Annotated in this window: 53 protein-coding genes, 4 tRNA genes, 1 other RNA gene, 1 pseudogene and 1 other annotated feature (2 of these 60 cut by a window edge); of the genes and pseudogenes, 12 read left to right on the forward strand and 47 right to left on the reverse strand. The window is 33.7% G+C overall.

Annotated elements, in window-relative coordinates:
* Positions 1–249, forward strand: partial view of a PAQR family membrane homeostasis protein TrhA gene (trhA, locus tag BM212_RS00285; protein ID WP_072694863.1) — the 3' portion only. The gene continues 408 nt to the left of window position 1, outside the view; the window shows 249 of its 657 coding nt (coding positions 409–657); its start codon lies beyond the left edge, outside the window; the stop codon is at positions 247–249.
* A gap of 56 nt (positions 250–305) precedes the next feature.
* Here the strand turns inward: trhA and BM212_RS00290 are convergent, their stop codons facing one another.
* The 3 genes from BM212_RS00290 to BM212_RS00300 form a co-directional block, all read right to left on the reverse strand.
* Positions 306–794 carry a dihydrofolate reductase gene (locus BM212_RS00290; protein WP_091895213.1) on the reverse strand — a complete coding sequence of 163 codons (489 nt, stop codon included), beginning with the start codon at positions 792–794 and terminating at the stop codon, positions 306–308.
* A 267-nt stretch (positions 795–1,061) separates the two neighbouring features.
* Positions 1,062–2,009, reverse strand: coding sequence for a thymidylate synthase (locus BM212_RS00295; RefSeq protein WP_072694857.1), 948 nt, complete (start codon positions 2,007–2,009; stop codon positions 1,062–1,064).
* Between the two features lie 16 nt (positions 2,010–2,025).
* Entirely contained in the window at positions 2,026–3,912 is a 1,887-nt protein-coding gene (locus BM212_RS00300) for an ABC-F family ATP-binding cassette domain-containing protein (protein ID WP_072694856.1), read from the reverse strand.
* A 207-nt stretch (positions 3,913–4,119) separates the two neighbouring features.
* Between BM212_RS00300 and BM212_RS00305 the strand changes: the two genes are divergently transcribed.
* Complete coding sequence (locus BM212_RS00305) at positions 4,120–4,335, forward strand: cold-shock protein (protein WP_072694855.1); 216 nt, start codon at positions 4,120–4,122, stop codon at positions 4,333–4,335.
* Positions 4,336–4,384: 49 nt separating this feature from the next.
* Here the strand turns inward: BM212_RS00305 and BM212_RS00310 are convergent, their stop codons facing one another.
* On the reverse strand, positions 4,385–4,819 hold the full coding sequence (locus BM212_RS00310) for an EbsA family protein (protein ID WP_072694854.1): 435 nt from the start codon (positions 4,817–4,819) through the stop codon (positions 4,385–4,387).
* A gap of 42 nt (positions 4,820–4,861) precedes the next feature.
* Here BM212_RS00310 and BM212_RS00315 point away from each other — a divergent pair, with 42 nt between their 5' ends.
* Entirely contained in the window at positions 4,862–5,266 is a 405-nt protein-coding gene (locus BM212_RS00315) for a ribonuclease HI family protein (protein ID WP_091895214.1), read from the forward strand.
* Positions 5,267–5,300: 34 nt separating this feature from the next.
* Here BM212_RS00315 and BM212_RS00320 read toward each other — a convergent pair whose 3' ends face one another.
* Positions 5,301–6,617, reverse strand: coding sequence for a hemolysin family protein (locus tag BM212_RS00320; RefSeq protein ID WP_091895215.1), 1,317 nt, complete (start codon positions 6,615–6,617; stop codon positions 5,301–5,303).
* A 235-nt stretch (positions 6,618–6,852) separates the two neighbouring features.
* Between BM212_RS00320 and BM212_RS00325 the strand changes: the two genes are divergently transcribed.
* Entirely contained in the window at positions 6,853–7,695 is an 843-nt protein-coding gene (locus BM212_RS00325) for a DUF368 domain-containing protein (protein WP_232226874.1), read from the forward strand.
* 185 nt (positions 7,696–7,880) lie between these two features.
* On the opposite strand, the gene BM212_RS00330 is transcribed toward BM212_RS00325, so the two are convergent.
* The 6 genes from BM212_RS00330 to BM212_RS00355 all read right to left on the reverse strand — a co-directional run bounded on the left by BM212_RS00330 (position 7,881) and on the right by BM212_RS00355 (position 11,562).
* On the reverse strand, positions 7,881–8,393 hold the full coding sequence (locus tag BM212_RS00330) for a GNAT family N-acetyltransferase (RefSeq protein ID WP_072694850.1): 513 nt from the start codon (positions 8,391–8,393) through the stop codon (positions 7,881–7,883).
* A 48-nt stretch (positions 8,394–8,441) separates the two neighbouring features.
* Complete coding sequence (locus BM212_RS00335; protein WP_425434154.1) at positions 8,442–9,563, reverse strand: THUMP domain-containing class I SAM-dependent RNA methyltransferase; 1,122 nt, start codon at positions 9,561–9,563, stop codon at positions 8,442–8,444.
* 36 nt (positions 9,564–9,599) lie between these two features.
* Complete coding sequence (locus BM212_RS00340; protein WP_072694848.1) at positions 9,600–10,028, reverse strand: hypothetical protein; 429 nt, start codon at positions 10,026–10,028, stop codon at positions 9,600–9,602.
* Between the two features lie 144 nt (positions 10,029–10,172).
* Positions 10,173–10,539, reverse strand: an RNA gene (gene rnpB / locus BM212_RS00345) — RNase P RNA component class B.
* A gap of 21 nt (positions 10,540–10,560) precedes the next feature.
* Positions 10,561–10,878 (reverse strand): cell division regulator GpsB, encoded by a 318-nt coding sequence (gpsB, locus tag BM212_RS00350; RefSeq protein ID WP_072694847.1) that lies wholly within the window; start codon positions 10,876–10,878, stop codon positions 10,561–10,563.
* Positions 10,879–10,998: 120 nt separating this feature from the next.
* Positions 10,999–11,562: an SLOG family protein gene (locus BM212_RS00355; RefSeq protein ID WP_342714006.1), complete on the reverse strand. Its 564-nt coding sequence runs from the start codon at positions 11,560–11,562 to the stop codon at positions 10,999–11,001.
* A 75-nt stretch (positions 11,563–11,637) separates the two neighbouring features.
* On the opposite strand from BM212_RS00355, the gene recU reads away from it, so the two are divergent.
* From recU to BM212_RS00370, 3 genes are all read left to right on the forward strand, one after another.
* On the forward strand, positions 11,638–12,264 hold the full coding sequence (recU, locus tag BM212_RS00360; protein ID WP_091895218.1) for a Holliday junction resolvase RecU: 627 nt from the start codon (positions 11,638–11,640) through the stop codon (positions 12,262–12,264).
* Between the two features lie 147 nt (positions 12,265–12,411).
* Positions 12,412–15,036 carry a transglycosylase domain-containing protein gene (locus BM212_RS00365; protein ID WP_091895219.1) on the forward strand — a complete coding sequence of 875 codons (2,625 nt, stop codon included), beginning with the start codon at positions 12,412–12,414 and terminating at the stop codon, positions 15,034–15,036.
* 751 nt (positions 15,037–15,787) lie between these two features.
* On the forward strand, positions 15,788–16,099 hold the full coding sequence (locus tag BM212_RS00370; RefSeq protein WP_091895220.1) for a hypothetical protein: 312 nt from the start codon (positions 15,788–15,790) through the stop codon (positions 16,097–16,099).
* Between the two features lie 85 nt (positions 16,100–16,184).
* Here BM212_RS00370 and BM212_RS00375 read toward each other — a convergent pair.
* The 7 genes and pseudogenes from BM212_RS00375 to perR form a co-directional block, all read right to left on the reverse strand.
* Positions 16,185–16,257 (reverse strand) — tRNA-Gln (locus tag BM212_RS00375).
* Positions 16,258–16,265: 8 nt separating this feature from the next.
* Positions 16,266–16,338, reverse strand: a tRNA-His gene (locus BM212_RS00380).
* A 328-nt stretch (positions 16,339–16,666) separates the two neighbouring features.
* A tRNA-Ser gene (locus BM212_RS00385) sits at positions 16,667–16,755 on the reverse strand.
* Between the two features lie 9 nt (positions 16,756–16,764).
* A tRNA-Asn gene (locus BM212_RS00390) sits at positions 16,765–16,837 on the reverse strand.
* Positions 16,838–17,006: 169 nt separating this feature from the next.
* Positions 17,007–18,671 (reverse strand): annotated as a pseudogene (locus BM212_RS12775) (alpha-amylase family glycosyl hydrolase).
* A gap of 84 nt (positions 18,672–18,755) precedes the next feature.
* Positions 18,756–19,652: a diacylglycerol/lipid kinase family protein gene (locus BM212_RS00405; RefSeq protein ID WP_091895224.1), complete on the reverse strand. Its 897-nt coding sequence runs from the start codon at positions 19,650–19,652 to the stop codon at positions 18,756–18,758.
* A 98-nt stretch (positions 19,653–19,750) separates the two neighbouring features.
* On the reverse strand, positions 19,751–20,185 hold the full coding sequence (gene perR, locus BM212_RS00410) for a peroxide-responsive transcriptional repressor PerR (RefSeq protein ID WP_072696101.1): 435 nt from the start codon (positions 20,183–20,185) through the stop codon (positions 19,751–19,753).
* Between the two features lie 201 nt (positions 20,186–20,386).
* Between perR and BM212_RS00415 the strand changes: the two genes are divergently transcribed.
* Positions 20,387–21,475: an FUSC family protein gene (locus BM212_RS00415; RefSeq protein WP_072694781.1), complete on the forward strand. Its 1,089-nt coding sequence runs from the start codon at positions 20,387–20,389 to the stop codon at positions 21,473–21,475.
* 52 nt (positions 21,476–21,527) lie between these two features.
* Here the strand turns inward: BM212_RS00415 and BM212_RS00420 are convergent, their stop codons facing one another.
* From BM212_RS00420 to BM212_RS00450, 7 genes are all read right to left on the reverse strand, one after another.
* A complete protein-coding gene (locus BM212_RS00420; protein ID WP_091895225.1) occupies positions 21,528–22,391 on the reverse strand; it encodes an SGNH/GDSL hydrolase family protein in 864 nt (287 codons plus the stop codon).
* Positions 22,392–22,522: 131 nt separating this feature from the next.
* The gene (ntdP, locus tag BM212_RS00425) at positions 22,523–23,059 is read right to left on the reverse strand and encodes a nucleoside tri-diphosphate phosphatase (protein WP_072694779.1); all 537 of its coding nucleotides are present in this window, start codon (positions 23,057–23,059) and stop codon (positions 22,523–22,525) included.
* 186 nt (positions 23,060–23,245) lie between these two features.
* Positions 23,246–24,436: an A/G-specific adenine glycosylase gene (mutY, locus tag BM212_RS00430; RefSeq protein ID WP_072694778.1), complete on the reverse strand. Its 1,191-nt coding sequence runs from the start codon at positions 24,434–24,436 to the stop codon at positions 23,246–23,248.
* Positions 24,429–25,385: a recombination regulator RecX gene (recX, locus tag BM212_RS00435; protein WP_091895227.1), complete on the reverse strand. Its 957-nt coding sequence runs from the start codon at positions 25,383–25,385 to the stop codon at positions 24,429–24,431. The genes mutY and recX overlap by 8 nt, the downstream gene beginning before the upstream one ends.
* Before the next feature lie 156 nt (positions 25,386–25,541).
* A complete protein-coding gene (locus BM212_RS00440; protein ID WP_091895230.1) occupies positions 25,542–25,775 on the reverse strand; it encodes a hypothetical protein in 234 nt (77 codons plus the stop codon).
* 46 nt (positions 25,776–25,821) lie between these two features.
* Positions 25,822–26,694, reverse strand: a complete 873-nt coding sequence (locus BM212_RS00445; protein ID WP_091895232.1) for an SDR family oxidoreductase — start codon at positions 26,692–26,694, stop codon at positions 25,822–25,824.
* A 39-nt stretch (positions 26,695–26,733) separates the two neighbouring features.
* Positions 26,734–27,648 (reverse strand): general stress protein, encoded by a 915-nt coding sequence (locus BM212_RS00450; RefSeq protein ID WP_177206259.1) that lies wholly within the window; start codon positions 27,646–27,648, stop codon positions 26,734–26,736.
* A 494-nt stretch (positions 27,649–28,142) separates the two neighbouring features.
* Between BM212_RS00450 and BM212_RS00455 the strand changes: the two genes are divergently transcribed.
* Complete coding sequence (locus BM212_RS00455; protein ID WP_091895242.1) at positions 28,143–28,910, forward strand: helix-turn-helix domain-containing protein; 768 nt, start codon at positions 28,143–28,145, stop codon at positions 28,908–28,910.
* 263 nt (positions 28,911–29,173) lie between these two features.
* On the opposite strand, the gene BM212_RS00460 is transcribed toward BM212_RS00455, so the two are convergent.
* From BM212_RS00460 to hisS, 3 genes are read right to left on the reverse strand one after another with little or no spacing between them, the layout of a single operon-like run.
* Entirely contained in the window at positions 29,174–30,085 is a 912-nt protein-coding gene (locus tag BM212_RS00460) for a deoxyribonuclease IV (protein WP_091895245.1), read from the reverse strand.
* A 3-nt stretch (positions 30,086–30,088) separates the two neighbouring features.
* Entirely contained in the window at positions 30,089–31,867 is a 1,779-nt protein-coding gene (aspS, locus tag BM212_RS00465; RefSeq protein WP_091895265.1) for an aspartate--tRNA ligase, read from the reverse strand.
* Between the two features lie 14 nt (positions 31,868–31,881).
* Complete coding sequence (gene hisS, locus BM212_RS00470) at positions 31,882–33,183, reverse strand: histidine--tRNA ligase (RefSeq protein ID WP_091895268.1); 1,302 nt, start codon at positions 33,181–33,183, stop codon at positions 31,882–31,884.
* Positions 33,184–33,253: 70 nt separating this feature from the next.
* Positions 33,254–33,467, reverse strand: a binding site (T-box leader).
* Between the two features lie 181 nt (positions 33,468–33,648).
* On the opposite strand from hisS, the gene BM212_RS00475 reads away from it, so the two are divergent.
* From BM212_RS00475 to BM212_RS00485, 3 genes are all read left to right on the forward strand, one after another.
* Entirely contained in the window at positions 33,649–34,986 is a 1,338-nt protein-coding gene (locus BM212_RS00475; protein ID WP_091895271.1) for an N-acetylmuramoyl-L-alanine amidase family protein, read from the forward strand.
* A gap of 297 nt (positions 34,987–35,283) precedes the next feature.
* Positions 35,284–36,084, forward strand: coding sequence for a formate/nitrite transporter family protein (locus BM212_RS00480; RefSeq protein ID WP_072694769.1), 801 nt, complete (start codon positions 35,284–35,286; stop codon positions 36,082–36,084).
* Between the two features lie 265 nt (positions 36,085–36,349).
* On the forward strand, positions 36,350–37,552 hold the full coding sequence (locus BM212_RS00485) for a cation:proton antiporter (RefSeq protein ID WP_091895272.1): 1,203 nt from the start codon (positions 36,350–36,352) through the stop codon (positions 37,550–37,552).
* A gap of 69 nt (positions 37,553–37,621) precedes the next feature.
* Here BM212_RS00485 and dtd read toward each other — a convergent pair whose 3' ends face one another.
* The 19 genes from dtd to nusA all read right to left on the reverse strand — a co-directional run.
* Positions 37,622–38,068 (reverse strand): D-aminoacyl-tRNA deacylase, encoded by a 447-nt coding sequence (dtd, locus tag BM212_RS00490; protein WP_091895275.1) that lies wholly within the window; start codon positions 38,066–38,068, stop codon positions 37,622–37,624.
* A gap of 45 nt (positions 38,069–38,113) precedes the next feature.
* Complete coding sequence (locus BM212_RS00495) at positions 38,114–40,324, reverse strand: RelA/SpoT family protein (protein WP_091895278.1); 2,211 nt, start codon at positions 40,322–40,324, stop codon at positions 38,114–38,116.
* A gap of 194 nt (positions 40,325–40,518) precedes the next feature.
* Positions 40,519–41,190, reverse strand: a complete 672-nt coding sequence (gene deoC / locus BM212_RS00500) for a deoxyribose-phosphate aldolase (RefSeq protein ID WP_072694765.1) — start codon at positions 41,188–41,190, stop codon at positions 40,519–40,521.
* 38 nt (positions 41,191–41,228) lie between these two features.
* Positions 41,229–42,179: a 50S ribosomal protein L11 methyltransferase gene (gene prmA, locus BM212_RS00505; protein ID WP_072694764.1), complete on the reverse strand. Its 951-nt coding sequence runs from the start codon at positions 42,177–42,179 to the stop codon at positions 41,229–41,231.
* Positions 42,157–42,708 (reverse strand): DUF3013 family protein, encoded by a 552-nt coding sequence (locus tag BM212_RS00510; RefSeq protein WP_091895283.1) that lies wholly within the window; start codon positions 42,706–42,708, stop codon positions 42,157–42,159. The genes prmA and BM212_RS00510 overlap by 23 nt, the downstream gene beginning before the upstream one ends.
* Before the next feature lie 27 nt (positions 42,709–42,735).
* Positions 42,736–43,359 (reverse strand): DNA-3-methyladenine glycosylase, encoded by a 624-nt coding sequence (locus BM212_RS00515; RefSeq protein ID WP_091895287.1) that lies wholly within the window; start codon positions 43,357–43,359, stop codon positions 42,736–42,738.
* Positions 43,360–43,449: 90 nt separating this feature from the next.
* Positions 43,450–44,730 (reverse strand): HlyC/CorC family transporter, encoded by a 1,281-nt coding sequence (locus tag BM212_RS00520; RefSeq protein WP_072694761.1) that lies wholly within the window; start codon positions 44,728–44,730, stop codon positions 43,450–43,452.
* A 189-nt stretch (positions 44,731–44,919) separates the two neighbouring features.
* On the reverse strand, positions 44,920–46,743 hold the full coding sequence (gene lepA / locus BM212_RS00525; RefSeq protein ID WP_091895290.1) for a translation elongation factor 4: 1,824 nt from the start codon (positions 46,741–46,743) through the stop codon (positions 44,920–44,922).
* A gap of 126 nt (positions 46,744–46,869) precedes the next feature.
* Complete coding sequence (gene dnaJ / locus BM212_RS00530; protein ID WP_091895293.1) at positions 46,870–48,021, reverse strand: molecular chaperone DnaJ; 1,152 nt, start codon at positions 48,019–48,021, stop codon at positions 46,870–46,872.
* A gap of 175 nt (positions 48,022–48,196) precedes the next feature.
* Positions 48,197–50,032: a molecular chaperone DnaK gene (gene dnaK, locus BM212_RS00535; RefSeq protein WP_072694758.1), complete on the reverse strand. Its 1,836-nt coding sequence runs from the start codon at positions 50,030–50,032 to the stop codon at positions 48,197–48,199.
* Between the two features lie 60 nt (positions 50,033–50,092).
* A complete protein-coding gene (gene grpE, locus BM212_RS00540; protein WP_091895296.1) occupies positions 50,093–50,656 on the reverse strand; it encodes a nucleotide exchange factor GrpE in 564 nt (187 codons plus the stop codon).
* 23 nt (positions 50,657–50,679) lie between these two features.
* Positions 50,680–51,708: a heat-inducible transcriptional repressor HrcA gene (hrcA, locus tag BM212_RS00545; RefSeq protein ID WP_091895299.1), complete on the reverse strand. Its 1,029-nt coding sequence runs from the start codon at positions 51,706–51,708 to the stop codon at positions 50,680–50,682.
* A gap of 151 nt (positions 51,709–51,859) precedes the next feature.
* A complete protein-coding gene (gene ribF / locus BM212_RS00550) occupies positions 51,860–52,819 on the reverse strand; it encodes a riboflavin biosynthesis protein RibF (RefSeq protein ID WP_091895302.1) in 960 nt (319 codons plus the stop codon).
* Positions 52,820–52,827: 8 nt separating this feature from the next.
* Entirely contained in the window at positions 52,828–53,745 is a 918-nt protein-coding gene (gene truB, locus BM212_RS00555; RefSeq protein ID WP_091895305.1) for a tRNA pseudouridine(55) synthase TruB, read from the reverse strand.
* Positions 53,746–53,892: 147 nt separating this feature from the next.
* Positions 53,893–54,243, reverse strand: coding sequence for a 30S ribosome-binding factor RbfA (gene rbfA / locus BM212_RS00560; RefSeq protein WP_072694753.1), 351 nt, complete (start codon positions 54,241–54,243; stop codon positions 53,893–53,895).
* A gap of 78 nt (positions 54,244–54,321) precedes the next feature.
* Entirely contained in the window at positions 54,322–56,667 is a 2,346-nt protein-coding gene (gene infB / locus BM212_RS00565; protein ID WP_072694752.1) for a translation initiation factor IF-2, read from the reverse strand.
* Between the two features lie 21 nt (positions 56,668–56,688).
* Positions 56,689–56,988 carry a L7Ae/L30e/S12e/Gadd45 family ribosomal protein gene (locus BM212_RS00570; RefSeq protein ID WP_072694751.1) on the reverse strand — a complete coding sequence of 100 codons (300 nt, stop codon included), beginning with the start codon at positions 56,986–56,988 and terminating at the stop codon, positions 56,689–56,691.
* Positions 56,981–57,274 carry an RNase P modulator RnpM gene (gene rnpM / locus BM212_RS00575; protein WP_072694750.1) on the reverse strand — a complete coding sequence of 98 codons (294 nt, stop codon included), beginning with the start codon at positions 57,272–57,274 and terminating at the stop codon, positions 56,981–56,983. The genes BM212_RS00570 and rnpM overlap by 8 nt, the downstream gene beginning before the upstream one ends.
* A 64-nt stretch (positions 57,275–57,338) precedes the next feature.
* On the reverse strand, positions 57,339–57,671 hold the 3' portion of the coding sequence (gene nusA, locus BM212_RS00580) for a transcription termination factor NusA (protein ID WP_083540525.1). It continues 1,110 nt past the right edge of the window; only the last 333 of its 1,443 coding nucleotides appear in the window; its start codon lies off the right edge, out of view — the gene reads right to left on this strand; the stop codon is at positions 57,339–57,341.

The raw sequence follows: 57,671 nt of genomic DNA on the forward strand, positions 1-57,671 counted from the left end.
AAGAAATTTCAAGGATTATCTTTATGGATATATATTATCATGGGATGGATTTCATTATTCTTTCTTAATTATTTATACCAAGGATTAGGACTTGAGGGTTTCATCTGGCTGGTAGCTGGCGGCTTATCTTTTACTGTCGGAGCTATATTTTATCGTATGAAATATGTACGTTTCATGCATGTTGTGTGGCATTTATTCGTACTAAGCGGTACCGTTTGTATGTTCTTCTCAATTTATTTATACACTTAAAATTATTAAAAAGAAAAAAGCACAAGCAGATTAATAGTCTGCTTGTGCTTTTTTCTTTATTTTCTTTTATAAATCAGAAAAGTATGAGCATGAATATTATGCTCGTCTACTATTCCCATTCTTTTTTCAATTATTTCAAAATCATCGTAATTAATTTCTGCCATCATAGTGTCACCATCAAACTTATCATGTATCAATGTTTTATACAGCATATCAACCTCTGATTTAAATAATTCAAAAATATCTGCTCCTCCAATAATATGGATCGGCTTATCAGTTTCAGCAATATACTCTAGAACTTCTTCTTTTGAATGCAATACGAGGACATTATCAATTACTAGATCCTTATTTCTAGTAAGCACAACATTCTTTCTATTCTTGAGTGGTGGGTTAGGAATGGATTCAAAGGTTTTCCTACCCATAAGAACATTTCCAGTCATAGTGATTTCTTTAAAAAATTTCATATCATTTGGTAAATTCCATGGTAATGAACCATTTTTTCCAATAACACCATTTTCATCTTCAGCCCATACAAACGTTAACATTACAACACTCTCTTCTTTAATTGTCTAGTACAACTTTATCAAAACTGCATGGTTGCATCAAACAAATATATTTAGAAAACTCTTTCTTTTTAATAAAATCAGTCATTAAACAGCTCTTGAATAAAGAACTTACTTAACTCTTTTATCGATTCAAACTTATCTTTGTAACAGCAAATAAATGATTATCAACATTCAATGTTGGATTTACATATGATATATAATTTCCAGTTCTACTGTTCTTCTACCTATTATTCAACACTTTAGTTTTTAAACTGCTATGGGTGCTTTGATACCTTTATGAGGTCTATATCCAACAACTTTGATATCATCCATCTCAAACTCAAAAATACTTTTCTTATCTTTATTTAATTCTAAAGTTGGTAGAGTTAGAGGTTCTCTTGATAATTGTTCTTTAATTTGATCCATATGATTCAAGTAAAGATGTGCGTCACCTAATGTATGCACAAATTCCCCTACTTCTAATCCAGTTTCATGAGCAATTAAATGAGTGAGCAAAGCATAACTTGCAATATTAAACGGCACGCCTAAAAAAACATCTCCACTACGCTGATATAATTGACAGCTTAGTTTTCCATCTTGAACATAAAACTGGAATAATGTATGACATGGTGGCAAGGCCATATGCGGAACTTCTTCAGGGTTCCACGCAGAAACAATATGTCTCCTTGAATTTGGATTATTTCTAATTGAATCGATCACATTCTGGATTTGATCAATTGTATTCCCATCGGTTGTTGGCCATGTTCTCCATTGAGCACCATAAACATTTCCTAGTGTTCCATATTTTTCAGAAAATGATTCATCTTTAAGAATTCTTAGGTTGAACTTTTCTTTTTCTTTTTGATACGTTTCATTAAATGCTTCGTCCTGTTGAGATCTAAGACCAAAATTTGTCATATCAGGTCCAGTATAATCTTCTGATCCAACATAACGTTCAAATGCCCATTCATCCCATATATGATTATTATTTTCTAGAAGATATTTTATATTGGTATCTCCTTTTAAAAACCATAATAATTCACTTTTAATCAATTTAAAGTATACTCTTTTAGTTGTTAATAGAGGAAATCCTTTTTGCAGATCAAAACGCATCTGGTGCCCGAAAACAGACTTAGTGCCTGTCCCTGTTCGATCCTCTCGCAGGCTGCCATCGTCTAAAATTCTTTGTGCTAAATCTAAATATTCTTGCTCCATTTTCAATTAGCTCCCTTTATATATATTCACTTAAATATTCCCAGCGTTCCATTTTTTCAGTCAGCTTTTGTTGGAATTTTTTTTGTTTATCACTTAAGTCACCAATCACTGTATAGTCGCTGCCAGCTTGATTCATCTCTTCTTGGATGTTTTCAAGTTCAGCTTCTAAATCAAAAATTTCTTCTTCAATTGTATCCCATTCTTTTTGTTCTAAATAAGTTAATTTGATTTTTTCTTTTTTCTTTTCTTCATTATAGTTCTTTTTTTCAGGCAAATCAGTTTTTACAGGTTGTTTTACTGCCTTTTCTTCTTGTTGCATCAAGTATTCTGACATTTTCCCATAATAGTCGTCAATCTTTCCATTACCTTGAAAAATCAAAAGTTTAGTGGCAATTTTATCTAAAAAATATCGATCATGTGATACAGCAATAACAGCTCCGGAAAAAGTTTGAATATAATCTTCTAATACAGTTAGCGTTTGAATATCTAAATCATTAGTTGGTTCATCAAGTAACAAAACATTGGGTTGCTGCATCAATAATTTTAGTAAATAAAGTCTTCTTTTCTCTCCACCAGAGAGCCGGCTTATAATTGTACCATGAGTTGAACGATCAAATAAAAATTGTTCTAATAGTTGTGAAACACTCAAGCTCGTTCCATCTGCTAACCTGACTTCTTCAGCAACTTCCTGTAAATAAGATATAACTCTCTTATTTTCATCCATCGCTTCATTTGTCTGTGTGTAATAAGCAATCTTAACGGTTTCTCCTACTTCAATAATGCCACTTTCTAGTGGTAGTATCCCTGCAAGAATATTTAAAAATGTTGTTTTCCCAGAACCATTTTCTCCTGTTATGCCGATTCGATCTTTTTGCTGAATTAAAAGATTATACTGATTTAAAATGACTTGCTCATCACGATGAAAAGTTGCCTGTTCTAGTTCTAATACTTTTTTGCCTAGTCGACTGCCTGATAAATTCATATCTAAGGAACCATTCGTATCATATTTAGATACAGATTCCTTTAAATCCGTAAAACGGTCAATTCTAGCTTGCTGTTTTGTTCCTCTAGCTTTTACCCCAGCACGCATCCATGCAAGTTCTTGTTTATATAACTGTTTCTGCTTATGACTCTTCTGGGCAGCAGTTTCTTCTCTTTCAGCTTTCAGTTGAATATAATTCTGATAATTACCAATATATTTTTCAAGTCTTCCATGAGTTAATTCAACTATATAATTCACAACATGATCTAAAAAATATCGATCATGGGTGACCAAAAGCAAAGCTCCTTTATAAGACATCAAAAAATTTTCCAGCCATTTAATCATCTCAAAATCTAAGTGGTTAGTCGGCTCATCTAGTATCAGTAAATCCGGTTCTTGTATAAGTACTTGAGCTAATGCGACTCTTTTCTGCTGACCTCCAGATAATTCACCTACAATCAGCTGCATATTTGTAATACCTAAACGATTTAAAATCGCTTTAGCTCTTGCGCTTGAGTTCCAGGCATTTTCACTATTCATTTTTTGTTCGGCTTTAGCAAATATATTTTGAGCTCTTTCATTCATTGGATCTTCTGTCAGCAGCTGAAGGGCTGCTTCATAATTTCGAACGGTTACCATCAGTGGTGTATCTCCATCGAAAACAGTATTTAATACAGTTTGTGATTCATCCAGTGTACTGATTTGTTCTAAATAACCAATTCTATAATCGTTAGGTTGGGTTATATCACCAGTATCTGGTGATAATTGTTTTGTTAGTATTTTAAGTAAACTCGTCTTTCCGGTTCCGTTTACTCCTATCAATCCTATGCGCTGTCCTTCAGTAATTGAGAAAGTTATTGAATCAAATAACTGTTTCATTCCATATGAATGAGTCAAATTTTCGATTTTAAGTTCTTTCATCTAGACCCACTCCTCTTTTCTGTATTACTTATATTCTATCATATACTGGATCCATTGTGCTTCAAAAACAGGAATTAAGTTATAGATATCATACTTGGCTTTTTGTCTTCAAGTTATTCCAAGATTGCTTAATTAATTAAATTTCTATATACTAGACGTAAGCGTATTAATAAATATAACCTCAATACAATAAATAGGAGGATTATCATGACTTCAGGTAAAGTGAAATGGTTTAGTAATCAAAAAGGATATGGATTTATTGAATATAATGAGCATGATGATGTATTTGTTCATTTTACTGGAATTGAAAAAGAAGGGTATAAAAGTCTGGAAGAAGGACAACTCGTTGAATTTTCAATTGTTGAAGGCAACCGTGGTCCTCAAGCAACTAAAGTTCAAGTGATTGAACCTGCATCTGAATGATGATATATACAAAAAGGATTAGACAATTGTCTAATCCTTTTTACTGTATCTAATTTACTACATTGATATTTAAATTATATTTTTCAAGTCGCTGCAAAAAGAGCTGCTGACTATGTTTATTAAGATAAAATACAATTGTTTTCTGATCAGTAGTTAAAGTAACTTCCCCTCCTGGATTGCTTATTACTACTGAGGTTATGTTATCAAGTTCAACTACACGATCTTTAATACCGGCAAAATAACAAAGCTGGAGTTTTTCTTCGCTGATCCTTAAATATGTTTCTTTTTTTAAATAAAATAATATTAATGCAAGTATTAAAAATAAAACGGTTCCCCAGTTAAAGCTTTCAATCGTAGTTGTAAAAACGACTGCCACGCAGAAAGATATAAAAATACTAGAGAGATAGATCGTTTGAAATGCTGGTTCTAAGTTCAATTTTATCTTGATATTAGTTTTAACATTTGATTCTGCTTTTATATTCATTATCTCAATACTCCTACTTAAATTAATCGAAAGGATGACAATATGTTAAAAGTATACACCGATGCTGCTGTAAATGGCAATCCTGGTTCTGCCGGTATAGGCATTGTGATTTCAGGAAATGGGATTTACGAACAGCTTGCTATTCCCTTGTCAGGTAAATGGGATAATCATTCAGCTGAGTGGGAAGCCATGCGTATAGCCATTAAATGGGTAGAAACAAATCATACTCTTAATTCCTTAACTCTATTGTATACCGATAGTCAAGTTGTTGCTCGCTCAATTAGTAAAAAATACGTAAAAAATATTAAATTTAAACCATTTTTAACTGACTGTTTATCTTCACTGAATCATTTTCCTTTTTATGAAATCCACTGGATACCAGAAAAACAAAACAAAGGTGCGGATAATCTTGCCAAACAAGGACTCCAAAAAGCAATAAATAGTTGAAGCATAATTTGTTTTATCCTTATAATTCCAGAAATTAATTTATTTTAACAATGATGGCTTTTTCAAGTTTTTCATCCTTAATTTGAATATTTTTCATTGCAAATCCATATTCTTTAAACATCATAATACTACTTTCGCTTTTATACGCTCTTTTGCTTTCATTAATGTAAAATTCATTCAGATTATTGTAACGATCTATTGGTAAATCAAGTCCTATTTTTGCTGCAATTTTATCGATTGGAGCTTTCCCACTAACTTGCCATGATCCTTGATTAAGCGGTTTAATATCTAGTGAATCTCCTGACATCAAAATATTATCATTAAATTCACCCACGATTTGTTCAAGTAAGTCATTCATTGTGATAATTCCACTCGTTCCACCAAATTCATCAATTACTACAGCAAAACGGTCTTTAGTCTGTTTCATGTTACGAAACAAAACATCTGCTTTTACAGTTTCTAAAACATAATTTACTGGTCTAATAATTATGTTCTTCAAGTATTCTATATCCTTGTCATTTACTCTAAAGTAATCTTTAGTATAAAGAATACCTATAATATTATCTGTAGATTCTTTACAAACAGGATAAATAGAATGCTGTCCCTCGCGGATGGTTTTTTCCCAGTTTTTTTCTGTATCATCCATCCATAAAAAAACAACTTCAGTTCTATGGGTCATAATATTTTCTATTGATATATCATCAAATTCAAAAACATTATGGATCATAGTCTCTTCATCTGGAAGTATTTGACCCTTTTTAGCTCCGATATCTAACATTAATCGAATTTCTTCTTCTGTATTTTCGTTTTCATCCTCGTTTGTGTTTAATCCAAATAAACGCACAATACCCGTTGTAGATGCAGAGAATAATCGAACGACCGGGGTAAACATTTTGGAAATAACAGACACTAGTCCTGACAAGAATAGAGCAATCTTTTCTGGATTTTTTAATGCGATTTGTTTAGGAACCAATTCTCCCAGTACAACAGTGAAGTAAGTAAGTAGTAAGGTTATAACCACCAAAGAAATAATACTAAGTACGGCCTCTGGAATAGCAATGCCAATAGAAGATAAGAGACTGACTAACCGGCTGGAAAAGTTCTCGGTAGCAACAGCACTGCTAAGTAAATTAACTAACGTTATTCCAATTTGTATGGTAGCTAAAAAATCTGAGGAATTCTCAGTTAATTTTTTTAATCGAACAGCTCGTTTATCTCCATTTTGAGCCATACGTTCTAATTTGTTGTCATTAATTGTGATCACTGCAATTTCAGCGCTGGCAAATATTGCATTTAAAAATATAAAGATGAACTGCAGTGCTAATAACCACACCAATGAAATATCTGACAAGTAAACACCCTCCATTAACATTTATCTATTTACTTTATTATAAACTAATTTCATTTAAATTTCTCTCATAGATATCTTTCTGATTAAATCCACCAATTTTTTACTTAAAGCATTTATTGAAAAATCAATTTTTATAGTATATTCTTTTTATCTTAAATCTTTATTAATTCAAATACGAAATATTGATTATAAGGTATGGTTAGTCTATTATTGATAAGAAATGGAGGCTTGTAATTTGCATAATAATCTAGCTAGTTGGATCATTAGTTTTATAAAAGGTATGTTTATAGGGTCTGGTGCTATCTTACCTGGAGTAAGTGGTGGAGCATTGGCAGCAGTTTTCGGGATTTATGAAAAGTTGATTCAGTTTATTTCTAATATCAAAAAAGATTTCTTATACAATATATTATATTTTTTACCCGTTGGTTTAGGTAGTTTGTTTGGAATTGTTATATTAGCTCGTCCCATAGAGTCGCTTCTTGTTAATCATCCTGTCTATATCCTGCTCTTTTTCATGGGATGTATCTTTGGGACGGTTCCTCTTTTGTATGCGCAAGCTGGCATACATGGACGTACTATCAAACATCTTGTTCTTACAATACTTACTGCAGTGATATCTTTCATTCTTCTTGTATCAGCAAATGTTTTTTTAGATATACAAGTAGCACAAACGACTTTTACTTGGATATTAGTTGGAATGATTTTCGCATTTGGATTTATTGTCCCAGGTTTAAGTCCGTCTAATTTTCTCATATACATGAATTTATATGAACCATTGACTGGTGCTATAGGAGATTTGAATTTTTCTATACTGATACCTGTATCATTCGGAATAGTACTTTGTGTAATCATATTCTCAAAACTGATTAACCATTTAATGAATTTATACTATACAACGATATTCCACTTTATTTTAGGGATTGTTATTGCTTCTACAGTAATCATTTTTCCTACTATGGAACAATTCAGTGCTTTAACGATTAGTGAAATTATATTCGCCTTTATACTTGCCGCATTAGGTCTTTGTCTCGGACTTTGGATGGGTAAACTGGAAACAAAATATAAGTCGGAAGATTAATTTTCATTAATGTAGCTAACACGATAAGAATTCAAAATAACATCTGCTGAACAAAAATGTTTTTAAACAGCACTGTATTGTAGAAATCTGACTTAATAAAATAGATTTAAAGTACAATAAAACTCCCTGAAGTATGATTTGGCTTCAGGGAGTTTTATTATGACAATTTTATTCGTAAAGGTTTATTAAATAGACTTGTAATCTTCTTTCAGCAATGCCATTAAAAGACCGTTAACATACTTACCGTTGATATAATACTGTTGTTTCTTTTCGCCTTCAATTTGAAATCCAACTTTTTCATAAACATGAATCGCTTTTTTATTATAATCTACAACATCTAAATTGATTTTATTCAAATTCAGTAAATTGAATCCATATTCTACTATCAGCCGAGTTGAATCAGCTGCATGTCCATTCCCTTGATGATAAGGGTCCAGCATAATTCCAAATGTCCCCGTTCTATGTCTGAAATTAAGATTAAAAAGCGCAGTATATCCTATTTTTTCATCATTCTGATAAATAATAAATTCTCTTATCGAATCATCCGTTTGTCTATCTTCATAGTCTTTTAAGATTTTTTCTTTAGTCGTATAAGGTTCACCACACCAGTACTGCATAATATCATTGTTCTTTCTCATTTTATGAATGAAGTCTAAATCATGCTTTTCTACTGTTCGAATTTGTAATTTATCTGTCAAATTGCTGCCTCCTATTTTTTTATATAATCCTTTAGAAAATGTTAAAAGTTATCTCTTACCCCAATACTGGAAATAATCCGTTCTTAAATAGCCATTATAAAGTTTACGCTTCTTAGTTGCTCTTTCTCCATAATGTTTTTCAAAATCCAAATCACTTGTAATAATATATTTACTCCAAGTTTTAAGCGGTCTAAAAGCTGTACCCATATCTTTATAGATTTGAGCCGCCTGTTCAAGATCTCCTAATCGCTCTCCATAAGGAGGATTTGCAACCATTACTCCAAATTCTTTATCCGTGGTAAAATCTTTGACTTGCATCTGTTTAAATTCAATACTATGAGAAAGACCTGCTTCTAAGGCATTCTCTTTAGCAATTTCTATCATTTTATGATCAATATCGGTTCCAAGTATGTCTAGTTCAGCATCATAATCTGCTTGTTCTTCTGCTTCCTGTCTGATTTTTTCCCACATTTCTTTGGGCATCCAATCCCACTCTTCACAAAGAAACGAACGATTAAATCCCGGTGCAATATTATGACCAATTAAAGCAGCTTCGATTGCTATCGTTCCTGATCCACATACTGGATCAACGAAAGGACGATCTTTTCTCCAAGTTGTCAACATGACTAGTGCAGCAGCCATATTCTCTTTTAGCGGTGCTCCACCTTTGCCGGTCCGGTAACCTCTTTTAAATAAACTAGGTCCTGTCGTATCAATTGTAAGTAAAACTTTATCTTTCAAAATAGCCACTTCAATTGGAAACTTAGCCCCAGTTTCCGGTAACATGCCACGACGATGATAAACCTCTTTAAGCTTATCCGCTATAGCTTTGTTAACAATTCTTTGAACATCCGGAACACTATACAATGTAGATTTATGTGATTTACCTGAGACAGGAAAAGCGGAATCTATTGAAAGATATGCATCCCACGGTAAACTTTTTGTCTGTTCGAATAATGAATCAAAAGTCTTTGCCTCAAATTCACCAACAATAATTTTTACCCTATCTGCAGTTCTTAACCACAGATTGGTTTTAGCTATATCTTCTTTTTCTCCCTCAAAACGAACGCGACCATTTTCGACTTGTGCTTGATAGCCTAATTGTTTCAATTCTTTTCCTACTAGAGCTTCGATTCCACTTGCTGCAGTTGCTAAAAGCTTATAGCTCATAATATATAACCCTTCCTTTTCCTTTTATAGTTTTATTTAAACCATTACACCAGTCAAAATCGCTATTCCTACAATATAAATATAAGATGAAAATTTAGAGATTTTTCTATTTCGAATCAATTCTTTAAGATTTTCTGCTTTATAAATATTTAATAATCTGACAATGAGCTCTATCGCTTCCGCAATCAATAGTAGTATAGCAATTATCCTAACTATCGAATGATTATAAGTTAACCATAAACTAATTAAAGTATATCCAAAGAGTAGAAAAAATTGAAACAAGAAAATTCTGCCTACCACTTTTTTCTTTTTATTAAGTTGATTTCCAAGCATTGAAGTCATTAGTACCACTGTCATTTGAATTTCTTTTTGTTTTTCCAGCTTTGACTTAGTCAGACCCATTATAAGATAGACTCCAATCATTATCCCATAGATAACCATCAGAATGTTAAGTATTTCTTTCATTATTATTTTTAGATCCTTTCTATAATTGTTTTAGGACAAAAATAAATCCTCCCTATGCAGGGAGGATATAACCTGAATGAGTTGATGTTTATCTAGCAACTACCTAAAAGATAGTTGCTATACATCATAAACAAATGTGCAAATTACTATAAGCCATGTTCTGTCTAGAGAAAACGATCAGGAATGTTTTCTCCGAGATAATCATCTGTCTGCAATCGAAATTGCCTCTTCTCTCTGTTCATTTCCAGGAGAAAAGTGCCCCTACCATATGTTTGGGTTGCTCACTCGAGGGGTTTACCGCGTTCCACCAGCAGCGTTTCCCCTGCTGCTTCGTCACTGTGGCACTTTCAAGAATACTCAGGCATAGCTAAGCCTTAGCCTTTTTTTCTGCCGTCATCCATTAATGGAGCCGCAGCTTATTTTTTCGCTGCGCACGAACACTACAAACATCTCAGTTTGTGTGAGCATGGACTTTCCTCACATTGAAAACAATGCGCGATTATCCGTAATTTACACATTAAATATTAATTATTTATTCATCATCTAATTTTGATCCAAAAACATGTCGCTCTAGATTTGATAACCTTTTTAAAATATCAAAATTAGTCACTGAAGAACCATTTTGATTCTGACCCTGCGGTTTTGCAGCTGCCTGTTTAGATAATTCATCTAATTTATTCATCAGGCGATCATTTTCAGACTTTAGTTGTTCAATTTCACTTTGAAATGATTCATAATCTCGAATCACTACATCTAAGAACTCATCTACTTCAGTTTGGTTATAACCGCGCATGGTAGTTTTAAAATCTTTTTCAACAATTTCTTTCTGAGTCAATTCTCTGTTCATTATTTTGCACCTCTGGTTTCTTCGATTGCTCTTTAATACATTTTATACTGCTTAAAATTTAGAAAAAAACATTTTAACTGCTTCTACATTTTAATTGTACCAAATTATACTCGTAAATAAAAGCTAGCTTTCAAAATGATTTTCTTCATACTCCGAAACAAAGGCTTGTAATTCATCAAAAGTTATAAAATCTAATTCATAATCATGTGAAATTTTGAATTCATTAATCATATCTAATAGAAACTTGGGTTTTCCTTCAGACTCGGTATCATAGAACAATAAGCATCCTTCTGTATGATCTATTAAAAACTGCTGATTTCCTTTAAGCTGCATAGGGTTTTTGTAAGGATAACTGGATGTATGGTTACTATAATCTGCCTTTGCAATAATTTTATCAAACAATACACGATTTCCTTCTTTCCAGTTTTCAGCAAATCCCGAATATGGCAATAATACTCCAAGTTTAATATCTTCATAAATTTCCTGTAATTCTAAAACAATTTCACCAACCCATAGTTCAGTACCAAGTTGTGCACTGATTAATACCCATTCCAGCCCAGTCTCAATATATTCAATCAATCTATTTTTCAAGTATTTTTTAATATAAAATAGCTTTGGATCATTTTCTGTGAAAATACTTAATTCATAGGATCTATATCCACTTACATATAAATTTTTGATAAAAATTCACACCTTTCTTTCCTTACCGTTCATTTGTTTGGTATTATACTAGTTAATCATCCTTAAAGGAGCGTGAAGTCATTGAGCCTTAACTATCCAAATGGGCGACCTTATCATGTCAATGGTGACAAACAGGCGCAAAAAAAGCAAGTAAAATCCAAAAAACCAGATTATAGCAATCGAGGGATGACCTTAGAAAGTGATCTTAACATAACAAATGAGCAATATCTTATAGCCAAAAAGGCCGTAATCCATAAAAAACCGATCCCTATCCAAGTTGTTAATGTAAGCTATCCAAAAAGAAGTGCTGCTAAAATTACAGAAGCTTATTACCAAAAAGCATCTACGACGGATTATAATGGTATCTATAAGGGTTTTTACTTAGATTTTGAGGCTAAAGAAACTAGAAACAAGACTTCCTTTCCGTTAAAAAACTTTCACGAACATCAGATACTGCATATGCGAGCTTGTATGGAACAAGATGGAATTTGCTTTATTATTATAAGATTCAGTTCATTAAATCGTGTATTTGTATTGTCTTTTGATCATTTGGACAAGTGGTGGAAACAGCAAAAAGAAGCATTAGGCAAGAAATCTATTCCATTAAAGAGTATTATAGAAGAAGCATATGAGATTTCTTATGGCATTTCTCCACGTCTTCCCTATTTAGAAGCTGTAGATAAAATTATTAAATCAAAGAAATCTTAATAAATACTTTGTAAAGTATTATTGTAGTATTAAACTAAGACTAGGATTTTACCTAATATTGATATCCGTCTTATATGTATAATTTTCTAGCAACATACGTAAATTCCCTTTTAACTTTAAAGGATTAGAACTGTAAAGGAGAACAACATGTCTGATAATAATATGTCTCGTATTAAAAATAAACAAAATAATCAACAGAAAAAAAAGAAAAACAATAAAGGTAAAAAGAAAAAATCATGGTTTAAACGTATCTTTCTAACTTTGATTGGTTTGTTTTTACTAGCTTTAGTAGCAGGAGGAAGCTTATTTGCCTATTATGCTTCTAGCGCGCCGGAATTAACTGAGGAGGATTTACTTGGGAGTTTTTCTTCTGATTTGCTTGATTCGAACGGAGATGTTTTTTACACGCTTGGAGCAGAGACAAGAGACTTTGCTGAAGCAGATGAATATCCGGAAGTCATGAAAGAAGCGATGACTGCTATTGAAGATCAGAATTTCTATAATCATTTTGGAATAGATCCTATTGGTATCGGACGAGCTGCATTTGGTTATGTTACAAATTTGGGAGAAATTTCTGGTGGCGGAAGTACAATAACTCAGCAGTTAGTCAAGTTAGCGGTATTCTCTACTGCTCGCTCTGATCAAACTCTGAAAAGAAAAGCTCAAGAAGCTTGGTTGGCTATTAAGCTTGAACGCCAACTTTCAAAAGAACAAATCTTGACTCTATATATGAATAAGATTCCTATGGCTGGAAATGTCTATGGAATATCAACTGCTTCTGAAGAGTATTACGGAAAACCTGTAGAAGAACTCGAATTACACGAAGCTGCACTATTTGCCGGAATGGCACAAGCGCCAAATAGATATAATCCATACGTAAATCCTGAAGAGGCCTTGAATCGCAGAAATGTTGTATTGAATGTTATGCGTGATAATGGAGACATCACTGCCGAAGAAGCTGAAACAGCTAAAGCAATACCTATTGAAGAAGGCTTAGTTGAACGTTCAGATAGTAGCCTTAATAGTCAAATGTTTGATAGCTATTTAGTTGAAGTATTAGAAGAAGTCGAAGAAAAAACAGGTTTAAATCCTGCTACTGCTGGTTTAACAATTCAGACAAATATTGATATGGATGCTCAACAAGCAGCATTTGATATTGCCAATAGTGAAGAATACGTGAATTTTCCTGATGATGAGTTGCAGACAGCTATTTCATTGGTAGATGTCAATACTGGTCAAGTTAAAGCTTTAGTTGGTGGCCGCAAGCAAGAAGGACAGTTATTAACAAATAGAACAACTAATACTGACCGACAAACTGGTTCTACGATTAAGCCGTTAACTACTTATGGTCCTGCTATCGAATATAATAAATTCTCAACTTATCATCAATTGGTTGATGAGGAATGGTCTTATCCTGATGGTACATCGTTAAGAAACTACGATGGTAATTATGTCGGACAATTAAGTATGCGAGAAGCCTTAGTAGATTCTCGAAATGTACCTACTGCCAGACTCTTTGCTGAAGAAGTTGATCGTGCTGATGCAACGGAATTTGTAGAAAACCTTGGTTTAGATACGAGTCTCATGTCAAAAGAAGGAGGTTTAGTAGATTCTAATGCAATCAGTGGAACAGCTAGCCCACTGCAGATGGCTTCAGCTTATAGCGCTTTTGCAAATGGAGGTAGTTATACTGAACCTTATACTGTTTCTAAAGTGACTACTCAAGATGGACAAGAAATAGATCTGACTCCTGAAACAAACCAAGCTATGTCAGATTATACGGCATATATGATTACAGACATGCTGAAGGATGTGGCAACAAACTATAATAGTTCAGTTGGTATACCCGGTGTTCCTCAAGCTGGCAAAACCGGAACAACTAATTATACTTCTGTTGAAATTGAAGAACATAACCTCCCATCTGATGCTGTTCCCGATTCTTGGTATATAGGTTATACTTCTAATTATTCATTATCTGTCTGGACAGGTTATGATAAAAAATATGAAGAAGGACACTGGCTAAGCAATAACGATGGTACTCGTCAGTTACCACGAGATATCTATCAAGCATTAATGAGTCAAGTATCGGAAGGATTAGATAACTCCGACTGGACAAAACCTTCTTCCGTTTCTGAAGTTAGTGTTGAAGATGGATCAGATCCGGCACAGTTACCCGGTCCAAACACACCTGAAAGCGAAATTGTAACTGAATTATTTGTTGCAGGTACAGAACCTTCTGAAATCTCAACAACTTATGGTGAAGATCTGACTGCCCCTACTGGCTTATCAGCTCAGTTTGATGAAGAATCTAATGAAATAGCTATTAACTGGGATGAATATACATTAGAAAATGAAGACGAAGACGTCACTTACCTATTATCCATAAATGGCGAAGAAATTTCACTAGATGAAACAGAATATACAGTTTCAGAACCTGATAGTGGAAATGTTCAGATCAGTTTATCTGTCCAAGCTTATGGAAATACTGGTCCTGCTGCTACTACTTCTGTAACTGTGCCAGAGCCTGAGGAGGAAGAGCCTGAAGAAGAACCTGATGTAGTTCCAGAAGAACCCGCTGAAGAGGAAGAAGAAAATTCTGATGAAGATGTCGAAGATACTCCTGATGACCCAGAAGAAAATTCCGATAATCCAAGTGAATCAGAAGATACTGAAGACAATAATTCTAATAATAATGAATCCAACAATGATGACAATTCTTCTAATCCACCTTCTGATGACTCTAACACCAATACAGACCAAGATGAAGAATAAATAAAAGGTAGTGAACAGCTGATAAACAGCTTGTTCACTACCTTTTTATTTTTACTTGTCCTCATCTTTGTTTGAATGGTTAAAAAGGTTTTGACCCCTCAAAGCTTTTATCGCTACATATATAGTCCAGATACCACAGATAACGCCCAAACTCCCAATTATGGGGTCAAGCAATAACACATAACTACCTAAAAGAACTAGCAATATAGCAATGATCAATAATAATAAACTTTTGTTTCTACTCATATATAATCTAACTTTCTTTTTGGACTGATATTCAAATACATATGTTACATTTTATAGTATATCAAGCCACTTACAATAGCAACACTATATATGTGAATTACATCTCTTTGCTAAAGCGATCGCCCTTAAATGCTTGTGTGTATGTATCCTGCAAATCACACATACTTGAACGAATATTTCCTATCAGACCGCGACGACTTGTATATGTGAACTTTTATTTAAATCTTTAATACAGATTACAAAGTGATTTTTATGCGTTCGGTACTCAACTTATTCAGAAAGTCATTCTATTAGTTACTATAGAGCACTACTGCATACAAAGAGAACAATCACTAAATTTTGTATTATATCAGCATTTAAAAAGGCATTTATCAGCATCCTATAAAAGATGAAGGTTAACTGTTAAATTTAATAACCTTTTCCATTGACAAAAGAGAACATGTGTTTATAATGTATTATAAACACATGTTCTCTTTTTATATCAGAAAGAAATGGAGCTATAGTTATGGAAATTATAATGGTTGAAGGAATAGTTGTATCTGAAGAAATTAAAGTTTTAAAAACGGATAAAGGTATCCCCTTATGCTGCTTTACATTTTCAGCTAATTCTACTAAATTAAACTGTTTGATAACAGGAAAAATAGCTTATGCCTTTCTTTATGAAGTTGAACATAATACAGAACTTTCTCTAACCGGTAAAATTAACCGGAAAAATCAGTTTGTCGTCCTTCAATATTATATTTTAAAAAAGCCAACCTACTTTGGAAAAATATTTAATTACAAAGGGCATACTTTACCCTTTTCCAAAAATCATTAAACAGCATTTTCTATGGCAATCATTAAAACGGAACCTAAAAGAGCTGCATCAAATTAATGATGCAGCTCTTAACTCTCTCTATTGACTGGGCTACCAGGATTCGAACCTGGGGAATGACGGGATCAAAACCCGCTGCCTTACCGCTTGGCTATAGCCCAATATTAAGGGCGACTGATGGGGATCGAACCCACGAATGCCGGGACCACAACCCGGTGCGTTAACCACTTCGCCACAACCGCCATAATTTTTTTCAGTAGCTAATAATTACACTACCTAAAAAATACCATACTTCTTAAGGTTTCAAAAACGCTCAAATCACAACAACATGAATATAATACAGTATAATTCTAAATGTGTCAATTTTTTTTAGATTACTTTTAACTTTGCTCTTCTTTCTCTAACTTATTTTAAAGCTAAACTATTTTAACGCAGAAATAATATAAAAATTTAATTTATTCTTTGCTCTCTACTTATTATTCTATAAAACAAAAGCCCTATAAACATTGATAAATCAACATTTACAAGACTTTTAAACTTCTCTCAATTTGTTTTATATTTACCCCAAAAAGGAGAATGAGGGATTCGAACCCTCGATACGGTTTAACCCGTATACACGCTTTCCAAGCGTGCTCCTTAAGCCACTCGGACAATTCTCCAAAACAAAACTCCGCAAGCAGGGCTCGAACCTGCGACAACGCGATTAACAGTCGCGCGCTCTACCAACTGAGCTATTGCGGAATTATGATATTAACAACTTCATTAGTATATCTTCAAAAACTTAAAAAGTCAATATTTTTTACATTAATTGATTATCAATGCCTTGATACATAAGATTATTCATTATAGAACCAGAAAAGTCCTGACGAATGAATACTAAGTATTCATTCGTCAGGACTAGTTTTAAAATTTATTTTGTCACAAATACAAAAGCGCTGTAAGGTAATAATTTCAGCTGATGATGATTTATTTGTGGTTCATGAGTTGATAAAATATTGTTTTTGATTGTATAGTCTTCTGGAATATCCACAATCTCTACTTCATCTGAAAAATTACAGCAAACTATCCCTTTTGCATCTTCATATGTTCTTTCATACATATAAACTGTCTCTTTAGTATCTATCAGCTGCCACTGGCCTTTCATAAATAAATCAGTTTTTTTCACTTCAATTAATTGTTTGTAATAATTAAGTATACTATCTTGATAATTCACTTGATCTTTAACATTATAGTGACTTTCTCTCTTAAATATCGTCCATGGTGCTGCATTTTTTGTAAAACCGACTCTATCACTATCGTCCCACTGCATAATGCCTCTCCCTGCATCTCGAGTAGTCAAATTTAAGTTCATCATAATTTTATCATGTGACCATCCAAGTTTATCTGCAGCATTATAAAAACGCATAGCACTATTATCTGAAATGTTTGTTGGATCTTTGAACCAAGAATTATTCATTCCGATCTCTTCACCATAATAAATAATTGGAGTCCCTTTTTGGAGATATAATAAAGTAGCCATCATCTTCGCGGTTTGTGAACGATATTTCTCCGTATCACCATATTTTTACGGTGCCCTAGGCCTATCATGATTATTCCAGAATAGCACAGGACCACCTTTTGCAGATAATTTATCTTGGAATTGTTTTTGAACTTTTTTGAATTGAGTTAAATCAAGTGAAACATGTTGGTTATCAAAAGGTAATTTATCGGTTTTATACTCATCTTTATCTGTAAAATGTTGTAACGATATAACTTTGTCAAGTATCTGCTCATCTGTATAGTAAGCAGTTTTTTCAGCATCAGCACTCGTTGCTTCCCCTATGAGATAAATGTTTTTCTTAATCTTATTTATGTTACTATTCAATTCTGAAAGGTAACCTCTCAAATCTTTACCATACTCAATAACATTTTGAGCTGTTTCACTTTCAGACTGATCAGGAAAGTGTTTATCTACATCAAGATAAATAAAAGCATCCAATCGAAAACCATCTATTCCTTTTTCTATCCAATAATTAATAATATTTGCCATTTCCTTACGGAGTGGTTCGTGGCTCCAGTTCACTTCAGGCATTTCTTTTTTAAAGATGTGCATAAAATACTGGTCACCATTTAATTCTTTAGACCATGCTGGACCACCAAACGCAGCTGTCCAGTTATTGGGATAAATCCCTCCTTCAAGAGAATCTTGCCAAATATAATAATTACGATAGGGATTATCTCTACCTTTTAGAGCTTCTCTGAACCATTTGTGATTCATGGAAGTATGATTAAGAGGTAAATCGTAAATAAGTTTGAAATCACGCTTCTTTGCTTCCTTTACAAATTCATCAAAATCTTCTTCAAAGCCAAATAACGGATCAACTGTATTATAATCAGTAACATCATATCCATTATCTATTTGATTTGAAGAAATAAATGGATTTAACCATAAGGTATTTACACCAAGATTTTTAACATAATCTAATTTCTGGATAATACCTTTCAGATCACCTATTCCATCATTATTTGAATCTTTAAAACTTCGAGGGTAAATTTGATAAATAATTGCCTCTTCCCACCATTTAGAATTCTGCATAATAAATCTCACTTTCAAACTAAGATATTTATAGTATAGCAAGCGGGAAACTCATTCACTAATCATTTGCTTACTTTTAATAACTTAATTAACAGGTACTAAAAACGTAAGAAAAGCTGGAAGAATCTTGATATCAAAAGGAAAGCACGGGCCTTTTTCTCCATCTAATGCAACGTTTAGATTATGATTACTCTTAAAACTTCCTTCTTTGAAGGGAATGACGAACCCTTTATTATTCTCATCAGACAACGTTTCATTATCATTCAGTAATGATGTCATAACAGAAATCTTTTCTCCTAAAGTCGATTCTTTTAATCCAAATAAATATAGATAACCATCATCATAAGCTGCTTCGTTAAAAAAATTAGGAATACCCGCTACAGAGTTGGATAGTCCAATTACCAATAGAGTTAAATCAAATTTCATTTTTTTACCATCTAAGCTCATATCAATAGAATAGTTTTCTTCCTCTCTTAAAGACTTAAACCCTTCTATAAAGTAAGCAAGTGGACCTAATTTTTCTTTTTGATCTTTTGAAACTTCCCAGACAGTTTCCGGAATTGATCCTGCAGAAATTGAACTTAGAAACAGTCTATCGTTTATCATTCCAACATCAGTGACTAGCTCTTTAAAGTTTACAAGGTCTTCTACTGCTTGATCGATATTAGTTGATATTCCTAGTCCTCTGGCTATATTATTGATTGTACCTGTTGGAATAATTCCTATTTTTGGTCTGTGCTTTTCATTTTTTAACGATTCTCCAGACTTAGAAACAGTCCCGTCTCCGCCTAAAAGAATCACGGTATCATATTTTTCTTTACACGCCTCTTTTACATACTTTTCAATATCTTCTTCGCATTCTGTAATTCTGACATCGGCTTGCCTTTGATTATCTTCGAATAAGTACTTAGCTCTCATTGCGTACTCTTCGGCTTGTTTTTTTCCAGATGACGGATTTGCAATGATCATTATATCTTTCATTATGATTAACCTCTTTTCAAAAATTACATGCTATCAGTATACTATACTTATAAGTTACCACATAAATAAAAGACTATATGAATTATATCCATATAGTCTTAAAGCTTACTATTTTTTTGACAATCCGGACACAAACCGTAAATCTCTAAACGATGAGAAGTTACCTCAAAACCTGTGAGATTACTAGCTACAACTTCTACATCATCCAAACCAGGGTAATAAATATCTTCGATCTTCCCACATTCTGTACAAATTGCATGATAGTGTTCAGTTGAAGAAAAATCAAACCTACTTGAAGAGTCTCCATATTTCATTTCTTTAACTAGCCCCAACTCAATAAACAATCTTAAATTATTATAAACAGTAGCTACACTCATGCTGGGAAATCTACTTTCTAATGCTTGATAAACATCATCTGCAGTTGGATGAGTATCTTTATCAATTAGATATTCCAATATAGCATGTCTTTGAGGTGTAATACGGACATTATTATATTTTAAACGTTCAATAGACTGATCTACCAAATAACTCATGCTTATCAATCCCTTTTTGATCGAATGAATTTCTTCAATTAAAGTATTTTTCAATTATTATGATACCTTCTTATCTAGTTCATTGCAAGAAAATGAAAAAATATTGAAATAACCTTTGAGATATTGTGTTAATTGCTATACTATTATATCATTCATCTATTTACAATATTATTTATTCTATCGAAGGCAGTGAAATTAATTATGAAAATTGGCGCAAGAACATTCAAATCGGGATTATCTATTTTTTTAGCTTTAAGTATTCCAGCATTTTTTAATATGCCCGATGGACTTCCATTAGCAGGTATTTCGGCAGTAGCTTCCTTGCAACCATCAGTAAAGAAATCCTTTCAGACTTTAAAGGATAGAGTTATGGCAAATACAATCGGTGGTATTGTTGCAGTAATCACCGTACTTCTTTTTGGAAATTCTTATTTTATGATCAGTATTGCTTCTGCTGTATTAATTGCTATTTTACATCAATTCAAACTAAATAATGTGATTGTCTTATCTACTATTACTTTGATCGTTATTATGATGTCAACAGACTATCCAATTGTCATCAACGCCTCCCTTAGAGTTCTAGCAACCATATTCGGTGTAGTTTCTTCCTTTGTTATCAATGGAATCTTACTTCCACCAAAATATGATGAAAAACTTTTCCATCTGAATAATCAAGTAACTGACGACTTGACTCGCTTTATAAGAGCAAGTTTAAGAAAGAACATTCAGTATCCCATGATGCGTAAAGATTTAGCAAATCTTGAAAAAAGTATCGCTAAAATGAAGGTTTATCTTGGTCATTTAATCGACGGAGATTTAAGGAAATTTTTCAGATCTTCCGAATATTCATACGCAAGACTGATCGTTGTATACAGACAATTTATTCATACAACTGAAACGGCTTATAATCTTGTCGAAACTCTGCATCAGGCCGAGAATGTGTATAATCATTTCCCGCAAGAACTCAGGCATCTTCTGATAGAACGTCTAGAAACATTAATGTCAGCACATGAACAAATTATATTAAAGTGGAATGGCCGAGTCTTACCCGAAGAAGTCAACTTTATTACTCATAAATCAAGTCTAAGAAAATCATTCATGGATTCCTTTTTTAATGAAGCTAACTTAGAATCTTATCTACAGAATGAGTATGGTCAAAGTAATGCAGTGATTCATATAATGTCTTCTGTTCTTGATTATGAAGAAAGTTTACAGCATTTAAATAGATTAGTGAGCAGTTTCAAAAAAAATCATAACGAAAAAAGCTCTGAAATAAAAGAATTACATTAGCTTAAAATTCATACAAAAAAGTGGAAGGAATATAGGATTCCTTCCACTTTTTTTATTCTTCTAATTTAGTCGTTACTCCTCTTTCAATTGCTTGCTGTAAAACATTTAAACCTTCTTCATTTAAATCAAATTCGTCTTCTGTATATAATGCTGTTAATTCATATCCTTCTTCTTCTGCAATCGTGATAAATTGCTCATGTATTGCTATTACTTGGATACCTAATTCACTAGCTACTTCTTCCATTTCGTTCATGTAATCTCTATAATCCAATGATCTTGAGTTCAAATTATTGATTTCAGAAATTTCTGGTTCTGGTTCAACTAAAATAATTTCTGAATCAGGAAGGTCATCAGTTAATGTAGTTAATATATTTGATAAATAATCATTTGTTTCTGAAAGTCCAATATCTCTAGCTTTATCTGCTAGTGCCGGCATACGAAAGAGTATAATGTCTGGTTTGACAGCCAGTACATTAGACGTGGTTTGTTCAATATAGAGTTCATATGTGTCATATTCAGGATATGTAATGTTTTCAACTGTTAATTCGCCTGTATTTTCATTAATATAATTATTCAATGCCGCATACCAGTCTGAGGATGAATCCGCATCTCCATAATAAGTCAATACTGCGGGTTTATGTACCAATGTCTGGTAATCAATTCTTTCAATTGCTGAAAGTGATTCAATCTGCTCTTCATATATTTCTAATTGTTCTTCTGATGATAATGTATCTGTATCAGATGATACGTTTTTGTCTGCAATAACTTTTTGAGATGCTAAGTCTCCTCTGCTGTTTCCATTCTGACTCTCTCTTAGCATTTTTTCTTCTTGATCGGAAGCGTACCCTCTTCCAAAAACAATGACGAGTAAAGACATAGTCATTAAAACGATTGTAATAAAAATATTTTTTTTCACATGTTAACATCCTTTCAAACAGATTCTAAAAAAATCATATCACAGCTGGGTATATTTTAATAGTAAAAAAAGCAGTAAAAGATTCTATACAAAGACTTTTACTGCTTTTACATTCTACTTCATCACAACTATTATTTTTTTCCAGTAAGTTGTTTGTATCGATCATACCACATATCAACATATCCCTCTGAAAAAGGACCTTTTTCTTCTCGGATCCAATCTACTAATATTTTAATATGTTCTTTCAGGATAAGATCTACTTCCTCTGGATAATCCCATTTTTTACCATGCTCTTCATATTCATCGACATCTAGAAGTCTTTTTTCTCCATCAGGAAAAACTTTGACATCCAGATCATAATCAATATACTTTGCACCTTCTTCATCAATCAAAAATGGTGAAGCCATATTACAATAATACGAAGTTCCTTTTTGACGAATCATGGTCACGATATTAAACCAGTAGTGTTTATGAAAATAAACTAGTGCCGGTTCTCTTGTTCTCCATCTTCTACCATCAGATTCAATGACTAGAGTATGATCGTTACAACCAATCAGTGAATGATCAGTAGTTTTTAAGACCATCGTATCTCGCCAAGTTCGATGCAAACTTCCATCATGCTTATAGCTTTTAATTGTGATGAAATCTCCTTCTTTTGGAAACTGCATCTACTGTACCAACTTTCTTAAAATAAGTGAGTTGAAATAATAAATCATCTCACTTTTCATTCATCTCATCATGTATTATATCATAATACCGATATTATCCGTAGGAAAATGTTAGTTCCCTTTTTGTTCAAGAATAATGAATGATTGTAAAATTGGTTAAATCATCAGTAAAACAGTTGCTAGATTTTAGAGTAAAGTGATTTCCTGACTAGATTTCCAGATTTTTTGTTGTAGTACCGGAAAAACGTACTCATCAAATTTAGTTTCATTCACCCATTCGCAGTTAGACGGAATGGCTTCAATTGAATTTCTGGCGTTTGCTCTATAAGCATAAATATTCCAGTGTAAATGAGTAAATACATGAGAAATCCTTCCGCTGGACTGTTTGTCTAAATTAATATTTAAACCATACTTCTGTTTCACATATTTGATAAGTAAATCTTGTTTTACATCATTCAGCTCGTAAAGATCAGAATCTTCGAATGATTTCCATCCAGAATCTTGACTGCTCACTTGTTCTTCAATTAAAGGAAAAGTCCACATATTAGCTAATAGCCTATCTTCATGCCGCTTTTCAAGTAAATATTCACCTTTGTCATTTTGAATGAGTATAGCAAAATAATTAACGATTTTTTTCTTTTTCTTTTTGCTTTTTATCGGATAATTTAAATAAGTCTCATTTATATAGGAAGCGTTGAATTCTTTCACTGGACTTATAGAAGGATCATAATTTTTCGGTGTACAAATCGTGGCACCCAAATCCATTAGTGCCTGATTGAAATCTCCAGGACGATTTTGATCAATGATATGATACATGACAGCTTCAAAAACTTTTCTACTGGCAGGTTTTGCAATATCGACATCTATTTCAAACAAACGGCTTAAAACCCGCATTAAATTTCCATCCACTGCTGGCTCGGCCTGTTGGAAAGCTATACTAGATACCGCCCCTGCAGTATAAGGACCAATACCTTTTAACTTCTTGATCTCTTCGTAACTATTCGGAAATATTCCATTGTAATGAGTAACAACTTGAATAGCTGCTTCTTTCATATTTCTCACTCTGGAGTAATAACCAAGCCCTTCCCAAACTTTGAGTAAAATGTCATCATCTGCTTCAGCTAAATGATTTATATCGGGAAAAGTCTCTAAAAAATTTATATAATAAGCAATGACGGTATCTACTCTCGTCTGTTGCAGCATAATTTCCGATATCCAAATTTTATATGGATCTGATGTTCTCCGCCATGGTAAATCTCTTTTTTCCTGATCATACCATTTTAGTAAAGTAGTTTGAAATAAAGCAATTTTATCCTCTGACCACATATCTATATCGTATTTATCTTTCAGTTCTTTTCTTGATAGCTTTTTATTCATCAGTCTCTTCTTCCTTCATTTCTATAAATCTTTTAATCAACTCTGAAGGATATCCTTTTTGATACAAACTTGATTTTGTTTTTTGAACCAAGTTATATCCACTAAATTTAGAAGAATATCTTCTCCAGGCTTGTTCACCTTGCTTAACTAGTGCTTCATATTCCTCATCTTCTGATTTTTCTGTATCCAATTCATTTATAACCTCTTGAATAATATCCATACTGTAGCCTTTTTGCATAAGAAACTGTTTTGTTTTCTGGACAGCTTCACGTTGTGATTTAAGTCTAGATTTTTTCCAAGACTTCTCTGCCAATGACATTGCATTTGCAAATTGATCATCAAAAGAATACTCATACATGGCTACTTCTATCTGGTCCTTGTTGATGCCTCGTTTGCCGAGTTCATGTTTAATATTCGATGGTCCTTTACTATTCAAATTAGCAGAGGTTCTTACATAACTTTTTGCATATTCCAAATCATCTATTAACTTTTGACCTATTAAGCGCTCTACTACTTCGTCAGCTTGTTCTTCAAATTCTTTATCTTTAAGGTCATCTCGCACTTCTTTTTCGGATCTCAAACCGTAGCTCAGATAATTAAGGGCTCTCTGATAAGCTTTTCTGTAGACATCTTCTACTTGAAGCTGTTCTTGGAATTCAGGAGACAATACTTTCCCTTTATGCAGCATATGGGTAATAATCAATTCTTCATCTACTGGAAAGGCATATTTGTCATTAATAAAAATATTATAACGACCTTTTCTTTTCTGAGCTTGAATACTTGTTATTGTATTTTGTTTATCTACTTCAGTATCATTTTCCCCAGTGTCAATCTTAGCAACTCTCTTTAACTGCTCATTTAAGTTCTCTTTAGTTAAATTTGCTGGTTGATTAGGTTCTAATCGAATCAACTGCTCATCTTGTTCTTTATTTTTATTCGAATCTTTCATGAACTTCACCTTCCAAGTTTTGACTAAACTTATTATAACATAAGGGAATATACTTTCGCATAAACAATATTATATCCTAATTTTTAATTAAGGAATAACAAAAAGAGTTTACCCAAAATGGGTAAACTCCTCTGTAAATCACATTACTAAAACGATTTACAAATCCTTTTCTACTTCGTTACCTACTGAATCACCTTTAGCTTTTTCATAGACTTTTCTATCGTCTTTATCCAGTCCATCTTTAGCTGGTCGATTTTTAATATACCCCAGGGGCGCTGAGGTATCTGGACTTGTCACTTGATCTCTGGCCGGATCACGTCTATCAGGACTTACGTCTGGTTGACCAGTACGTTTCAAATCATTATTTGAAGTTTTGTCTTGCTTGCTCATTAAATTCCCTCCTATACAAATTCTCTAGCATTACATTGTCTTAGGTTTAGCTATTAACGATAACCCCGCCATTGACATGGATAGTTTGACCAGTTACATAACTAGCATCATCACTTGCAAGAAATACGTAAGCAGGCGCTAGCTCATAAGCTTCACCGGGTCTTCCTAATGCTCCATCCTTACCCCATGTAGCAAGCTCATCTTTTGGAAAGGTAGCTGGTATCATAGGCGTCCAAATTGGTCCAGGAGCTACTGTATTAGCTCTGATCTTTTTGTTGACAAACTCAGTATTCTGAGATAATGAGCGGGTAAATGAAACAATAGCGCCATTTGTACCAGAATAATCCATGAGATTCGGGTTCCCTTTATATGCTGTAACTGACGAAGTATTAATTATACTTCCGTTTTCATTCATATGAGGATATGCAGCTTTTACAAAATAAAACATACTAAATATATTTGTACGGTACGTTCTGTCGATTTGTTCTGCACTGATTTTAGTAATAGATTTCTGGAAATGTTGTTCACCGGCATGATTAACAAGAACATCTATGCTGCCCCATTTAGAAACAACCTCTTCAATAACCGTATGAGAAAAGTCTTCATCACCAACATCGCCCTTGAAAACCAGTACATGAGCACTTAATTCCTGCAAGCGATTTTCAGTACGTTCAGCATCATCATCTGAAGAGTAGTATGTGAATGCTACTTTTGCACCTTCTTTAGCAAACAATATTGCTGTTGCTGCACCAATACCAGAATCCCCACCCGTAATAATTGCTGTCTTACCAACTAACTTTCCGGCTGGTTTATAATCTTTATTTTCAATGATCGGTTCTCGATTCAAGTTATCAGAATCATCATTTATCAAGTAATTTTTTTTGGGTTGTTGAGTTTTGATTTTTTCTTGTTCAGTCATACTGTTCCCCTTTCGATACTCATTACATAGTAAATCTTACTATTTTTTATCACTTTCTTCAGTAGGTACTTCTTTCATGCCTGCTTCATTAGTACCTTGAGTATACTTAGCATCGCTTTCAGGTGTATCACTTTTTTCTGAAGGATCTTTTTCACTTTTCGGATCAGTGTTCAATGGATTCTTTGTCTCTGGTTTCACTACCCCTTTGGCAATATTATCTGGATATTCATGGTTAGCATCTTCTGCTTGGACAGTTTCTTCTTCACCCGTTAAATCTGGTGTTATTTCTAGTGACTGTCCGCTGTCTTCTGTAGTATCATCTTCATCCAATTTATTTTCAGATCTAGTTGTATCTACCTGATCCTCTTCTCTGGTATCTTGTGCTTGAGAAGGATCAATAGAATCTGTCATATTTTTGTTATCTGTTTCAGAAGTTTCTACATCAGAAGGTTTAGCCTCATTATTATTGTTTTTGATTGCTGACACTTCTTCTGAATTTACTTCATCAATTGGGTTGTTATTTTTATCTACCATATTATTCTCAGTCTCCTTATTATTAGTTACATTTTTATTTAAATTTGATAGTTTTGAATGTTTGGGAGCATCTGTATCAGCTAATAATACAATCTCTCCTTCTGTTAGAGCCTTTAAATGATGTTCAGCTATATTATGCGGTACTCCATGTATTTCTAAAGCATTTTGAGCTTCTTTGGAATCATAAGTGCCAAAGGACAATGTTTCTTTTATTTTTTCCCAGAAAGACCCATTCTCCTCAGAATCAACGATATCAACTTCAACTGATTCTAAGTTATTTTTTTTAAATAAATCACTGTTTTTTTCATCGGTTATAACCAGCAATTCCTCAGCTGAATATCCCTCTTCGTTGATTAAACGCTTGATTTCATCTCTAACTTCATTGGCTGTCTGAAATGTTCCTTCAAATCTTCTTTCCATAAAATCCATCATCTCCTTGACTGTTACTTTTAAATATTTAAAACTTAAGATTCATTTGTTTATATTCGAATGTTACCATCCTATTAATATGAAGTAAAAAGATAAGCCTCCATGATAAGAAGGGATTTATATTCACTATTAATTTTGCTAATAGTGTTTTATAAAAAATGGCAAATATATGACAAAATATGCGTTTTATCAAAATATATTCTTTATGATAATAATTAATAAATATACAAATATATTTATTAGTTTTAATAAAAAACGCTTATTATTAATATATTTTTGCGTAATTACCGGTTTAAAGATTAATATTATATTAATTTAAACATAAGTTTCACATCCTAATTTATAATAAAATGTTTCTATTTTTTTTATTAAAAATGTACTTTTATTTTGAAAAATCACTTTATTTATTACGAATTTGTGGTATATTTAAAAAAGATAGATAGGAGTAAAAAATTAGCTTTTCTAATAATGAAGGGTCGTGTAGCATGAAACAGGTAGAAGTTAAAGAACAATACAAACGCGAACGCGTTGAGAAATTGAAAAAGTTAAACAGCGATGCATTTAGCTATCGTTACTTGATTGAGGACCAAGTAACAGATGCGATAACTGAAGGAAATCGTTCAATGCTTGAGGATACCCTCAAAATCATCAATTTAGATGAAATGTTGGAGTATCTTGGTGAAGAAGGAAAAGAATTTCAGCTTAGAAATTTCAAAAACCAGCTCATTATCGTCAATACGTATTGTAGAATAGCTGCTAAAAATGGTGGAGTTTTACCTTTATATCTTCACCTCATTTCAGAACGTTTCTCAATATTGATTGAAGATGCTGAAAGTATTCAGTACTTGAGAGAAAATGTTTATTACGAAATCTATAGAGAATATTGCCAAGCGGTCATTGATTTTTCAACACTAACTTATTCTAGTGCGATGACTGAAGTTGTAAGCTATATTACTGAAAACTTGACTAGTGAACTAACATTGACAAACATCGCATCGATTTTTGGTATGCATCCAGTCCATTTAGCGCGTAAATTCAAGCAGGAAACAGGTACTACCTTTATTGGATATGTAAATCAGCAAAGGATTTATTTGGCTAAATACTATTTCCATCTTGGGAATTATCAATTAAGTGAAGTAGCAAATCTTTCAGGATTTAACAGTCACTCTTATTTCACTAAAGTATTTAAAAAAATTACTGGACAAACACCTACTAAGTATATCAAACAGTTACCAATTAACGAAAAAGCATAATAGCAATTGATGCGAATAACCCAATATTATCTATTTAGACCGATCTTTACAATAAATCGGTCTTTTTTTATCTTGAATTGTCAAATTAAGTGCAACACTACACCGAAAAATACTTCATAGGGTGTTTTCCAGTTTAAGCACTTCCTTCTCCTTTCTAAAATAATTAAACTAAAAAACACAATCCTCACTAGTATCTATTTTATAAGATACTAATTAAATGGGTTGTGTTTTTTGCTAGGCTATTTTCTTATTTGTTTTTTTAATTATTTCCAGTCTTTACCATTTAAAATTTCTTCCAGGAGATTAGGATTAAATGTTTTTTGTTTTAACATATTGATCTCATGTCCATAAGGAGCCTTTTTGTTTTTCTTATCTTCTCCAACATATGGCGTTTCCAGTATTTTAGGTAGAGATTCTAACTTAGGATGATGAACGATATCCCTTAACGCCTCAAATCCTATTTCACCAAATCCGATATTAGCATGTCGATCTTTACCTGCTCCGATGATATTTTTAGAATCATTGACATGAACAACTTTTAGTCGCTCCAATCCAATAATCTTATCAAATTCATCTAATACACCATCAAAATCATTCTTAATGTTATATCCTGCATCATGCGTATGACAAGTATCAAGCGTTACTGATAATTTATCATCTAAATCAACCCGTTCAATAATCTGGGCAATTTCTTCAAAACTACGTCCAATCTCTGTACCTTTACCAGCCATTGTTTCAAGTGCTATTTGAATTTTCTGATCTTTATGAAGGATCTCATTAAGTCCTTTAGCAATCTGCTCAATAGCAGCGTCAGTACCTGCTCCAACATGTGCACCTGGGTGCATAGTCATTTGCGTAGCACCGATTGCTTCTGCTCTTCTGATTTCTTCTTTCATAAATTCTACTGCAAAAGCAAAATTTTCCGTCTTGATTGTATTGCCTAAATTAATAATATATGGAGCATGGACAACTATACTATCTGATTTTATATTATTTTCTCCCATAAACTTCTGTCCAGCTTCAATGTTCATTTCCGAAACTTCTTTACGACGAGTGTTTTGAGGTGCTCCAGTATAAATCATAAAAGTTGTTGCATCATAGCTTTTGGCCTCTTCTGCAGCGCCAAGCAGCATTTTTTTACCTTTCATTCCTACGTGTGAACCTATCAATACCATTTTTTACTCCTTATCTGTTTTAGCAGTGGTCTTCAGGGCTAACTCTTTTAACTGGTTATCAGAAACTACTGACGGAGCATTCGTCAAAGGATCAATTGACTTACCATTTTTTGGAAACGCAATTACTTCACGAATATTTTTCTCATTTGCAAGGATCATGACTAATCGGTCAAGTCCAAAAGCAATACCACCATGTGGAGGGAATCCATATTCAAGTGCATCTAATAAGAATCCAAATTGATTTACTGCTTCTTCTTTAGAAAAACCTAATGCTTTTAACATTTTTTCTTGTAATTCTCTCTGATGTATACGAATAGATCCTCCACCTATTTCGTAACCATTCAATACAATATCATAGGCATTTGCATAAACATTTTCAGGATCTGATTCTAGCTTACCAAGATCTTTTTCAAGTGGCATGGTAAAAGGATGGTGAGCCGCACTATAACGTTCAGCTTCCTCATCATATTCCAATAACGGCCATTCATCGACCCACAAGAATGCTAGTTTTGATTCATCAATCAGATTCAGTTTTTTACCCAAATGAATTCTCAATGCTCCTAATGCATCAAATACTACTTTAGGCTTATCAGCAACAAATAAAAGCAAGTCCCCTGCTTCTGTACTCATTCTGCTCATAAGTTCTTGAGCAATCGGTTTATCATTAAAGAATTTAGCAATTGGACCACTAAATCCTTCTTCCGTTACTTTCATCCAGGCTAATCCTTTAGCCCCATATATAGAAGCGACCTCTCCGAGAGCATCAATATTCTTGCGGGAGAATTCTTCAGCCACTCCTTTTACATTCAAGCCTTTGACTACTCCGCCGTTTTCAATAGTACTTGTAAATACTTTAAAATCTGAGTTTGTCACAATATCTCCCAATTCAATAAGTTCAAGTTCAAATCGTGTATCAGGTTTATCACTACCATAACGATTCACAGCCTCATCATACGAAATTCTAGGGAAAGGACGAGAAATTTCCATACCTTTAGTTTCCTTAACGACTTCAACTAATAGCTTTTCCATTAAATCTTGTATTTCTTTCTCGTCAATAAAACTCGTTTCAATATCGACTTGGGTGAATTCCGGTTGACGGTCTCCTCTAAGATCTTCGTCCCTAAAACAACGAACGATTTGATAATAACGATCAATACCTGCACCCATCAAGAGTTGTTTAAACAATTGTGGTGACTGTGGTAAAGCAAAAAATTTCCCTTCATGTACTCGTGACGGTACTAAGTAGTCTCTAGCACCTTCAGGAGTGGACTTTGTTAAATAAGGCGTTTCAATATCTAAAAATCCATTACTATCTAAAAAATCACTAAAAACTTTTTTCACCTTATGACGCATTATCATATTTTCTTTCATCTTGTTACGTCTTAAATCCAGATATCTGTATTTTAATCTAATATCATCTGATACTTCTACAGTATCTTGAATATCAAAGGGAGGAGTTTTAGATTTATTTAGAATTGAAATAGTTATTGCTTCAATCTCTATTTCACCAGTTGGCAAGTCGTTATTTACTGTACCATCTTGTCTTTTTACAACTTTTCCAGTTATTTCAACCACAAATTCAGACCGTAATGTTTCAGCGATTACAAATGCTTCTTTAGATTTTTCAGCATTGAATACTACTTGAATAATTCCTTCACGGTCTCTTAGATCAACAAAAATCATACCACCTAGATCTCTTCTTTTCTGAACCCATCCCGATAGGGTCACTTGTTTTCCGACCTGTTCACTTGTTACTTCTCCGCAATACATAGTTCTCTCCATACTTTTCACCTATCCTAATCCTTTAAGCTATTTTCAATTTCTTCTAAATATTCAACAATATTACCTTTAGATACTTTATCTAAAGATAAAACTGTTTCTTTTCCAGTCTCTAATAACTTAACATTTATTGTACCCTTATTTAACTCGTTTTCGCCTAAAGTAAATACATATTTGGCATTTAACTTATCTGCTGTCTTAAATTGTTTTGCCGGTTTTCTATTTAAGAATTCTCTTTCTACGTTAAGCCCCGCTGCTCTTAAAACAGAAGCAAGTTTTATGGCTTCTTTGTTTGTTTCTTTTCCAATAGTTACAATAAATATATCTAAAGCAGCTACTTCCGGAAAATCATATTCCATATTTTCAAGTAACATTACCAGTCTTTCAAGTCCAATACCAAAACCAAATCCAGGAGTTGAAGGTCCTCCAATTTCTTCTACCAAACCATCATATCTTCCACCAGCACAAACAGTGGTATTTGAACCAAAATCAGGATCTTCAGTCATGATCTCAAATATCGTATCATTATAGTAATCTAGACCCCTTACCATGTTATTATCAATCTCATAATTAATGTCTAAAGCTTCAAGGTATTCCTTTACAGTCTCAAAATTATTTTTAGAATTCTCATCTAAATAATCTAATATAGAAGGTGCTTCAGCTACAATTTCTTTATCTTTTTTATTTTTACTATCTAGAACACGGAGAGGATTTTTATATAAACGTTCCTTCGAATCTTTACTTAAATCATCAAAATGTGGTTCTAAATAGTTAATCAGAGCTTGACGATAGATTTTACGGGTTTCAATATTTCCTAAAGAATTAATGACAAGTTTAAGATTTTTTATATTGAATGATTTGAATATATCCATTGCCAAGGCCATTGTTTCAACATCGGTTGCTGGATTACTGCTACCAAAGACTTCTACACCTAATTGATGAAATTGTCGCATACGACCTTTTTGAGGGCGTTCATATCGGAACATGGGTGCAATATAATAATATTTTAACGGCTTGTGATGTTCAGGTCCATATAATTTGTTTTCCACATATGAGCGAACTACCCCAGCAGTTCCTTCTGGACGTAGAGCAATATGACGGTTCCCTTTATCATAAAAATCATACATTTCTTTTGAAACAATATCACTTGTTTCTCCAACACCACGGGAAAACAATTCAAATTGTTCAAATATCGGAGTACGTACTTCTTTAAACTGATAGCGAGCTAGTATTTCTTTCGCATGATTTTCAATATATTGCCACTTATTAGTATCTTCTGGTAAAAAATCGGGTGTTCCTTTAATTTTTTGATAACTCATATTTTTCCTCCTGTTTCATATGTCATCTTTAATTATAAAAAAAAGTCCTTCTTCTATACTAATTGTATAAAAGAAGGACGTGTATAATAATTAAGTCACGTGGTACCACCTAGATTTAGAAAGCAAACTACTTTCACTCTAAAGTTAACGCCTTCTACGTGATAGCTTTTCACTATCAAACCTCCAGAGTGTCTTTCAAATAATTGTCAGGGGGTCTCTTTCAGCCAAGGAGAACCTTTCTAAAACATTAACAACTATCTTACTTTCTCTTTCATCGGTAATTTATTTAACTGATCAATATCTGAATACTTTATTGATTACAAGCTTACAAGAAAGATATTATAAAGTCAATATACGTTTTTATTTTTTCTAGGTTATCTTACATATTGCAATAACAAAGATTTAACTGATATAATAGTAAAAACTGAGAATTATTATCCTGTACTATTTGAGAGGATGACTAGAATGGATCAAAATGACCCATACATACATAATTTATTTCCTAAAAAAAATATTTTCATAGCCATTATTCTATTACTTTTGAGTATAACTATTGCTTCTTCGATTGTTTTAGCCAACGAGAATAGCGTAACGGTAAAAGCCAGTGTGCTAAATGTTCGTATCGGACCTGGATTGACTTACGATGTTATGACTCAAGTTAATGAAGATCAAAAATTAAATGTCTTAGCTGAAGACAATGAATGGTACAAAGTGAGATTATCAAATGATCAGATTGGTTGGGTAGCTAGCTGGTTGGTAGAAAATGAAGAAATTTCTTCAGAAAACCAGCGTTATGGTAGAGTTACAGGTACCGAGGTCAATATAAGACAATACGCTACTACTGATTCCAAGAAACTAGGTACAGTATATGAAAATACTGAACTTTCAGTCCTTTATGAAGAAAATGACTGGTACCAGGTTCTTTATTTAGGCAAAGTTGCCTGGATTCATAAAGACTATTTAGAACTTATTGATACACCTAATACACAATCATCAGAAAATTCCGTTTCTACTCAAGAAGTTACTATTGGAGATCTGGAAACGAATGTCAGAAATGCTCCAAGTACTGATGCTGAGATTTTATCTGTTGCAGCACCTGACAGTAAGCTTATTTATTTAGGTACTGAAGAAGACTGGTATAAAGTTCAGCTAGATGATGGCAGTACAGGATATGTTGCAAACTGGGTTTCTAGCCTTTCAGATGTAGAAACAGTTAATATAGAAGAACAAGCAGATCAAATAGATAGAATTGCAACAAATCTATCTGAAGCTACTATCATGATTGATGCAGGACATGGTGGAAAAGATCCCGGTGCTCTAGCAGAAACTGGATTCCTTGAGAAAGATGTTGCTTTGAGTACGGCTAAAATTTTACAGAAACGTCTTCAAGATGCTGGTGCCAACGCGATCATGACTAGAACAGATGACACCTTCATTTCCTTAAATGACCGAGTTTATCTGTCTCAGCAAGCTAACGCTGATGCTTTCATCAGTATTCATTACGATACAATAGAAGTCGCTAATTCTATGAGTGGCACAACAACTTATTATTATTCAAATAGTGAATTAGAGCTAGCAAATACTGTCAATCAGTATCTGGAATCAAATGGCACTCTCCCTAATAATGGTGTCAGATCTGCCGAATACTATGTATTAAAGAATAATGCTCAACCTTCAATCCTATTAGAGTTAGGCTATTTAAATAACGATTTAGATGTTTCTGTAGTAGACACCCAAGCTTATCAATCTACTGTGGTAGAAGCAATCTATCAAGGTTTGAGAGACTATTTTTCACAAAAATAAAATTAAAACCTACTACACTTTTGAAGAGGCTACTTTCTTCAAAAGTGTTTTTTTATATTAGTTCAAAAAATATATTATCTATGTTTAATCTAATGATTAATAGTAATTCTATTTTATACAGGATGAAGTTTTCCTTTGGCTCATCTTATTGATTTATTAATGTAAGTGAAATCATTTAATCATTCTTTCATTTATTCATTTTTTTATTGAAAATAAATTGATTTTCATTTTCAAATGATCGATAAAGTGGTAATATAAATTTATTGTGTAAAAACTAACAAGAAGGATGGAATTTTAATGGATGCAAATTATCAAGGCCTCTTTTATTCTATTGAAAAAAGTATAGAAAAAAAGAAGCAGCTTTTTGAAGTAAGTGCGATTCGCTATTTTATCAGAGCCATGTTGGCTACTTTATTTTTAACTTTAGGAACTGCTATTGCAGTGATTACTGCTCAAGCAGCTGAGAAAGCTATACCTGGTTCTGGCAAATTTTCATATTCGTTTATGTTTAGCTGGTCCCTTGTTATGATTATCTATATGAATGCTGAATTAGGAACGTCTAACATGATGTATGCAACAGTTGGGGTCCATCGTAAATTATTATCTGGGAAAAAAGCACTTATTATATTATTTGCTTGTTTATTATTCAATTTAATCGGTGGTGTGCTAGCAAGCTATCTAGTCTCTTTATCTTCAGTATTCCAAGACTTGCCAAATGATCATTTCTTATTTCATGCCATTGAAGGAAAATTAGCAAAATCACCTCTTCAAATATTTACAGAAGGAATATTCGCTAATATCATCGTAAATGTTGCTGTATTCTGTACTATTAGAATGAAAGATGACGCCGGTAAAGTGATTTCTATGATATTCATCATTTTCATTTTTGCTTTCTTAGGATTTGAACACGTTATCGCTAACTTTGCATCTTTCCCCCTTGCATTTTTTGCATATGGTGGTGCTGTACCGGGAATGACTTTTGCATCAGTAGGAATTAACTGGCTCTTCACTGCTCTTGGCAATTTTGTTGGTGGCGGTTTGATTATAGGGCTAACCTATTCTTGGTTAAATAAAGGAAACCATATCTACTTGGATTAAACTAAAAAATTATTTATATTAGTTAATCTAAGTCAGTATTCACTATACATTACAACGACTTATTCAGTTTAGATTATTATTATAATTGGATGAGTCGTTTTTAATAAATTATACAAATAAAACTTTTAAATCTTTTATCAATACCGTAGTACAAAATCGAGAATTTATTACAGCAAACGATTTGCTTTAATTTTTTCTTCAAATTTGTTAAATTTAATTAGATTAGATACTTATATAACATTATATTTAGAAAGCAGGTTTTTCTATGCATTTATATCTTCGACTTATCGTTCTTTTACTAGTAAGTATTATTGTATATATAATTGATGTTAAGAAAAAATATTTTCCAGTTCCTGTTATTCTAGTCGTAATTGGGATAGGGCTCTCGTTTCTATCTTTGTTTTCTGGGTTATCCATATCAAAAAATATTTTATATTATATTTTTATACCAGGTCTTTTATTTGTCTCTGCTTATCAATTTTCTGCTAAGGCTTTTAAAAAGAACGCTTCACTAATGATTACGTTAAGCACAGTCGGTATGGTCGGAACCGTGTTGCTGTTAGGAGCAGGAATCTTTTGGATAACTTCTTTTTTCCATCCACTTCCCTGGAGTTTATCTTTTCTATTAGCTTCCATTCTTGTACCAACTGATCCTGTTTCTGTAGTATCCATTTTAAAAAACAGTACTAAACCTGATGAAGTTGCTGATATCGTAGAAGGCGAATCGATGTTAAATGATGGAACAAGTATCGTCATGTTTACTATTTTTCTTTCAATGGTAGAAACAGGTAATGCTTTTTCTGTATTAAATTTTCTTGAGAGCTTTATTTTTGTCTCATTAGGCGGTGTCATTGTAGGACTAATATTCGGATGGATTCTAAGCCATGCTATTCATATCACTTCACATCATGAATATCAAATCATGCTCAGCATATTTATAGCTTATGGGAGTTTTATGCTAGCTGAAGAGCTCGGATTTTCCGGAGTTTTAGCTACTGTCGTTTCTGGAATCATGCTTTCATTTGGCTTTTCTAAAAAAAATGTAAAAGGAGAAGAATTCAGAGTAGCTCTAGGTGGCTTCTGGAATGTTGTCAATCCGATATTAATGTCCATATTATTTCTTCTCATAGGTATACAATCAGCGCCTTATCTCTACTTTAATTATTGGTATTTGGCTTTTATGATTTTTATTCTTTCAATATTAGCTCGTTTTATAGTGTTAGGATGTACACTATACTTAATACCTAAATGGAAAAAAAGATTTAAAAATTTATCTTCTGCGCTTTTAGTCCTTTCTTGGGCTGGAATCAAGGGTTCTATGTCAGTTGTTTTACTTTTGTGGACAATAGACAGTGCATTAGTAGAAGATCCTATACTGATTTCAATTGCTTTTGCCTCTATTTTAATATCTTTTATCTTACAAAGTTTAGGTATTTATCCATTAACAAAAATACTAAAACGTAAATAAATTCAAGAGAATACGTATTTCATCTATAAAGAATAAAAGCTCCTGACTTTTGCCAGGAGCTCTTATTCTTTATTTGTTTTTTGAATCTATTACAATTGTTACTGGACCATCATTTAGTAAAGAAACCTTCATGTCCTCTCCAAATCTCCCAGTCTGTACATTAATTCCTTCAGAACTTAATGCATAATTAAATTTTTCATACAGCGGAATTGCTTGATCTGGTCGAGCAGCATCAACAAAACTCGGCCTATTCCCTTTTTTAGTGTCTGCATATAAAGTAAACTGAGAAATAGAAAGTATAGAGCCGCCTACCTGTGCTAATGAAAGATTCATCTTTCCTTCATTATCTTCAAAGATACGCATGTTTTTAACTTTCCTTACGAGATAATTAATATCTTCTTCTGTATCACTATGGCAAATTCCTACCAAAACAACCATACCGGTTTCAATAGAACCTTTGATCTCGCCATTAACTTTTACTTGGGCTTCTGTAACTCTTTGAATAACTAATCGCAATTCGAAACCTCCTGCTACCTTTCAACTTATTACTTAAAGCTGTTTTTATGAAGTAATTCTTTTAACAGAATAAACATCAGGTATTGATTTAACTTTATCCACAATTCGTTCTAGTTCACTAAGATTCTGGATACCGATCGTAACTTTGATTATAGCCATTTTATTGTTATCTATTTTACCATTTACATTACTTAATTGATTCGTTTGGGAATTGATGACTTGCAATATTTCATTTAATAGACCTGAACGATCATAACCTTGTACTTGTAGTTCAGCATTATAGGATTTGTCATTACCGCTCGATTCCCATTCAACTTCAATCAATCTGTTCTCTGCATCCTCTGATGCATGAACATTTGGACAATCCATTCGGTGGATAGATACACCTCGTCCTCGAGTAATATAGCCAACAATATCATCTCCAGGAACCGGATTACAGCACTTGCTTAATCTTACTAGCAAGTTATCAGCGCCTTGTATAACTACTCCGCCTTCATGCTTGATTTTCATTTTTTCAGGTTCTTTTTTTTGTTTCATTTCAATCGGATGATTCTGATCTAATTGCAATTCTTTTTCTTCTTTTAATTTACGTTCTTTTTCAGTAAGCTTATTTGCGACTGTAACTACTTTAACTTCTCCATAACCTATTGAAGCATAAAGATCTTCAGTATTTTGATAATTGAAGCGATCTGTCACTTTACTGATATTTTCTTTTTTCAAGATTTGTTTTGGACTAAAACCCATTTCTGTAATTTGCTTTTCAAGTATTTCTTTACCGCGCTCTACATTTTGTTCTTTTTCCTGAGTTTTAAAGAATCGTTTGATTTTATTTTTAGCTTTTGAAGTATTTACATAGTTAAGCCAGTCTCTACTTGGTCCAAATGAATTAGAAGATGTCAGCATTTCAACAATATCTCCATTTTTCAATTTGTAATTAAGAGGAACAATCTTGCCATTGACTTTTGCTCCCATTGATTTATTACCGACTTCTGTATGAACATGAAAAGCAAAGTCTAAAGTACTTGATCCGGAAGGAAGCTCCATTACATCTCCTTTAGGGCTGAATACATAAACTTTATCTTTAAAAATATCTTGTTTGATTGAATCCATAAAATCACTGGCATCACTAGATTCATTTTGGAGTTCTAAAATGTCTCTAAACCATGAAATATGTTCTGATAAATCATCTTTGTCAATTTTTTCTGTAATACCTTCTTTATAAGCCCAATGTGCAGCTACCCCATATTCTGCTATTTCATGCATCTGGTAAGTCCTGATTTGTACTTCCAGTGGTGTAGCGTTTGGCCCTAAAACTGTTGTATGAAGAGACTGGTACATATTGGCTTTAGGCATAGCTATATAGTCTTTGAATCTACCAGGCATTGGTTTCCATCTGGTATGGATAGCTCCAAGCACACCATAACAATCTTTAATTGAATCAACGATTATTCTAATAGCTAATAGATCATAGATTTCATTAAATTGTTTTTTCTGCTGTTTCATTTTTTTGTAAATAGAATATATATGTTTTGGACGTCCTGTAATATTTGCTTTAATATCCAATTCGTCTACCGACTCAACAATTGCTTTTTTAGCATCATCAATATAACGTTCACGGTCTTCTCGTCTAGAGTTCATTAAGTGGACAATACGATAATATTGTTGAGGATTCATATATCTCAAGGAAATATCTTCAAGTTCCCATTTGATTCGACTAATTCCTAATCTGTCTGCTAAAGGAGCATAAATTTCTAAAGTCTCTTTTGCAATGTCCCTTTGCTTCTCTGGACGATGATGTTTTAGTGTACGCATATTATGAACACGATCTGCTAATTTAACCAGTATAACTCGTACATCCTGAGCCATTGCCAATAACATTTTACGATGATTTTCAGCTTGATGTTCTTGTTTTGATTTAAATTTGATTTTCCCTAGTTTTGTAACACCATCTACAAGATCTGCTACTTCAGGTGTAAATATTTCAGCGATATCTGTATAAGTGTAATCAGTGTCTTCAATTACGTCATGGAGAAAACCAGTAGCAACGGTAACAGGATCCATTTTTAGATCTGCTAAGATTCCTGCTACCTGAACAGGGTGCATAATATATGCTTCTCCTGATTTGCGTATTTGTCCTCTATGCGCTTCTTCTGCTAAATCATAGGCCTGTTTAACGAAGGCTACATGTTCACTGTTCATATATGTCAAACATAGTGCTATGACTTCTTGAGGAGTATAGTCTTTTTTCTGTGACATAGATCCTACCTTCTTTTCTCATGATCTCATTTTAATTCTGTCTTTAGTTTGTAATATGCTTAGTTATAATAGTTAATTATTTTATTCTAATTGATAATAAAACCAGCACTTTTCAGTGCTGGTTCTCTTTTATATTATATCGTTTTTGTATAGCAGTTTCAACTCATGGTTTTTTTGGAACTGCCATGGTTTCTTTAGTATGCATTACTTCCTTCTACACCCTCTAGAAGTGCTACACCATTAGAAGTCCCTATACGAGTAGCACCGGCTTCGATCATCCTTTTGGCATCCTCATAAGTTCTAACGCCTCCAGAAGCTTTAACACCCATCTCTGGTCCTACAGCAGTGCGCATCAGTTTGATATCTTCTACTGTAGCTCCACCAGTTGAGAATCCAGTAGATGTTTTGACGAAATCTGCTCCCGCTCTCTTAGCTATCTCGCAAGCTCGTATTTTTTCATTGTGAGACAGTAAAGAGGTTTCGATAATTACCTTCACTATTGCTTTTTTATCAGCAGCTGTAACAACGGCTCTTATATCATCGTGTACAAGAGAAAAATCTTCGCTCTTCATAGCTCCAATATTGATAACCATATCAACTTCATCTGCTCCATCTTTAATTGCTTGCTTAGTTTCGTTGACTTTAGTAGCTGTAGTATTTGCTCCTAAAGGAAATCCAATAACAGTACAAGTATTGACCGCGGTTCCTTTTAGTAGATCAGAAACATAAGATACCCAAGTTGGATTAATACACACTGCTTTAAAATTATATTTTTTAGCATCCAAACATGCTTGCTGGATATCTAAATCAGTTGACTCCGGTTTTAGTACAGTATGGTCGATATAACTTTTTAAATTTTCTATCATAATGATCCTTCTTTCTTAATATCTATTTTTTATTATTTTTAATCTTCTTCTGGTTTAATAGCTAATATAGCGATCCAGTCGCCCATTTGATTGATCTGCTGAATTTCAAATCCGGTGTTTTTCAAACTAGCGAGTACTTCTTCTTTCTTTTCTATGATAATACCTGAAGACAGGAACTTACCGCCCGGTTTTAAATTTTTAAATGCATCAGGTATAAGAAGCAATATAATTTCCGCTAGAATATTTGCGACTATCATATCCACTTTTACATCGATATCTTTAAGCAAATCATTGGGTTTAACAGATATTTCCGTTTTTAGATTATTCAATTTTATATTGTCATATGCTGATTTGACAGCTACATCATCTAGATCAAATGCTTGAATTTTAGAAGCACCTAACAAGGCACTAGCAATAGTCAAAACCCCTGATCCAGTTCCAACGTCTAAAACTGTTTCTCCGCCTCTTAAATTATTTTCAAGGGCTTGTAAACAAAGTTTAGTAGTTGGATGGGTGCCGGTACCAAAAGCCAGTCCCGGATCTAAATAAATAATCTTCTCTGCATCATGTCTTTTTATATAATCTTCCCATTGGGGAACAATTGTCATATATCTAGTAATCGGAACAGGATGGTAATATTTTTTCCAAGCATTAGCCCATTCTTCTTCTACTACATCTTCAGTTGTAACTTCATACTTTTCAATATCCAAATCAAAAGACTTAAGCATTTCAATTTTTTCAATTAAAGCCATTTTCGTTGCTTTTGAAGCAGCATCCCCATAAAAATATCCCTTAATAACAACTCCGTCAGCTGGAAAAGATTTTTCATCTAATGCCCATAATGTATCAAATCCGTACTCTGGAAGTGATAAAAAGTCTTTTCTGTCAGCCACGGAGACACCAGCTGAACCTAATTCGATTAATATGTTTGATACTGCTTCTGTAGCTTCTCCATTAATATGAACTTTAAATTCTTTCCACTCCGTCATTTGATTCATCCTTTTTAATTTGTTCGATAAATGATTCTTCTTCGTCAAGCATCATTTTAACTTTTTCTTCATCATATCGATTTATTGATTTCAAAGTTTGGATAGTTCCTTCAAGATTATGTTCATTCCATCTTAAACTGAATTCTCCAGTAACATTATCATCAGAAAATTTCTTCAACTCAACTATGCCTTCCTCAGCTATGATATTCAGCTGCTTTAAGCATGCATACACATGTCCTTTTTCTATACCAGTATGACTGTTTATTGGAATGGAAGCTAAATAATTCTGAGGTTTGACGTGAGCATACGCTGGATCATAGAAGCAAATAACGTCTTCAAATTGAATACTTCCAGGCTGATTAGTCTGTCCAATTACATCTTGTACTTGAAGTGAATCATCTACTTTAGTGTTAAAAGTTATAAATAATTCTATTATTCTATTATTGGTATTTTTAATTACTCTCCACTGGAAAACTGGAAAAAGTTTTTTCAATTCAGTATCTATATATGTTGCGAGATCTTGTTTCAAAACTTAACCTCCTACTCTATTTATACCCTATTCTAACATAGTTTTCCATCCATTATCCATGGAAACCTTTCCTCGCTTTTTAGATAGATATGGATTTCCAGATACCGTATAACGTAAGTTTGCTTCTGTCCATTCACCTTTATTTGGTATACCGATTCTTGGAGAAGCCTCAATATGAATCGGTTCTAGTTTCTTACTCAAATCTAAGTATAGAGGTTTTTCGAATATACTGAGTCCATTATCTTCCATTGAAATATTTAAAGCTTTCGTCAATTTACCTGGACCATTTGTCAAATCAATTCCATTTTTTTTACGATTCAATTGCATTAATTTTTCCCCTTCGTTTGGCTCAACTGCTCTAATCAGTACAGCATGAGCTACTCCTTCAGGTTGAGTAACTATATTTAACATCTTATGAGTATGCATCTGATAGATATAAACTGTTCCAGCTTTCTGATACATGGAGTGTAACCTAGGAGTCCTTTTGCCTAAATAACTATGTGCTGCCGCATCTTCATAACCTAAGTACGCTTCTGTTTCAACAATCCAACCAGACATTACTCCTGAATCTGTCTCTTTAACCAATAAATGACCTAATAATTGTTGAGCGATCTCTTCTGTTGACTTACTAGCATCTGTGATATCAAACATTTTTCTGTACTCATCCTTTATCATTCACTTTCTTTTGCAAGCTCTATTAATGTATAAAAAAAGCATGCTGAATATCAACATGCTTAAATTTTAACCTTCTGCTTCATAGCTTGTTTCTATATAATCAATGCGTATTTCCAGAACTCTTCTATTTTTGACCTCTGTAACTGACACATCCATATTTTTATATATAAACTGATCACCCTCAAAAGGCACTCTATTTAATTCTTCTATAACAAATCCACTGACAGTATTAGAGATGAAATCGTCTGAGCTATCCAGATGAAATAAATCAAAAAGTTTTTCTAATTTTACGGTTCCTTTAACGATATAACTTAATCCATCATTCAATTCAATGATTTCTTCTTCGATTACATCAGATTCATCCCAGATTTCTCCAACCAGCTCTTCTAAGACGTCTTCCATTGTAGCGATTCCAACGGTTCCACCATGTTCATCCGTTACAATTGCCATATGAGTTTTTTTAAGCTGCATTGTTCGAAGCAGCTTAGATAAATTCATTACCGGTGGAACATAAATAACTTCTTTAACAATCGTTAATATTGAGGTATCTTTGCCTGTACGTACTTTAGCTTTCAGATAGCGATTAAAGTCTTTTTCGTGTAAAATTCCTACCACATGATCAATTGTATCATCATAAATGATTAGTCTGGAAAAGTTATGTCTATTAAATAATTCTTCTATCTTCGAATCCTCTTCATTTACATCGCAACCAATAACGTCTACTCGAGGCATCAGTATAGAGGAAACTTCTAAATCATCAAATTCTATAGCTGATCTGACAAGTTGATGTTCATGGTCTTCAATACTTCCACCTATTTCTGCCTGATCGACCATAGAAAGTAATTCATCTTCACTGATTGTTTCCAGATTTTCAAAATTGAACACTCTATCGAGTAAAAGTCTCCATTTTTCAAAAAACCAGATAGCTGGTCTAAATAAATTCATCAAAACCTGAATAATTGGTGAAGAAAATTTAGCGATTGTTTCAGATTTCTCTTTAGCAATCGTTTTTGGTGTAATCTCACCGAATATTAGCACAATAATGGTAATCACAATAGTAGCAATTGTTGCGCCGTATGTTGGAAACCATTTAACAAATAATAAAGTAGCAATTGCAGACGTCGCAATATTCACAATATTGTTACCGATTAAAATCGTAGACAATACGGAATCAAAGTTCTCTGCTAAGTGTAAGGTTCTTTTTGCTTTCTTGTCACCATTTTCTGCTTCATTTTTCAATCTAATTCGGTTCGCCGATGTAAAAGCTGTTTCCGAAGAAGAAAAATAAGCTGATAAAAAAATCAACACAATTAATAATAATATGCTCGATAAATCTCCACTGTCCATTAAGATGGACTTCCCCCTTTATAATCTTTTTATATATTGTATCATAACAATATTTGATTTTTATTAAATTTATTATACTTTTTTAAATTTCAAAGATGGGAAGTCGCCTGACTCCCCATCTCTACTACATTATTTTAAAATAGATTTATAAAAAACTTCATACTTAAATTAATGATGGTTTACTATTCATTACTCATCATCAAGGTTTAATACTGCCATGAAGGCATCTTGAGGAATTTCTACATTACCGACATTCTTCATACGTTTTTTACCGGCTTTTTGTTTCTTCAAAAGTTTCTGACGACGAGTCACGTCCCCACCATATAGTTTAGCTGTAACATCTTTACGGTAAGCTTTAACTGTTGAGCGGGCAACAATATTCTGTCCAATCGCCGCTTGGATAGGGATCTCAAATTGTTGCCGTGGGATTGTCTGTTTCAGCTGTTCTACAACTGATTTTCCTCGACCATAAGAAAAGTCTTTATGCACAATAAAACTCAATGCATCGACTGTTTCTCCATGAATAAGAATATCCATTTTAACCAGATCACTTACACGGTATCCTGCTTCAGCATAATCCAACGAAGCGTATCCTTTTGTACTGGATTTCAAACGATCAAAGAAGTCATATACAATTTCCGATAGAGGAATGAAGTAAGCAACATTCACCCGAATATCATCTAGATATTCCATTGTAATGAATTCTCCCCGTTTACGTTGTGCAATTTCCATCACTGCTCCAACATAATCATTTGGAACGGTGATAGTAGCTTTTACATATGGCTCTTCTACTGATTCGATTTCTTGTGGTGTTGGCATATCATCAGGATTTGAAACTTCAATTTTTTCACCATCTGTTTTGTTGATGTGATAGATAACCGATGGAGCGGTAGTAATCAGATCTAAATTGAATTCACGTTCTAAACGTTCCTGTATGACATCCATATGCAACATACCTAAGAAACCACAACGGAACCCAAATCCTAAAGCTTGAGATGTTTCAGCTTCATACTGAAGGGCAGCATCGTTCAATTGCAGCCTTTCCAGTGCTTCTCTAAGATCCTCATATTTAGCTGAATCTGTCGGATACATTCCACAGAAAACCATCGGGTTCATCTGACGATATCCTGGTAGAGCCTTAGTAGTTGGATTATTTGCAAGGGTAATCGTATCTCCGACTCGAGTATCTTTAACTGTTTTTATATTTGCTGTTACAAATCCAACATCTCCAACCATCAAATAATCTCTGGAAAGAGGTTTCGGAGAGAAAATCCCTAAATCAGTAACTTCAAATTTCTTACCGTTACTTAGTATTTGGATTGTATCTCCTTTACTTAAGACACCATCCATTACTCTAATATTCAAAACAACTCCTCGATAAGGATCATAGGCAGAGTCAAATATCAGAGCTTGAAGCGGATTATCAATATCCCCTTCTGGTGCTGGGACTTTTTGTACAATTTGTTCCAAGATATCTTCAATACCGATACCAGACTTAGCACTAGATAAAACAGCCTCGCTAGCATCTAATCCAATAATATCTTCGATTTCTTTGCGAACTCTTTCAGGATCAGCGGCTGGCAGATCAATCTTATTGATTACTGGCAAGATTTCCAGTTCATTATCTAAAGCAAGATAAACATTGGCTAATGTTTGAGCTTCTACACCTTGTGCTGCATCAACTACCAAAATAGCCCCTTCACATGCAGCTAAACTTCTTGATACTTCATATGTGAAATCCACATGACCGGGTGTATCGATGAGATGAAGAATATACGTTTCTCCATTTTTAGCAGTATACTGTAATTCGACTGTATTCAGCTTAATGGTAATACCACGTTCTCGTTCTAGATCCATTGAATCCAATAACTGATCTTGCATTTCTCTATCCGCAACTGTATGTGTCAATTGTAGTATGCGATCTGCTAGAGTAGATTTACCGTGATCTATATGTGCAATGATTGAAAAATTTCTTATTTGTTTTTGTCTCTTTCGAGCTTCATTTTTATCCATTATATTAAATCCTCATTCCTTCGTCTTCACAGGCGTTCTTACCTATTATACCAACGATTAGAACAGAGCACAATCAAATTAGCAGACATATAATAAGGAGATGGCCGACAGCCATCTCCTTATTTGTTACTTATGCTTATCTTTGAAGGCATCCTTTACCTTTGAAAAAAACGAACCTTCATCTTGTTCAATAATCTCATCATACTCACTAACTTTAGCAAATTTTCTTAGCTGTTCAGCTTGTTCTTGATTTATTTTTTTAGGAATCTCAACATTTACTGTGATATGCTGATCTCCGTTACCTGTTCCACGTAAGCGTGGTGCTCCTTTTCCTTTTAAGCGGAAAGCAGTACCTGGCTGAGTACCTGAAGGTATCTTAAATTTAACTTTACCATGGACAGTGGGAACTTCAAGTTCATCTCCTAATGTTGCTTGAACCATATTGATTGGTAATTCGTAATAGATCTCCGTACCTCTTCTTTTGAATTGATCAGATGATGCTACTCTAAAGACTACATAAAGGTCCCCGTAAGGTCCACCGTTTTTCCCAGCATCTCCCTGATTTTGAAGACGCATTTGGTTTCCATCTTCAACACCAGCTGGTACTGTAACTTTTACAGAATGCTGTTCTTTAGTATGTCCAGTTCCATGACAAACTTCACATTTTTCTTTGATTTCCTGACCAGTTCCATGACAAGTTGGACAAGTCTGTTGCGTCATCACACGACCAAATGGAGTATTTCTTTCTACGTTGATAGCTCCTGCACCACCACATTGAGAACATGTTTGAGGACTAGTACCAGGTTTTGCGCCACTACCGCCACAGTTGTTACATTCTTCTTCTCTTCTATAACGAATCGTAGTTTCTTTCCCAAAAATAGCTTCTTCAAATTTAAGATCTAAAACATATTGAAGATCTTCTCCTTGCATGGGAGCATTAGGATTTCTGGGTCTTCTTCCGCCACCACCAAAGAATTGTTCAAATATATCTTCAAATCCACCGCCGCCGAAGCCGCCAGCTCCACCAAATCCGCCACCAGCTCCAAAATTTGGATCAGTAGAAGCATGTCCGTATTGATCATAAGCAGCTCGTTTTTGTTCATCACTTAATACTTCATAAGCTTCAGTGATTTTTTTGAACATTTCATCAGCATTTGATTCTTCACTAATATCTGGATGATACTTTTTTGATAATTTTCTATATGCTTTTTTTATTTCATCTTTTGAGGCATCTTTTGATACCCCTAAAAGATCATAATAATCTTCTTTTGCCGGCATTTTATTCCTCCATACTCTAAAGAGTTGCTAGATGTATTCTATATATGACTATACTATACTTAGAATAAAAAGCCAAAAGCACTAAGCTTTGGCTTTTTATTTGAACTATTCGTCTGCTTAGTCAACTTACTACTACCTCTATTTTAGGTAGTAAGTTATTTCCCTTTAAAGAAATTTATTTATCTTCATCGTCAACTTCTTCAAATTCAGCATCTACAACTCCATCGTCTGAAGTTCCTTCACTACCAGCTTCTCCACCTTGTGCTTCAGCTTGCTCAGCTGCTGCTTGTTCGTAAAGTTTAACTGACATTTCTTGAACGATTTCGTTCAATGCATCTCTTTTAGATTTAATTGCTTCGAAATCATCATTCTCTAAAGCAGTTTTTAATTCATCACGAGCTTCTTCAGCTTTTTTAACATCAGCTTCATCGACTTTGCCATCTAAATCTTTCAATGTTTTATCAATTTGGAAAACTAACTGATCTGCTTCATTACGGATTTCAACTTCTTCTTTGCGTTTTTTGTCTGCTTCAGCATTTTCTTCAGCTTCTTTGACCATGCGTTCAATTTCTTCATCAGAAAGACCTGAAGAAGATTTGATTGTAATATTTTGTTCTTTACCAGTACCTAAATCTTTAGCAGATACATTCACGATACCATTTTTATCAATATCAAATTTAACTTCGATTTGAGGTACACCACGAGGTGCAGCTGGTATATCAGTTAATTGGAAACGTCCTAAAGTTTTATTATCTTTAGCCATTGGACGCTCACCTTGAAGTACATGTACATCTACAGCTGGTTGATTGTCAGCAGCAGTTGAGAAAGTTTGAGATTTACTTGTTGGAATCGTAGTGTTACGATCGATCAATTTTGTAAACACGCCACCCATTGTTTCAATACCTAGTGATAAAGGCGTTACATCTAATAACACGATATCCTTAACATCACCAGAAATCACTCCACCTTGGATAGCAGCTCCCATAGCTACAACTTCATCAGGGTTTACAGAACGGTTAGGTTCTTTACCTGTTTCTTTTTTCACTGCATCAACAACAGCAGGAATACGAGTAGATCCACCAACAAGAATAACTTGGTCAATATCTGATTGAGAAAGACCCGCATCTTTAAGTGCTTGACGAACAGGTTGTTTTGTTCTTTCAACTAAATCATCAGTAATTTCATCAAACTTAGCACGTGTTAATGTTACTTCTAAATGAAGTGGTCCTGCTTCTCCCGCACTAATGAATGGTAAACTAATTTGAGTTGAAGATACACCTGATAAATCTTTTTTAGCTTTTTCAGCAGCATCTTTCAGACGTTGTAACGCCATTTTATCTTTTGAAAGGTCTACCCCATTCTCTTTTTTGAATTCAGCAACAAGGTAATCAATGATTTTTTCATCGAAGTCATCTCCACCTAATCGGTTATCACCAGCAGTAGACATTACTTCGAATACTCCATCTCCTAATTCAAGAATAGAAACATCGAAAGTTCCTCCACCTAAGTCAAAAACCAGAATTTTTTCATCTGTATCAACCTTGTCTAACCCATAAGCTAGAGATGCAGCAGTTGGTTCATTAACGATACGATCTACTTCTAATCCCGCAATTTTACCAGCATCTTTTGTAGCTTGACGTTGAGAATCGTTGAAGTAAGCAGGTACAGTGATAACTGCATTTGTTACTTCTTCACCAAGATAGTCTTCCGCATAAGCTTTTAGATGTTGAAGAATGAAAGCTGACACTTGTTGAGGAGAATATTCTTTTCCTTCAGCTTCAACTTTATAATCTTCACCCATGTGGCGTTTAATTGAAATGACTGTATTTGGGTTAGTGATAGCTTGTCTTTTAGCTACTTCTCCAACTTGAATTTCTCCATCTTTGAATGAAACAACAGAAGGTGTTGTTCGGTTCCCTTCTTTGTTCGGAATAATTTTAGATTCTCCACCTTCAAGAACCGCTACTGCAGAGTTTGTTGTTCCTAAATCAATACCAATAATTTTTCCCATGATATACTCACCTTTACTTCATAAATTTTTTGTTTTAATTTTTGAATCTGATTTTAGAATTTACTGATAGACAGCGACTTTTGCTGCACGTAATACACGATCATGCAGTTTATAACCTTTTTCGAAAACCTGTGCGACTGTTCCACTGTCCTCTTCACTATCCGCCGGCACTTGTGTATATGCTTCATGATAATTTGGATCAAAAGGTTTGCCCTCAGCATCAATAACTTCAATTCCTTCTGACTTAAGAGCTTGGTCAATACTTTCAATTACCATTTCAATACCCTTTTTAAGGTTTTTACCAGCTTCATCTTCTACTTGAATTGTAAGTGCTCGTTCCATATTATCAAGAGCGGGTAATAAGTTTTTAGCAAGATCTTGAGAACGATATCTAGTTGCCAGTTCTCTGTCTCGCTGATTCCTTTTTTGAATATTTGCCAGTTCAGCTTGTAATCTTAAATAACGATCTTCTGTTTCGCTTAACTGCTGTTTAGTCTGTTCAAGTTCTGCTTGAATCGGATCTTCTTCATTAACCTCAGCTTGTTCTGCTGTTTCTTCTTCAAGGATTTGATCTTCCAGTTCTTCATTAGAACGACTATTCATTTCTTCATTCTTTTCCTTCATTATTGTCCCTCACTTTTAAATCTCTATTCTAAATAAAACTTGAGTAAAGTATCTGCTAGTTGCTTCCTGAAAACTTCCAATACTCCAAATGTCTGATCATATGGCATACTTGTTGGTCCTAATACCGCTATGATTCCATCACCATGACCATCTACTTTATAGGTAGCTGTGACTAAACTGAAATCATCAAATAACTCATGATTCAATTCTGTTCCGATCTTCACTTCAAAATCTTGTGTTGCTTTACTTAATATTCTATTCAAATCTAACTCATTATCTAATAATTCATATAATGACTTCAATTTCTTCCTATCCATATGATCAGTGAAATCAAGCAAGTTTGTCTTACCAGATATATGCAATCGATCTTCTTTAGGCTGTCCAAAGACTTCTTCGATTGTTATTAACATATCTTTTGCTGATGAAGCATACTTTTCTACTAATAACGGTATATCGTTTTGAAGCTTAAAGTAGACTTCATACAAAGAATATCCAACTAAATGTTGATTGAATATATTTGTTACTTTTTCAATATCTGATTCATTCACTTGCTTTGAAATGCGAAAAACAGTATTTTCTATCGCACCAGTATCAGTTTGAATGATAGCCATAACTTGATGATTATTCAGTAAAACTAACCTAAAGCCGGTTAACTTACTTGTTTTTCCTTGAGGCCCTAAGACAAAAGCAGTATAACTTGTCAATTGTGACAATAACTGAGCAGACTGATGAAATAAGTCATCCATCTGACGAACATGATTACCGAATGCTTTGTTGATCATAACAATCTGATCCTTTTCAACTTGTTTAGGTTGAATAAGATGATCTATATAAAAACGATACCCTTTTAAGGATGGAATTCTTCCTGAAGAAGAATGTGTTTTTTCTATAAATCCCATTTTTTCAAGAGAACTCATTTCGTTTCTGATTGTTGCAGAGCTAGCTTCGATATTTGTTTCGTCTACTAACTTTTTGGATCCTACTGGCAGACTCGTTGAAGTGAAAAGCCTAATGATAGTCTCCAGAATGATCAATTGTCTCTCTGTCAACATGTGCATCATCTCCCTAAGCACGGTTAGAGACATCTTAATTTTTTAGTTGTTCGAGAATCATATAACAATATACTATTCTCATTAAATTAGCACTCGACTTATCCGAGTGCTAACACATTTATAATTTAACAAAAGAGCATCAACTTGTCAACTATAAAATTTGATTTGTTTTGACCTTTGCCAAAACTTCTCTAGAATCTATTTCATCTTGTTGTAATTGCTTGATTAGAGACTCTATAGAGTCGTATCTAATTTCATCTCTAAGATACTTAACCCATTTTATTCGGACATTTTCCCCATAAATTTCTTTTTTAAAGTCAAACAAATGAACTTCAACAGAAAGATTTTTTCTATATCCGAATGTGGGATTATATCCAATGGAAGCCATCCCATCATACCAGACATTATTTACGAACAGCTTGACTGCATATACCCCAATTTTGGGCATAAACACATCTGGATCTGACAATATATTGGCGGTCGGATAGCCTAGTGTTCTACCTCTTGCATCACCATGTATGACAAATCCGCTTGTTTCATATAAATATCCGAGCAGATCGTTTGCTTTCATTAACTTTCCATCAAGGATAGCTTGTCTAATTCGTGAAGAACTGATTTTTTGATTAGAATCATCTTGTTTTTCTATTTTGAAAATATCAAATCTATTTTTAGCATACTGATCAAGATTATCCATATTAGCGATATCTGCTTTACCATAAGTATAATCAAATCCAGCAACGACTGCTTTGGCATGCCAACCTACGATATACTGATCTACAAATTCTTGAGGTGGCAATGAACCGAAACTAGATGTGAAATCTACTTCATACAAAATATCTACTCCCAGTTCTGCAATCAGTTTCTCTTTTCTTTCCATTGTTGTCAGATAAGAATGATATTCAGGATCAAATTTCTTATATACAAAAGCTGGATGTCTATTGAAAGTCATCAATGCTGATTTTATACCTCTTTCATTTGCAATTTGCACTCCTGTTTCAATAACTTTCTGATGTCCTTTATGAATTCCATCAAAAAATCCGAGAATCAAGACAATATCTTCCTGAATAATTTCTGATGGATCATATGGATGATGAATTTTAATAATGTTCACATTGTCACCTACAATTCTGTTCTTAATACTTTAATTGGTTTTAATAAGTCTAATTTATTTGGATGATCCGAATAAATCGCAACAGCTTTTTGTTTTAGATAAAACACTACCGGCATTTTGATATTTTCTGGAACTTGATTTTTAGGAATCAAAGATCCATTTTTTACTTTAGACCACTCTTCTTCATTCAGATGATACGATGAAAAAGAAGTTAAAACAGATTCTAAAGGATTAATTATTTTTTCTAGTTCCGAATCGTCCATGGCTTGCTTAACTTGCGCTAAAGTGAAAGAATCAACTGCATGGTATCCGCCACTTTCTGTTCTCATCAATTTAGACATATGTGACGGATACCCTAAATATTCTCCTGTATCAACTGCCAATGTCCTTACGTATGTCCCTTTACTGCAACTTACTTTGAATGCAAAAGAAGCAGTACTTTCTTCACTATTGTAGGAAATATTAGATATTCGCTCGTAGTTATAGATGTTGACTGACCTTGATGGTCTATCAACTGTTTCTCCAGCTCTTGCATATTCATATAACCTTCTACCATTTACTTTTACAGCAGAATACATTGGAGGGGTTTGAATAATTTCACCAATGAAAGAATCCATCGCTTTATCAATATCCTCTAATTTCAATTGGTCGTCAACTGTTTTACTTAGAACGGTTTCTCCTGAACCGTCCTCAGTTGTTGTGGAATACCCAAGGGTAATTTCACCCTCGTATGTCTTCTTAGAGTTCACCATATATTCCAAAACTTTTGTTGCTTTTCCTATCGCAATTGGTAATACACCTTCTACGTCAGGATCTAACGTTCCTGAATGTCCAATCTTTTTAGTTTTTAAAATTTTCCTCATTTTAAAAACACAATCATGACTAGTCATCCCTTTTTCTTTCCACAAAGGTATGATTCCTTCCAAACGAACCCCTCCACTACTTGTTAATTACGTATACCTTATTCAGATATGTAAATTGACCATACATGGAAAAAGAGAACCCATGTCAATAAAGACAACTGATTCTCTTTCCATTTAGATCAATTAATAATAAAAATGAATATCACTTATTTAATCATTATTTTTTAACTGATTCAATAATTCATCAATGTGATTTCCATATGCTACAGATTCGTCTCTAGCGAAAAATAATTCAGGCGTTTTATGAATAGATAAACGACTTCCCAATTCTTTTCTGATCAATCCTTTAGCTTTAACCAAGCCTTCTTGAGTTTCAGAAACAGTTTTTTCATCTTCACTTAGAGTACTGTAATATACTGTAGCTTGCTGTAGATCTCCAGTAACTTCCACATCAGTAATTGTAATCCCTTGAACTCTTGGATCTCTTACTCTTTTTTGCAAGATATCATTAACTTCTCTTTGGATTTCCTGGGAGACTCGACCAACTCTATAATTTGGCATATTTGCTCACCTGTCCTTTGATCTGTTTTAAACAATGTATTCATAAATAATTTATGAATACATTTAATAATAATAGGATTATCTCTCGATTTCAACCATTTCAAATGCTTCGATAACATCATCAACTTTGATATCATTATAACCTTCTATTGTTATTCCACATTCAAAACCAGTTCTGACTTCTTTTGCATCATCTTTAAATCGTTTTAAGCTAGATAATTCGCCTTCATACTGAACAATTCCATTACGAACTAAACGAATTGAGCTGTTACGTTTGATTACACCATCGCTTACGAAACAACCAGCAATCGTTCCTACCTTAGAAACACTATAGGTTTCTCTAACAGTTGCTTGTCCAGTAACTTGTTCTTCAAATTCCGGATCCAGCATACCTGTCATAGCTGATTCGATTTCATCAATCGCATTGTAGATTACTCTGTGAGTTCTAATATCTACTTCTTCACGGTTAGCACTTTCGCTTGCCTGAACTGTTGGGCGAACGTTAAAGCCAATGATAATCGCAGAACTTGCAGAAGCAAGGGTAACATCACTTTCATTAATTGCTCCAACTCCAGTATGAATAATATTGACTTTCACACCTTCAACTTCAATTTTCTGAAGACTTGAAGCTAACGCTTCAACGGATCCTTGCACATCTGCTTTAATGATAACATTTACTGCTTTGATCTCGCCTTCTTCAAGACTTTCAAACAGATTCTCAAGAGTTACTTTATTTGTTGTAGAACGTTTTGCTTCGTTAGCCGCAGTAGCTCTTGACTCTCCAACTTGTCTAGCTGTTTTCTCATCTTCAAAGACCACAAAACGATCACCAGCTTGTGGAGCAATATTTAACCCTGTAATTTCAACCGGTGTAGATGGTGAAGCATGTTTCACTCTACGTCCTTTATCATTTGTCATTGTGCGGACACGCCCAAAAGCGTTTCCTACAACAATCGGATCACCTTGAGATAGTGTTCCCTCTTGGACTAGCAGAGTCGCAATAGGGCCTTTAGCTTTATCTAATCTTGCTTCAATGACAGAACCAAGTGCCGGGCGCTTAGGATCAGCTTTGAGTTCTTCGATTTCTGCTACTAATAAAACCATATCTAATAGTTCTTCTAGGTTTTTATTGAATAAGGCAGAAATCTGTACGAATATAGTATCTCCACCCCAATCTTCAGGAATCAATTCATATTCTGTCAATTCTTGCATTACTCGGTCAGGATTAGCACCTGGCTTATCTATTTTATTAACTGCTACAATAATTGGAACTTCAGCAGCTTTTGCGTGGTTTATTGCTTCAACTGTTTGCGGCATAACGCCATCATCTGCTGCTACAACAATTATAGCAATATCTGTAATGTCAGCTCCACGAGCACGCATTGTGGTAAATGCAGCATGTCCAGGTGTATCCAAGAAAGTTATCAATTTACCTTTTTCTTCAACTTGATAAGCTCCAATATGCTGGGTAATTCCTCCAGCTTCACCTTCCGTTACGTTAGTATGACGTAACGTATCCAATAAAGTTGTTTTACCGTGGTCAACATGTCCCATAATTGTAACTGTGGCAGGTCGAGTTACTAAATTTTCTTCAACAACTTCCTGATTGAAAAAGGTATCAAAATCAGTTAAGTCTACTTGTACTTTTTCTTCTGTTTCAATTCCATAGTCAGCCGCAAGTAATTCAATCGTATCTTTATCTAATGACTGATTCTGAGTAGCAACGACACCCATCAAGAAAAGTTTTTTAACGATTTCAGCAGGTTCGCGATGAATTTTCTTAGCGATCTCAGCTACTGTATTACCATCAGTATACTCTAATACTTTTGGCAATTCTCTTACTTTGCGTGGAGTTGGAGTAGCTTGAGACTGCTGCTGATTCTTTTTGCCTTTGCGCTTTCTACCAGCTGGTCCACCATTTATTCCACGATGTTGACGAGAACTTCTTCTTTTTTTAGATTGTTGAAATTGCTGTTTTTGTTGTTCATCTGTTGTTCTTTTTTGAACAGTTGGTTCTTGAGTTGTTTTTTGAGTGTTTTTGCTTTGAGTATTATTCGGTTTTTTTGTTGCTCGATTTTGTGTTTGTATGTTATTTTGTCCTTTACTATTTTGTGATTTATCAGCACCAGCACGATTTTCTTTTTGAGTATTCGACTGGTTTCTGACAGAGTTATTCGATTTTTTTGAATTATTGTTCGTTTGAGTATTTTTATTTGGTGCTTTAGTTTTATTTCCAGCTGGTTGACTAGTTGTAGCAGAAGCGGGTTTAACAGCTAAAGCTTTATTCAGTTTTTCAACATCACTGTCATTCATCGTAGACATATGACTCTTATAATCGATACCTATTTCTTTAGCCTTTTCGATTATTTTCTTACTTTCGACATTTTTTTCTTTTGCAAATTCATAGACGCGTTTTTTGCCCATGCAATCACCTTCCTATTCCTATTATTGCAATTTTTGAAGGGACTGTGCAAATCCTCCGTCTGTAATTGCAACCACTGTTCGTATTTTCCCGATAGCTTTCGATAAATCTCCACGACTAAAGTCAGTCAGCACTGGGATACGATAGTGTTCACATTTATTCAAAAATTGCTTTACTGTATTTTCACTTGCATCAGAAGCTAGTACAACAACTTTAGCTTCATGACTTCTGACAGCATTGAGTACTAATGCTTCTCCTGAAATTAAATTGCCTGAACGTTGAGCAAGACCAAGTAAATTTAAACTTTTTTGCTTATTATCCATTTTTCAATTCCGATCTTGCTTTTTGATACTCTACATAAGAGAGTAATTCTTCATAAAAAGCTGCATCTATTTTCGTGTTCAGCGCTTGATCAAGAGAGTTTTTATTTTGAGCTTGCTTTACTAGGATTGGATCAAGAGAAATATAAGCCCCTCGTCCATTTTTTTTCCCAGTGGGATCAATTGAAACATTTCCTTCTTTATCTCTGACCAATCGTACCATCTCTTTTTTTGGCTTCATTTCGTTAGAAGCCACACATTTTCTCATTGGAACTTTACGTTGCCGCATACTCATCCCACCTTTAACAAAACTTAACAAACTACTTTAGACTACATCTGTCAGACAGTTTGAATTAAGAGTTCTCTTCATCAGTTTCTTCGCTGATTTCTTCAATTTCATCTATATCAATCTCAGCATCGATTTCTTCATCCATACCATCTCTTTTTTCTGCGGATTGAATCATATCTTCCATGTCTTCTGGATTTAATTCACCTTTTTCAAAGTCACCATCATTTAGTGGATCTAATGGTTGTTGGTCCATACCAGTTGCCACTTCTTCAGCATATATATCTGAATTATTATTTGCTGCATCTGAAACTTGTATTTCGTCTATATCTTCAACGTCTACACCGGCCGCAGCATCAAAGAAAGATTGATCTGGATTTTCCAAAGAATCTACCTCTTG

Origin of the sequence: Marinilactibacillus piezotolerans (assembly GCF_900114235.1) — a bacterium.
GTDB lineage: Bacteria > Bacillota > Bacilli > Lactobacillales > Carnobacteriaceae_A > Marinilactibacillus > Marinilactibacillus piezotolerans.

Excerpts from the sequence above, each read along its gene's own strand:
- BM212_RS00290 (WP_091895213.1), bottom strand. The coding sequence starts at position 794 with ATGTTAACGTTTGTATGGGCTGAAGATGAAAATGGTGTTATTGGAAAA.
- BM212_RS00295 (WP_072694857.1), bottom strand. The coding sequence starts at position 2,009 with ATGGAGCAAGAATATTTAGATTTAGCACAAAGAATTTTAGACGATGGC.
- BM212_RS00300 (WP_072694856.1), bottom strand. The coding sequence starts at position 3,912 with ATGAAAGAACTTAAAATCGAAAATTTGACTCATTCATATGGAATGAAA.
- BM212_RS00305 (WP_072694855.1), top strand. The coding sequence starts at position 4,120 with ATGACTTCAGGTAAAGTGAAATGGTTTAGTAATCAAAAAGGATATGGA.
- BM212_RS00310 (WP_072694854.1), bottom strand. The coding sequence starts at position 4,819 with ATGAATATAAAAGCAGAATCAAATGTTAAAACTAATATCAAGATAAAA.
- BM212_RS00315 (WP_091895214.1), top strand. The coding sequence starts at position 4,862 with ATGTTAAAAGTATACACCGATGCTGCTGTAAATGGCAATCCTGGTTCT.
- BM212_RS00335 (WP_425434154.1), bottom strand. The coding sequence starts at position 9,563 with ATGAGCTATAAGCTTTTAGCAACTGCAGCAAGTGGAATCGAAGCTCTA.
- BM212_RS00340 (WP_072694848.1), bottom strand. The coding sequence starts at position 10,028 with ATGAAAGAAATACTTAACATTCTGATGGTTATCTATGGGATAATGATT.
- BM212_RS00365 (WP_091895219.1), top strand. The coding sequence starts at position 12,412 with ATGTCTGATAATAATATGTCTCGTATTAAAAATAAACAAAATAATCAA.
- BM212_RS00370 (WP_091895220.1), top strand. The coding sequence starts at position 15,788 with ATGGAAATTATAATGGTTGAAGGAATAGTTGTATCTGAAGAAATTAAA.
- BM212_RS00405 (WP_091895224.1), bottom strand. The coding sequence starts at position 19,652 with ATGAAAGATATAATGATCATTGCAAATCCGTCATCTGGAAAAAAACAA.
- perR (WP_072696101.1), bottom strand. The coding sequence starts at position 20,185 with ATGAGTTATTTGGTAGATCAGTCTATTGAACGTTTAAAATATAATAAT.
- BM212_RS00415 (WP_072694781.1), top strand. The coding sequence starts at position 20,387 with ATGAAAATTGGCGCAAGAACATTCAAATCGGGATTATCTATTTTTTTA.
- ntdP (WP_072694779.1), bottom strand. The coding sequence starts at position 23,059 with ATGCAGTTTCCAAAAGAAGGAGATTTCATCACAATTAAAAGCTATAAG.
- mutY (WP_072694778.1), bottom strand. The coding sequence starts at position 24,436 with ATGAATAAAAAGCTATCAAGAAAAGAACTGAAAGATAAATACGATATA.
- recX (WP_091895227.1), bottom strand. The coding sequence starts at position 25,385 with ATGAAAGATTCGAATAAAAATAAAGAACAAGATGAGCAGTTGATTCGA.
- BM212_RS00440 (WP_091895230.1), bottom strand. The coding sequence starts at position 25,775 with ATGAGCAAGCAAGACAAAACTTCAAATAATGATTTGAAACGTACTGGT.
- BM212_RS00445 (WP_091895232.1), bottom strand. The coding sequence starts at position 26,694 with ATGACTGAACAAGAAAAAATCAAAACTCAACAACCCAAAAAAAATTAC.
- BM212_RS00450 (WP_177206259.1), bottom strand. The coding sequence starts at position 27,648 with ATGGAAAGAAGATTTGAAGGAACATTTCAGACAGCCAATGAAGTTAGA.
- BM212_RS00455 (WP_091895242.1), top strand. The coding sequence starts at position 28,143 with ATGAAACAGGTAGAAGTTAAAGAACAATACAAACGCGAACGCGTTGAG.
- BM212_RS00460 (WP_091895245.1), bottom strand. The coding sequence starts at position 30,085 with ATGGTATTGATAGGTTCACACGTAGGAATGAAAGGTAAAAAAATGCTG.
- aspS (WP_091895265.1), bottom strand. The coding sequence starts at position 31,867 with ATGGAGAGAACTATGTATTGCGGAGAAGTAACAAGTGAACAGGTCGGA.
- hisS (WP_091895268.1), bottom strand. The coding sequence starts at position 33,183 with ATGAGTTATCAAAAAATTAAAGGAACACCCGATTTTTTACCAGAAGAT.
- BM212_RS00475 (WP_091895271.1), top strand. The coding sequence starts at position 33,649 with ATGGATCAAAATGACCCATACATACATAATTTATTTCCTAAAAAAAAT.
- BM212_RS00480 (WP_072694769.1), top strand. The coding sequence starts at position 35,284 with ATGGATGCAAATTATCAAGGCCTCTTTTATTCTATTGAAAAAAGTATA.
- BM212_RS00485 (WP_091895272.1), top strand. The coding sequence starts at position 36,350 with ATGCATTTATATCTTCGACTTATCGTTCTTTTACTAGTAAGTATTATT.
- BM212_RS00495 (WP_091895278.1), bottom strand. The coding sequence starts at position 40,324 with ATGTCACAGAAAAAAGACTATACTCCTCAAGAAGTCATAGCACTATGT.
- deoC (WP_072694765.1), bottom strand. The coding sequence starts at position 41,190 with ATGATAGAAAATTTAAAAAGTTATATCGACCATACTGTACTAAAACCG.
- prmA (WP_072694764.1), bottom strand. The coding sequence starts at position 42,179 with ATGACGGAGTGGAAAGAATTTAAAGTTCATATTAATGGAGAAGCTACA.
- BM212_RS00515 (WP_091895287.1), bottom strand. The coding sequence starts at position 43,359 with ATGTTTGATATCACAGATGCTAGTAAGTCAACAGAAGAGATCGCTCAA.
- BM212_RS00520 (WP_072694761.1), bottom strand. The coding sequence starts at position 44,730 with ATGGACAGTGGAGATTTATCGAGCATATTATTATTAATTGTGTTGATT.
- lepA (WP_091895290.1), bottom strand. The coding sequence starts at position 46,743 with ATGGATAAAAATGAAGCTCGAAAGAGACAAAAACAAATAAGAAATTTT.
- dnaJ (WP_091895293.1), bottom strand. The coding sequence starts at position 48,021 with ATGCCGGCAAAAGAAGATTATTATGATCTTTTAGGGGTATCAAAAGAT.
- dnaK (WP_072694758.1), bottom strand. The coding sequence starts at position 50,032 with ATGGGAAAAATTATTGGTATTGATTTAGGAACAACAAACTCTGCAGTA.
- grpE (WP_091895296.1), bottom strand. The coding sequence starts at position 50,656 with ATGAAGGAAAAGAATGAAGAAATGAATAGTCGTTCTAATGAAGAACTG.
- hrcA (WP_091895299.1), bottom strand. The coding sequence starts at position 51,708 with ATGTTGACAGAGAGACAATTGATCATTCTGGAGACTATCATTAGGCTT.
- rbfA (WP_072694753.1), bottom strand. The coding sequence starts at position 54,243 with ATGCCAAATTATAGAGTTGGTCGAGTCTCCCAGGAAATCCAAAGAGAA.
- infB (WP_072694752.1), bottom strand. The coding sequence starts at position 56,667 with ATGGGCAAAAAACGCGTCTATGAATTTGCAAAAGAAAAAAATGTCGAA.
- BM212_RS00570 (WP_072694751.1), bottom strand. The coding sequence starts at position 56,988 with ATGGATAATAAGCAAAAAAGTTTAAATTTACTTGGTCTTGCTCAACGT.
- rnpM (WP_072694750.1), bottom strand. The coding sequence starts at position 57,274 with ATGCGGCAACGTAAAGTTCCAATGAGAAAATGTGTGGCTTCTAACGAA.